Origin of the sequence: Corynebacterium sp. HMSC28B08 (assembly GCF_001806865.1) — a bacterium.
GTDB classification, from domain to species: Bacteria; Actinomycetota; Actinomycetes; order Mycobacteriales; family Mycobacteriaceae; genus Corynebacterium; species Corynebacterium auriscanis.
The window spans coordinates 1-42,756 of sequence record NZ_KV786169.1; the positions used below are offsets into that span (position 1 = coordinate 1).

Annotated in this window: 25 protein-coding genes, 1 tRNA gene and 1 other RNA gene; 13 read left to right on the forward strand and 14 right to left on the reverse strand. The window is 58.4% G+C overall.

Features of this window, described 5'->3' with window-relative positions; translation table 11 throughout:
• Positions 1-199: 199 nt before the first annotated feature.
• The 4 genes from HMPREF3098_RS06860 to HMPREF3098_RS11015 all read left to right on the forward strand — a co-directional run bounded on the left by HMPREF3098_RS06860 (position 200) and on the right by HMPREF3098_RS11015 (position 4,228).
• Positions 200-1,342 carry a glutamyl-Q tRNA(Asp) synthetase gene (locus HMPREF3098_RS06860; protein ID WP_083284316.1) on the forward strand — a complete coding sequence of 381 codons (1,143 nt, stop codon included), beginning with the start codon at positions 200-202 and terminating at the stop codon, positions 1,340-1,342.
• Between the two features lie 937 nt (positions 1,343-2,279).
• Positions 2,280-3,578: a metallophosphoesterase family protein gene (locus HMPREF3098_RS06865; RefSeq protein ID WP_070434531.1), complete on the forward strand. Its 1,299-nt coding sequence runs from the start codon at positions 2,280-2,282 to the stop codon at positions 3,576-3,578.
• A gap of 129 nt (positions 3,579-3,707) precedes the next feature.
• A complete protein-coding gene (locus tag HMPREF3098_RS06870; protein WP_035115230.1) occupies positions 3,708-3,962 on the forward strand; it encodes a type II toxin-antitoxin system Phd/YefM family antitoxin in 255 nt (84 codons plus the stop codon).
• A gap of 2 nt (positions 3,963-3,964) precedes the next feature.
• Positions 3,965-4,228, forward strand: a complete 264-nt coding sequence (locus HMPREF3098_RS11015; RefSeq protein ID WP_035115228.1) for a Txe/YoeB family addiction module toxin — start codon at positions 3,965-3,967, stop codon at positions 4,226-4,228.
• Between the two features lie 111 nt (positions 4,229-4,339).
• Here HMPREF3098_RS11015 and HMPREF3098_RS06875 read toward each other — a convergent pair whose 3' ends face one another.
• From HMPREF3098_RS06875 to HMPREF3098_RS06885, 3 genes are all read right to left on the reverse strand, one after another.
• Positions 4,340-5,428, reverse strand: a complete 1,089-nt coding sequence (locus tag HMPREF3098_RS06875; RefSeq protein WP_070434532.1) for a nicotinate-nucleotide diphosphorylase — start codon at positions 5,426-5,428, stop codon at positions 4,340-4,342.
• Between the two features lie 3 nt (positions 5,429-5,431).
• Positions 5,432-6,619: a quinolinate synthase NadA gene (gene nadA, locus HMPREF3098_RS06880; RefSeq protein ID WP_070434533.1), complete on the reverse strand. Its 1,188-nt coding sequence runs from the start codon at positions 6,617-6,619 to the stop codon at positions 5,432-5,434.
• A 175-nt stretch (positions 6,620-6,794) separates the two neighbouring features.
• Positions 6,795-7,598 (reverse strand): crotonase/enoyl-CoA hydratase family protein, encoded by an 804-nt coding sequence (locus HMPREF3098_RS06885; protein ID WP_371440972.1) that lies wholly within the window; start codon positions 7,596-7,598, stop codon positions 6,795-6,797.
• 955 nt (positions 7,599-8,553) lie between these two features.
• On the opposite strand from HMPREF3098_RS06885, the gene HMPREF3098_RS06890 reads away from it, so the two are divergent.
• Positions 8,554-9,645 carry a Fic family protein gene (locus tag HMPREF3098_RS06890; protein ID WP_246815877.1) on the forward strand — a complete coding sequence of 364 codons (1,092 nt, stop codon included), beginning with the start codon at positions 8,554-8,556 and terminating at the stop codon, positions 9,643-9,645.
• 152 nt (positions 9,646-9,797) lie between these two features.
• Here HMPREF3098_RS06890 and HMPREF3098_RS06895 read toward each other — a convergent pair whose 3' ends face one another.
• From HMPREF3098_RS06895 to HMPREF3098_RS06925, 7 genes are all read right to left on the reverse strand, one after another.
• Positions 9,798-13,403: a DEAD/DEAH box helicase family protein gene (locus HMPREF3098_RS06895; protein WP_070434535.1), complete on the reverse strand. Its 3,606-nt coding sequence runs from the start codon at positions 13,401-13,403 to the stop codon at positions 9,798-9,800.
• Positions 13,404-13,512: 109 nt separating this feature from the next.
• Entirely contained in the window at positions 13,513-14,700 is a 1,188-nt protein-coding gene (locus HMPREF3098_RS06900; protein WP_070434536.1) for a restriction endonuclease subunit S, read from the reverse strand.
• Positions 14,697-16,271, reverse strand: a complete 1,575-nt coding sequence (locus HMPREF3098_RS06905; protein WP_070434537.1) for a type I restriction-modification system subunit M — start codon at positions 16,269-16,271, stop codon at positions 14,697-14,699. Before HMPREF3098_RS06905 ends, HMPREF3098_RS06900 begins: the two co-directional genes overlap by 4 nt.
• Before the next feature lie 77 nt (positions 16,272-16,348).
• Positions 16,349-16,747, reverse strand: coding sequence for a DoxX family protein (locus HMPREF3098_RS06910; RefSeq protein ID WP_070434538.1), 399 nt, complete (start codon positions 16,745-16,747; stop codon positions 16,349-16,351).
• Between the two features lie 21 nt (positions 16,748-16,768).
• Positions 16,769-17,302, reverse strand: a complete 534-nt coding sequence (locus tag HMPREF3098_RS06915) for a type 1 glutamine amidotransferase domain-containing protein (RefSeq protein WP_070434539.1) — start codon at positions 17,300-17,302, stop codon at positions 16,769-16,771.
• A gap of 94 nt (positions 17,303-17,396) precedes the next feature.
• The gene (locus HMPREF3098_RS06920; RefSeq protein WP_070434540.1) at positions 17,397-18,095 is read right to left on the reverse strand and encodes a GDSL-type esterase/lipase family protein; all 699 of its coding nucleotides are present in this window, start codon (positions 18,093-18,095) and stop codon (positions 17,397-17,399) included.
• A gap of 380 nt (positions 18,096-18,475) precedes the next feature.
• A tRNA-Ser gene (locus HMPREF3098_RS06925) sits at positions 18,476-18,561 on the reverse strand.
• A 261-nt stretch (positions 18,562-18,822) separates the two neighbouring features.
• Between HMPREF3098_RS06925 and ffs the strand changes: the two genes are divergently transcribed.
• The 7 genes from ffs (at position 18,823) to HMPREF3098_RS06960 (ending at position 26,176) form a co-directional block, all read left to right on the forward strand.
• Positions 18,823-18,917: signal recognition particle sRNA small type (gene ffs / locus HMPREF3098_RS06930), an RNA gene on the forward strand.
• 241 nt (positions 18,918-19,158) lie between these two features.
• The gene (locus HMPREF3098_RS06935) at positions 19,159-20,535 is read left to right on the forward strand and encodes an aspartate aminotransferase type Ic (RefSeq protein WP_083284283.1); all 1,377 of its coding nucleotides are present in this window, start codon (positions 19,159-19,161) and stop codon (positions 20,533-20,535) included.
• Positions 20,536-20,629: 94 nt separating this feature from the next.
• Positions 20,630-21,172, forward strand: coding sequence for a suppressor of fused domain protein (locus HMPREF3098_RS06940; protein ID WP_246815878.1), 543 nt, complete (start codon positions 20,630-20,632; stop codon positions 21,170-21,172).
• Positions 21,173-21,255: 83 nt separating this feature from the next.
• The gene (locus HMPREF3098_RS06945; RefSeq protein WP_070434542.1) at positions 21,256-24,345 is read left to right on the forward strand and encodes a DNA polymerase III subunit gamma and tau; all 3,090 of its coding nucleotides are present in this window, start codon (positions 21,256-21,258) and stop codon (positions 24,343-24,345) included.
• Positions 24,346-24,541: 196 nt separating this feature from the next.
• The gene (locus HMPREF3098_RS06950; protein ID WP_035115198.1) at positions 24,542-24,856 is read left to right on the forward strand and encodes a YbaB/EbfC family nucleoid-associated protein; all 315 of its coding nucleotides are present in this window, start codon (positions 24,542-24,544) and stop codon (positions 24,854-24,856) included.
• Entirely contained in the window at positions 24,857-25,513 is a 657-nt protein-coding gene (locus tag HMPREF3098_RS06955) for a recombination mediator RecR (RefSeq protein ID WP_070434543.1), read from the forward strand.
• Positions 25,514-25,723: 210 nt separating this feature from the next.
• Positions 25,724-26,176, forward strand: coding sequence for a DoxX family protein (locus tag HMPREF3098_RS06960; RefSeq protein WP_052095111.1), 453 nt, complete (start codon positions 25,724-25,726; stop codon positions 26,174-26,176).
• 790 nt (positions 26,177-26,966) lie between these two features.
• On the opposite strand, the gene HMPREF3098_RS06970 is transcribed toward HMPREF3098_RS06960, so the two are convergent.
• From HMPREF3098_RS06970 to leuA, 4 genes are all read right to left on the reverse strand, one after another.
• The gene (locus HMPREF3098_RS06970) at positions 26,967-27,794 is read right to left on the reverse strand and encodes a type 1 glutamine amidotransferase (RefSeq protein ID WP_070434545.1); all 828 of its coding nucleotides are present in this window, start codon (positions 27,792-27,794) and stop codon (positions 26,967-26,969) included.
• A 6-nt stretch (positions 27,795-27,800) separates the two neighbouring features.
• The gene (locus HMPREF3098_RS06975; RefSeq protein WP_235700799.1) at positions 27,801-29,237 is read right to left on the reverse strand and encodes a MurT ligase domain-containing protein; all 1,437 of its coding nucleotides are present in this window, start codon (positions 29,235-29,237) and stop codon (positions 27,801-27,803) included.
• An 87-nt stretch (positions 29,238-29,324) separates the two neighbouring features.
• Positions 29,325-30,893, reverse strand: a complete 1,569-nt coding sequence (locus HMPREF3098_RS06980) for a hypothetical protein (RefSeq protein WP_070434546.1) — start codon at positions 30,891-30,893, stop codon at positions 29,325-29,327.
• Positions 30,894-30,993: 100 nt separating this feature from the next.
• Positions 30,994-32,820: a 2-isopropylmalate synthase gene (gene leuA / locus HMPREF3098_RS06985; protein ID WP_070434547.1), complete on the reverse strand. Its 1,827-nt coding sequence runs from the start codon at positions 32,818-32,820 to the stop codon at positions 30,994-30,996.
• Between the two features lie 602 nt (positions 32,821-33,422).
• Here leuA and HMPREF3098_RS06995 point away from each other — a divergent pair.
• Positions 33,423-42,756, forward strand: a 9,334-nt coding sequence (locus tag HMPREF3098_RS06995; protein ID WP_141739701.1) for an SdrD B-like domain-containing protein, incomplete at its 3' end; no start/stop codon positions are given.

Consider the following 42,756-nt stretch of genomic DNA (forward strand, 5'->3'; position numbering starts at 1 on the left):
AGAAGCAGAATGGGATGCGCGATGTTGTGGTTTGTCGTGTCGTTTCGTTCTGCTTTGCGGGGTTGTGGGTGCGTTTCGTTCTGCTTTTTCGACGTGGAGCGCGGGGTGGAAGAGGTTAGGGAGTAGGAGAGCGGGGAGATTGAAGGGGAAACGCGGAGGGGGCGGGTAGCGCGTGCAGGGAAACCCTAGAATGCAAGTCATGACCTCATCGGACTCTCGCCCGGGCATCGACCCGAATGTTTCTGCTGCAGGCGGGGACGAAACTCCTGCCAGCCCCGCCGGTCGGTACGCGCCGTCCCCTAGCGGGGACTTGCACCTGGGCAATTTGCGCACAGCGGTGCTGGCATGGCTTTTCGCACGTCACGCCGGCCTTGCCTTCCGTATGCGCATTGATGACATCGACGCGCAGCGATCCTCCCCCACGTCGGCGGCGCGGCAGTTGGAAGACTTGGCGTCGTTGGGAATAGACCACGACGGCCCGGTGGCGAGCCAGCAAGAAAACCTCAACCACTACGCGGCTGCGCTGGGAAAACTGCAGGCCGCCGGACTGGTGTATGAATGCTATTGCTCGCGTAAGGATATCCAGGAGGCTAGCCGTGCGCCGCATGTGAGGCCGGGAGTATACCCCGGGACGTGTCGCTCGTTGAGCAGCGCTCAGCGCACCGCTGCCCGCGACCAGCTACGTGCACGAGGGCGGGTGCCGGCTTTGCGGTTGGCGTCCGATGTGGACTCGTGGCAGGTGGCAGAGCTTTTTTCCGCACAGGCCACGGATGGGGTGTACCGCGACGAAGTTGATGACATGGTCCTGCGCCGCGGTGGCAACGTGCTGCCGGGTTGCGCGCCGGACGAAGAGGGCGATGATGGCGCGGGTGGACACGCGAATGATTACGCGTACAACTTAGCGGTGGTGGTAGACGATGCCCTGTCGGGCGTGCGGCAGGTCGTGCGCGGGGATGACCTGCTGAGCTCAGCGCCGCGGCAGGCGTATGTGGCGCATCTGCTGGGGTTAGAACCGGTGGAGTATGTGCACGTCCCGCTGGTTTTGGGGCCGGAGGGCAGAAGGCTGGCGAAGCGGGATGGGGCGGTGACCTTGCGCGAGGTGGAGTCGCCGGCGGCGGCGCTGGGGTGGATTCTGGATTCGCTGGGGGATGCTGTGGGCGCGGGAGCGCGGCAGGCGGTGTGCGAGCTGGCGCGTGAAGTGGGCACGGGGGCGCCAAGTTTCCCGCCGAACCGCGCACATGAGGTCCTCGCTAGGGCGTTGGCCACGTTTGATCCGGAGAAGCTCTCGCGGGAACCGGTGCAGTGGAGCGGTATTAACCGGCCTCCTAGTGCGTCTTCGTGACGGAGATTTGCCAAGCACTTTCGAGGGGAATCCGCCACCATTCGGAATCCAGAATATTCCCAGCAATCCCGGGTCGAAAGCATTCGATAGGGGATTCGGTCATCCTTCAGATGCTTCCATCGACGATCCATTCTAGTAATCGCATACTTATACGTGTGCAGAGCAATTGCGAATCGTACATGTGAAAGCAATTGACGTCATTTATCTCCCACAATGATGCGGAAACATCTGAGTGGTAGCTCCTGCCTGTCCATGCGAACCCTACCTGTCCAGACGAACCCTCAAGATAATTCTGTTTGTCGAAAGCGGTCGAAATAGAGGTCTGGATCAATCGGTTGCGCTGTTGAAATGCGTGCTTTTAAGGTGACGGGACAGTCTCCATACATGGCTTGAATCACAGGCCACACGCTAAGGTTATTTCAGTTCCGCGGAAGAATCTTTGGAGTGGCCCTTTGGCCTAGAGTTCAACACGGCTCGTCGCCGTTTTATCGGGGCCGGACACCCGACCCCCCTTCCGTGCACGCTTGCTGCCCGAGGGCCAGTCGATGAAGAAATATGAGGCCCATCTGATCAGGGCTTGAAACGAAAAGGTTTTGGGAAAACCAGGGGATAAGGGGTCAGGGTGCGATTCCGCGGCTTGGTTTGGAGCCTGAGTTGGTTCGGCGGCAAGGGCATCGGGAACGAAGCTAAAGAGCCTGATAATGGCCATGCAAGTTCTGCCTAGGGTCGTGCGCACCGCCGCACCGCACCACCCCGCACCGCCGCGCCGCACCACCCCGCACCGCCGCCCCGCGCCACACCCATTGCAACGCCGTCCCGCCCAGCACAGCTCCTCCAAGCATTTAAGTCCGCGTTAACATCGCAGTAACCTCCAACCCCTATCCTCTCCGATTGTCCACCAATCCAATGTTTAGCACCCAGGAGAGGAACCCCTCCCGTGTCGCAAGAAAACCCCACGCCCGCCCGCAAGGTCAGTCGCCGCGCAGTCTTGGGAGGTAGCTCCGCACTGGCAGCAACCGCTGCGGCCACTGGCATCCTCGGCGCAGCTCAAGCACAGTCTGCACTGGGCTCAAGCATGCGGTCCAGTATGGGCTCTGGCCTCGGCTCATCCACGCCAGGCCACAGTGCCAACCCCGGCGAGAGTGGCACACCAGCCCAACTCCCGCTGCGTTTCCAGCCCGATGGCCGCTTCAAGATTGTTCAATTCAATGACACGCAGGACGATCATCTCACCGACCGCCGCACCATCGAATTCATGGGCAAGGTTCTCGACCAGGAAAAGCCAAACTTCGCGCTCATTAACGGCGATGTCATCACCGATGGCCCCCAGAACCCCCGCCAGGTCTACGAGGCGATCAACAACGTGGTTCTCCCCATGGAAACCCGCGGCATCCCGTGGGCGATCACTTTCGGCAACCACGATGAAGATTCCGTCGAGGACGCGAACACCGGCGTCTACGAGCACCACATGGCCGACTTCGTTCGCCAGTACAAGCACAACTTGAATCCCGTTGCACCTGATCGGCCTTTTGGTCATTCCGACGCCCACCTGCTCATCGCCTCCGCTAAGGACCAGGCTCGCGCCACATTCGGCATCTGGCTACTGGATTCGGGCAACTACTTGCCGGAAGCGGATCCGGTGCAAAAGAACGATGATATTCCACACTACGATTACATCCGACCAGCTCAGGTGGAATGGTACGTCAATGCGTCGAAGGCAGCGGAACAGCGTTACGGGGCGAAAATTCCGAGCTTAATGTACTTCCATATCCCCACCTATGAGCACCGCGATATGTGGTACGGCGGCCCAGCCAAGCATCTCGAGGTCAACCACATTAAGGCGAAGTCCACGTTCAACATCGATGGTGTGAAGAACGAGGATGTGTACTACGGCTCGTTCAACTCCGGTATCTATGGCGCGGTCCGCGACCGCGGCGATGTGCTGGGAATCTACTGCGGGCACGACCACATCAATAGCTACAAGGGTGATTACTTTGGTGTTGAACTGGGTTACTGCCCAGGCACAGGGTTCGCGCCTTATGGGTTGCATGATGGAACGTGGCAGCAGCACACTCTCCGTGGCGCCCGCGTGTTCGAGCTGAATGAGAATTCCGAGAAGATCTACGAATCCACTCGACTGATCTTCGCGAAGGATCTGGGCCTCGACATGCAACCGAAGAAGCTGCCCATCGCGAAGCCGGAAGCGCTGCCGGACTACGTGAAGCGGCCGAGCTAACCCGAGCTGCCGAACTACCCCCAGCTGCCTGCCCGTGTGGGCGTAACCGTCAAAGGCAGGTCCAATGAGAACCCCGGACTTGACCTCGGCTAACGCCCTATGTACGGTTTTCCGTACAGGAGGTGCGCTGTGAAAACAATTAGTTACACTGAATCGCGCGCGAACTATGCGCAGGTGCTGGACGACGTGGTGAATAATCGGGAGGAAACAATCGTTACGCGGGCCGGCCATGAACCGGTGGTGATTGTTTCGTTAGAGGATTACGAATCACTGCGCGAAACGGCTTATTTGCTGCGTTCGCCAGCCAACGCCCGGCGTTTGCTGGATTCGATCGATCGTTTGGAAAACTCGGGTGGTTCTGAACACGGTTTGATCGAGGACTAAAGATGGCCCGTCTGGTCTGGGATGAGTCCGCTTGGGAAGATTATCTATGGTGGCAGCGGGAAGATAGGCGAACGTTAAAAAGAATTAATACCCTCATTCGCGATATCACGCGAAATGGTAACGAAGGCATCGGCAAACCAGAAGCTCTAAAACATGGGTTCTCCGGTTACTGGTCCCGCCGGATTACTGACGAGCATCGGTTGATTTATAAATTGTTAAATGACGAAGTCCGAATTGCTAGTTGCCGCTACCACTATGGAAAATGACCCCGTTGGATCCGCGGGGGTCGCATTCGTAACCGACTGCTCTCTTCGTAACCGACTGCTCTGTCCGCAACCGCTAAACTCGCTGCCGGACTACCCCCTCGCCCGGTGGGGCTAGTAATCCAGACCAATATCGAGGGCGCGGACAGAGTGGGTCAATGCGCCCACCGCCAAATAATCCACTCCGGTTTCCGCGTAACTCCGGGCCACATCCAGCGTCAATCCGCCAGAGGATTCCAGCTTGACTACGGTGTCTCGGCCTTGGAGGGCGGCATCGCGGCGTCGAACCGCTTCGATAGTTCCACCCACGCTGAAGTTATCCAGCAAAATCAATTCCGGCGGCTGGGGGAGGGCTAATAGCGCGTCGAGCTGGTCGAGAGTATCGACCTCCACCTCGCAGGTTACGTGCGGTGCATCGGCACGAATGGCACGCAGGGCCTCGATTACGCCGGCGGTGGCATCTGCCGCGGAGTTGGTGCCGGTCGCGCCGTTCACGTCGGCCACGGCAGACCTTCCAGCCGCCACACTCTTCCCGGCCGTTTTCCCCCGTTCCGTTGTCCCGCCAATTCGGCGCGCAGCCGCGGCCACGTGGTTGTCCTTGATCATCGCGGCATCCCCCAACCCCATGCGGTGATTGCTGCCCCCAGCTGCGCGAACAGCGTACTTCTGCAGTCCGCGCATGCCGGGCAAGGTCTTCCGGGTGTCACGGATTTCGGCTCCGGTGCCCGCCACCGTATCCACCCATCGGCGGGTTTCTGTAGCGACGCCACAAGCGTGCGTGAGCAGATTCAACATTGTGCGTTCCGCGGTCAGCAGCAGGCGGGTCGGCGCCTGTACCTCGGCGATGGCCTGCCCTGGAAGGACGCGGTCACCATCGTTGACCAGCAGGTGGATGCGCACACCGGCGGCTTCGCGGGCGAGGGCGCGCTCAGCGGCGGAACTCTCTGGGCTGGTTTCGGCACGCGCGGCCACCTCGGCTTCGGAGGCGGGCTCGTTTTCCAACAGGACGTCGAAGACCCAGCCGATGACTTCCAGTGCAGCGACCACACCGTTTTCGCGGGTGAGGAAACGCGCTTCGGAAATCTCTTGGGCATCTACGGTGGCAAGTGTGGTGATGTCTGGACCGTAGGCCAGATCTTCGCGCAGTGCGGCGCGGATCAGGCCGCGAGTGTTGTTTTCGTTGAGAGGCCGAATTGCAGCCATGAACTATTCACCACTTCCCGGGTTGCCGATGGCAATCATGGCTTCTAGCGAGGCGCGCGCTTTCGAGGCAACCTCTGTCGGAACATCAACTTCATCCATCCCGTCGGCAAGGCATCGCAGTAGCGCTGCCGGGGTGATCATCTTCATGTATACGCAGGATGCGCGGTCGTTGATCGGTTGGAAGTCCACCTCTGGCGCGGCTTGGCGCAGCTGGTGGAGCATGCCGATTTCGGTCGCGACCAGTACTTTGCGGGACGTACGCGACGCGCGCGGTGCGGTAGTGACGGCTGTGCCATTATGCCCACCAGAGCTGTTGGCACCGCCTTCCGCCGCTCCGGTTGCGCCCGTATCGCGCGTCCCTCCAGTGCTTCCGGCCTGTCCGTCCGAACCAGTGGTTCCTTCCGCTTTCGCCATATCTAGCATCCCGCCGGTGGACAGCATGTGCACGCGTTCTTTTTCAATTGTGCCTTCGCCGGCGAGGTAAATGGCGGAGTTCGCGCATCCGCATTCCGGGTGAATGTATAGGTCAGCATCGGGGTTGGCCTTGGCTTGTTCGGCCAGTTCGGCGCCGTTGATGCCCGCGTGGACGTGGCATTCCCCAGCCCACACACGGATGTTGTCGCGGCCCGTTTCGCGTTGCACGTGGGCACCCAGGAATTGATCGGGGCAGAACAGGACTTCTTTATCAGGATCGATGGATTTCACCACATCGACGGCATTGGAGGACGTGCAGCAGATGTCCGTCAGCGCCTTCACATCGGCGGTGGTGTTGACGTAGCTCACCACCACAGCCTCTGGGTGTTCCGCCTTCCATTCGCGCAGTTCATCGGCGCTGATGGAGTCCGCCAGCGAGCATCCGGCTTCCTCATCGGGAATCAGCACGGTCTTGTTGGGGGAGAGGATCTTTGCGCTCTCGGCCATGAAGTGCACACCGCAGAACACGATCACGTCCGCATCCGTCTCCGCGGCCTTACGCGATAGCGCCAGCGAATCCCCCGTGAAATCCGCGATGTCTTGGATCTCCGGGATTTGGTAATTGTGGGCTAGGATCACGGCGTTTCGCGCTTCCTTCAAGCGCTTGATCTCTGCGGCCCATTCTTCGTTTGCCTCGACGCCTCCCCATACTCCCTGTTCCCGTTTCACTTTGGGCAAAAGGGCAGATTTTAACTGCGGGAGGGGGGAATTCGTCATTGGTACACGTCCTTTCACAAGAGCCTGCGTTGTGGTCCACGTGGCGTTTGTCCTATTTCCATGTGCGCGGTTTGCCGGTTATGGCTGGGTGGTGTGCGGTGCGGGCTTATCCCCGGTCGGGGACAAGCCCGCGCGTAGCGTTGCGTTGATGCGCACATGAACTGCGGTTTTGGGTCTATCGTACCGACCGCGGCAGGAACTTCGTCAATCGCCTGTTGTCTGCGCTGCTGTGGGCATTGCCGATGGACTTGGTTTCCCGCCCCAGCTTCTGCGCGATTCGGGTGTTCTGTAGCGTCAGCAACCGCGCTTGGCGCACGCGCTCCTTGAAAAACGTTGCGCGTGGCCCCTTGGCCCAGGTTTCATCGAACAAGCGCTTGGCATATGCAACCGAATCTGGGGAGCGTGCAATCAACTGATGGGCCAGCTCCTCCGCGGCAGCGATGGGATCGGATGAAACTTCACTGGCCAGGCCCAGCTCTGCTGCCTTTTCGCCCGTCAGAATCTCCCCAGTCATGGCCAGGCGTTTGGCTGTATCGATCGGCAGAATTTGCTTCAGCGAAGCGATGCCGGACATATCGGGTACCAACCCCCATTTGGCTTCGAGGACGGACCAGGAGGCGTCGGCGGAAGTAAAACGGTAATCCGCAGCGGCGGCGATCTGCACGCCTCCGCCGAAACAGTAGCCTTCCACGGCTGCGATCACGGGGATGGGAAGACGACGCCACGCCCAGGGTGCTTCTTGGAAAGTATTAGTGCCTCGCCACGGGCGGGGTGCGAAGGTGCGGGCGAGTTTCGCGGGGGATTTGAGGGCGGAGGCGAAGTCCAGCCCGGCGCTGAAGTTGCCGCCGGCACCGGAGAGGATGACTACGCGGATCGCACGGTCGCGGCGGATGGTGCGGGCAACGGAGATGAGTTCATCGAGGACGGGGAGGGTCAGCGAGTTGAGCTTGTCTGGGCGGTTGAGCGTGACGTAGGCGATGCCGTTGGGCTCGCCGGTCTGCGGATCGGCGCCTTTGATGAGGCTGACGGGGCTGTCCGTGAGGGGCGCGGAGGTGGAGGTGGAGGGGAAGCTGGCGGCGGAGGTGGCGGCGGAGGTGGAGGAGGAATTGTCGGCCGAGTTGTCGATGGGGGAGCTGGCGGAGGTTGCGGCGGAGTTGCCGATGGGGAAGCTGCCGGCGGAGGTGGAAGAGGAATTGTCGGCCGAGTTGTCGATGGGGGAGCTGGCGGAGGTTGCGGCGGAGTTGCCGATGGGGGAGTTGCCGGCGGAGGTGGCGGCGGAGGTGGTCTTGCGGCCTTGATCATGAGCGTTCATGCCTCATGACGCTATCGGTTGAGCGGGGCTGGTGTGTGCTGATTCCGGAAGTTGCTACTGCGCGTTGATTTCTGAGGTAGCTACTGCGTGTTGATCCCGGGAGTTGCTGGTGTGTGCTGATTCCGGAAGTTGGGAAAGCGGCCCCGCTGGGATCCATCCTCCCAATGTGTGGGACATGTCGATTTTTTGCGAAAATTTCGACACGTTCGGCGGACATGTCGATTTGGTGTACATGTCAGCGCCTCAGGGGGCTGCTCGTAGGACGTTTCTTGTTGCGCAACACCGTTCTCGTTCTATGGTGGGGCGGATTATTTGTGGGAGCGGTTGGAGTCGGTGCGACCCCGACGTGCGCGTGTCTCCGACGCATCCAAAACCCGCTTTGACCCGCCACGATCGATCTCACGCTTACGTCGTTCATAGAAACGGCGCGCTTCGGGAGCATGTGAATTCGTATTGACTGGACGGCTAGCTGTGTGTTCCGGGTATTGAATAGAGGCAGTGCGAGCGAGGCAGTTGCTTTGGCGATTGCAAGAATGCTCACGGGGGCCTCACGAGTGATTGGGATATGTCGATTTTTTGCGAAGATTTCGACACGTCCGGCGGACATGTTTATTCTGTGTACATGTCAGCGCCTCAGGGGTTTCATCCGGATCACCCATTCAACGACTTGCCAGCACTTCCGCCTGCGGAAGTGCTGGAAACAACTGCGGTACTCAAAGACGTTATCGAGGCCCGTGCGGCGCTATCAGCACTGAACACAGCGTGCAGTCTGATCCCAAACCCGGACATCATTACATCGACGATTCCGTTGCGGGAGGCCCAGGCCTCAACGGAGATCGAAAACATTGTCACAACTAACGATGAACTGTTTAAAGCTGAATGGAAGGTTGATGCAGCGCCTTCTCCCGCGACGAAGGAAGCGCTAAATTACAAAGAGGCCCTCTACTGGGGCGTAGACTCCCTGCAGATGCGGCCAGTTTCAGAGAAGACCGCAATCCAAGTATGCAGCAAATTATCGGGTAGGCCCATGCAGGTGCGGTCGACCCCAGGGACCTATATTGGGGATCCCCGAAATCAACTGCGGTTATATACACCACCTGAAGGCAAGGAAGTTATTGAGCGGCACCTCTCTTCATGGGAGAACTTTCTTTATAGTGATCACGGATTGGATCCATTGGTGCTGATGGCTGCGACGCATTATCAGTTCGAGGCTATCCACCCCTTTTACGACGGCAACGGGCGAACTGGGAGGATCCTCAACATCCTATTGCTGATGCAGTTGGATGTGTTGCGGTTGCCAGTCCTGTATTTGTCTGGCTTTATCGTGGACAATAAATCCGATTATTACGCTTTGTTGCGGAGGGTGACTGCCGAAAAAGCCTGGGAAGATTGGATTCGATTCATGGTGCGCGGAGTACGAGAATCTGCGGAGGCAGCGACATCTCTGATTAACGAGCTGCGTGGTTTGCAGGAGGATACTTCCAAGCAGATACGATCCTTGGGCATCACTGCTGGGGCGGATCTCTCGTCGTTGCTTTTTGTGAAGCCCTACGTGAGAATCACCGATCTGGTCGATGCGGGTTTAGCCCGGCGCCAAACATCCTCTATGTGGCTGGCACAATTGGTTCAAGCAGGTGTGTTGGAGGAAAGGAAAGTAGGGCGAAGCAAGGTTTTCGCTAACCGGAAAGCACTTACCGTCCTGACCCGTCGTTAGTGGGGCTTGGCTCCTATTAGTCCCCGGGCCCCTTGAGGTGGACATGGGAGAGGCTCATTTCACTCAAAACGCTGCCGGCTGCTCGATTTTACGACGAGGGAGGGCTCGTTGTTTTGGGGTGGTGGCTTGTCTTTTTACGACGGGGAGGAACGCTAGCTGACGTTGGCGGTGGAGTTGATGCGTTCCAGTTTGTTCATCAGGTTAACGATCACAGTCTGGTTGCCTCTGAATAAATCCGCGGCGCGTCCATAAGGGTAGAAGGACTCGCTAGCGGCTTCCTGCATTGTCAATCCGCCGTTAGTCACTAATACCTTGACCACGTAACGAATGAAACCGATCTGGTGAGACGTGAGGGTTGACCCCTCAAGAAGCTCGGCGAATTCGGCTTTCATAGCGCTTTCGTCCAAACCGACCAAGCGACGTATGAAAGCAGGAATTGTATCTCCACCTAGGTTTTTGCGTACTTCGGCGATACCTTTCAGACCTATATCAGCGACCATCCTTTCCAATTCGCGAACATCGGAGGGGGTAAGGGGCCGTGCAGATCGAAGCTTCTGCATAGCGAGTGAATCGCGGTGCTGCTGCAAGGCAGAGCGCAACTCATTTTCCACACGGTTGAGGTTGACGTCGACAGCCGCGTTTTCAAGTGGAATGTCTACCTCCGCAATGTCTCCAAATTCATCTTCGACGTCTAGGATGACCACTTGGCGTTTATGACGTGGTATGTATTCCACCAGTGACCGGAGTTCGCGGCGAACCGATTCTAGTTCTGTAATGGTGACCCCGTCCCACCAATCGGAGCTTATGAGAGCTTCAAGAGTGGGGCGCACTGCGGCGACGAAGGGTAGCTCGTCGGATACTCCCATGAGCTCCTCGGCGATGTATTCAACCTTTTGCCGGTTCTTTGACCAGGACCCGTTTTCGACGAGGAGGCTGAGCTGGAGCTGCAGAATGAGTAGGTCAAAGCGTTTCGCAGATTCTTTTGCTTCTGGGGTTTTCATGGGAAGGTGTGCGATATGCTCGCCGAGCTCCTCCACGTTTTCCTCGGTCAGGTTATCCCAGGACGCGCGCCGACGGAAGTGCTCCAAAAATGGGCGGTCGCGGGGGTGAACGTGGATATTCCCGAGAGAAATCGACTGAACCTTTTCATGGAGGTACGTTGCTAGTTCGTTCTGGAACTGCGGTAACGTATTTTCATCGCTTCGACCGAGAAGCGAAATGAGAGTGGCACGGCTAAGAAACAGCTTTTCCGACAGGGATATTTGACGTGTAAGACCGGTGTCTTCGGGTTGATGGTCCATAAAAAACTGCACGTTGCCACAGAAGTCAAAGACCCGGAATTTATCTTTATGCAGCAGGTTTCCGAAAAGGTGTGGGCGCAAGCGTGTGCCGCGGCCCATCATCTGCCAGAACTTGGTGGATGAGTAAACGGGTTTGAAAAAGACGAGGTTGAGTACTTCGGGTACGTCCACGCCGGTATCGAGCATGTCCACGCTGATCGCAATGTCAAGGCTGCTGGCGGGGTTCTTAAAACGTTTGAGTTCGGTGCTCGCGTACCGGGTGGAGTGCGTAATTACGGAAGCCCGTTCACCTGCGGCTTTGGGGAAAGTAGTGTCCAGCTCTTGCTTGATCAAGGCCGCGTGCTGCTGGGTTCGAGCAAAAATGATCGTTTTACCGAGGCGATCGCCACCTTCGAGTTTGAGGCCCTCATCGAAGAGGGTTTTGAGGACTTTGCGGATCGTGTCACGGTTGTAAAGGCGCGAATTAATCTCTGCGGCAGTGACCCCATCTGGTGGGTCGAGGGGGTTACCGTCTTCATCGGTCCCCCATTCAGCTGCATCCCAAGTTTGCTGCTCTTCGGGGTTGAGGTCGTCGTAGCGCATCCCACTGCGCAAGAACAGGGAGTCTTGGGCGAGAATTTGCGGTGGGACCAGGTACTTGTCTTCGATGGCCTGCTCTAGGGTATAGGAGCCGGTGGGGTCCTTGTCGTCAATGTCGAAGAGTTGGTATGTGTTGCGGTGTACTTCCGCTTTGGGGGTGGCGGTGAGGCCTAGAACGTAGGCGTCGAAGTAATCAAGGATGCGCTTGAAACGGCGATAGATAGAGCGGTGGGCCTCATCGATGATAATTAGATCGAAATCGAAGGGGCGGAACTGTGCTGGCGTATTTCCGTCGTCGTTGATCAGCCCCATCATTGTTTGATACGTCGAAATGTAGACACCCCCTACCCCGTCGGGTTTGCGCAGTACGTTCACGGGGGCGGATTCAGGGTAAAGGTCGACAAAATTGTCGTGCGCTTGATCCACCAGCGCGGTGCGGTCTGCGAGGAAGAGTACGTTACCCACCCAATTGGATTCCCGTAATAGTTTCGCAGTTGCAACGGCAACGCGGGTTTTACCCGTGCCTGTTGCCATAACTAGCAAAGCTCGGCGCTTGTAGTCGTCCTCGAAAGATTCGGTGACGCGCCGGATCATTTGCTGTTGGTAGTCTCGTCCCGCGATCTGAGGGTCGATGAGCGCAGTGGACAGGGCTGAGCGTGTGTTACGGCGGTTGATCATCCGGCGCAGTTGCTGCGCCGTGGGGTAACCTTCGACGGGCCTAGTCGGGTAGCCGCGGCCACTGCCGGGTAAGTTTGCACGGTCGTCCGTCATCTCGATGAGGTGGCCGTTGGTGCAGAAGATGATGGGGCGGCGACCGTGCTTGGTCTCGAGGCAATCAGCGTAGAGACGTGCTTGTACGGCCCCGTCGGTGAGGCTTGCACCGGAGCGCTTGGCTTCAACTACGGCGAGCGGCAGGCCGTCATCATCCCAGAGAACGTAGTCCACGTACCCGTTACCAAGGGGGCTTTCGGCGGATACCGGCATGCCGTGAACGGGGTGTTCGACGGTGACATTTTTGTCAATGTAGAATCCTGCCGCGGCGAGCATCGGGTCGATAAGATCGCGGCGAGTCTCGCTTTCGCTAATGGTCGGTGCGAGTGTGGGCGCTGCACCGGTGCCTGCCTTGGCGGCGAGTTCGTCGCGAAGTTCGGATCGCAATCGCTCGATCTCAGCATCGCGTTCAGCGCGAAGGCGGGTGAGCTGTTCGCGTGCTGCTGCGAGTTCGGCCTCAGTGGCTGCGCGTTGTTCTTCTGCTTTGGCACTACGTTGTGCGAAGAGTGCGCGTTCTTCCGCGTGTTGCTCAGCCTGGGTGAGGCGTGCCTGTTCTGCTTCACTGAGTAGCAGGGCGGTTTTGTCTAATTCGGCATCCTTTGCCTCGAGGTCTGCGGCGAGCTTCTTCACTTGCGCTTGGTTTAGTTGCGCGCTTGTCTGTGTTGCCTCTAATGCTTGTGGATTGAAGGGTGCGTGTGGTTGCGCACTGGGATTTGCAGAGTGCCGGGCAGTGGCCCATGCGAGGAGGTCGAAAAGTTGGGCCACCACTTTTTGGGCGGTTTGGGGTGTGACAGGTCGGGCGCCGTCATGGACCGCGTCGTTTCCTCGCAACCGTATATAGTGCATCTTGTCCAGTTGGGCGGTGGTGGCGACGGCAGTGAAGCGGTTGTCTTTGAGGCGCCCGAAGGTGGAGCCGTCTACGACTGAGCCAAGCGCACGAAACTCCCAGATGTGTTTGACGAGGCGCTCGAGTACACGCCGTGCGTAGAAACATGTAACGACTGGGTTGTTCAGTGCGTTGCGTTCTGCTTGTACACAGTCGTTGAGTAGGGCTGGCCACACGCGGCCCACGAACCCGAAGTTGCTGGGCGGGATCGTGTGAGTCATGGAAACTCCATCGGTTTGTCGTGCAAGTTCTGCGTAAATTTTAGCCGGTTACCCCGACCACGTTGGGGATTCGCTCGAGCAAAGGTTCGAAGGGATGGCCAATTGCCCCCTACAATTGGCCTGAAAAAGCCCGCGCGGCGAGGGAGGCGTGGAGTTCCTGGGTAAGCTTGAGTGCTTCGGTATTTCTATCTTGCAACCGGTAGATCTTTTCAGACTGTAAAACGAATTCTCTTTGATCGCTCAAAGGTGGGATGCTCATGACGAGCTGGTTGAGGCGCTGTTTGGAAATATTGGACATACTCTGTGATGAACCACCTGCTAGTGCTCTAATCCTGGCTCTAACGGGTGCACTCATCAGAAGTGCTCGGAAGTACTCTGCCTCCACTAACTCTTGGTTGAGGCGCAGACGGTAAATCAGATCGGGCAGAAGCAAACGACCTCTAGTTTTCCGGACTAAGGCAACCGCACCAACTAATTCAGGGGTGTTCTTCCTAGTCATAAGCAGGTCTCCCGGGTGGACTTCAAAATTTTTCAATGCGTTGGAGTCTTGAAGAAGGGCTTTGTTTTCATGCGACTTGAATTCCCCGGAAGTGACCGCGCTCAGTTTGAGAATTCCCCATTCATCTTTCTCAGCCTCTCGGCTTTCACAGACTGGGCTCCTTCCATTTTCGATTTGAAGCACGAGATCTTTGAAAGAAATTGGGGTAGAACCCTGCGTGTGTTTCGTGTGAAATCTATTGAAGGATCTATCTCGCAACTCATTCATTTTAAAGTGGAGGGTTTGCCGGGAGGTGACTGAGGCGCTGGCTTTTCCAAGAATCCCCGCAATACGCCGCTGCTCGGGGAGTGGAGGGAGGGGGAACTTAAAGCGCAGAAGTGTTTTCTCTTTAATTCGTTGGCGGTTGGTCGCGCCTTGGCTGAACGCTTTGGCATTCGCTGTGAGCCTACCAGTGCGGGCAAAGTGTTCAAGATATCTAGGTGAGCATCTTCTTTCATTGATCTCGAAAACGGGAAAGTCTTTTGAAACTACAGCGCCATCGAGTTCTGATGGGACGATGGCGAAGGCACCATTTCGCGCATCTATCCGCGAGTAAATGAATTGACCTGCTTGAATTCGAAACCCCGTGAACGCCACCGGTGTCTTCCCTGCTGAAATGCCCCTCTCAACCGCGCCTTGGCCGTGAAGCTTCACGGTAACGAACCTTTCAGCACCTGGGTTCGGAAAAAACTCAGACTCTCGAACTGGTGTAAGCACATCCCCCAGCTTCACCGTCGGCCATTCATGACCTGCACTCATCGCTGTTCACCCTCCCGCAGCAATGCTTCCAACTTGTCCAACCCGGAAGAGATCTCCGCATCAAGCCCTTTGATCTCGGCGAGGATCTCCAACGGGTCGCGGGTTTCCTCTGTGTCGAAGACAATCTCCTTGTAGCGGTTCATGGACAAGTCGTATCCTGCATCGCGGACTTCTTCTATCGGCACGGTGAAGGACTGCTCAGTCCGTGCGCGGTCACGTTCGGCGCCGGTGCGCTCATTCCAGCGAGTCAGCACGTCGGGTAAGTTATTGCTTGTGTGCTGCTCGATGCTGAGGGCTACCGGGGTTAGCCTTTCTTCGGGATTATTAGGGTCAAACAGTCGATCAGTAGGAGTGGGGCCCAACAGGTTGGCTTCGAGAAGCGGGGTGCGTTTGTCGTCCAGGGAGTAACCGTCAGCAGCGACCTGATAGAACCACACGTCGTCGGTACCGCCACGGTCGGTGCGGGTGAAGCACAGAATCGCGGTGGACACACCCGAGTACGGTTTGAATGTGCCGGACGGGAGTTTGATCACGGCATCGAGACGCTGATCCTCGATAAGGTGTTTTCGGATCTGCTTGTGTGCCTTCGTTGAACCAAAAAGCACTCCTTCCGGGACGATAACTGCAGCTCGGCCGCCCGGCTTGACCAACGACAAAAACCGGGCAAGGAATAGGAGCTCCGTCTTTTTTGAAGAGACCAAACCCGCCAGCTCCGGGTCAAGACTATGGGCATCGATGCTGCCCGAAAAAGGTGGATTGGCCAGGACAATGTCGAATGCCTCTGTATCCTCGTCAGGGATTTGCTGGAGAGAATCCCGGTAACTGATATTGGGATCCTCGAAACCATGCATAAACATGTTCATTGCCGCGATGCGGACCATGGTGGAATCGAAGTCGAAGCCCGTGAGACCCGATGCGGTATAGGCATCGCGTGTGCGGATATCGATGAGTTCATCTGCGTGGTGAGTGCGTGTCCACTTGGCCGCCGCCACGAGAAATCCAGCAGTACCACTAGCGGGATCAATCACACGATGCTTCGGGGCCGGGCGCATGAGCTCGACCATCAAATCGATGATGTGGCTAGGGGTGCGGAACTGTCCATTGGTGCCCGAGGTGGCAAGCTTGGACAGCATGTATTCGTAGAGATCGCCGGCGATGTCCCTATTGGAAAAGTGCAGATCGTTGATCTTTTCCATTACGCGGAGAAGAGTTCCGGAGTTCTCTATGCCGAAGGTGGCGTTGCTCATGTGTTGGCCGAAGCCTGAGCCACCAAGCTCCCGCAGAAACGGAAAAACGTCTTTAACAATTACCTCACGGCGCTGGGTGCCGTCGGCGATCTCCATGAGGTTGCGCCAACGCAAGTGTTCTTTGCCCTCCGGGAACACATCCACATCATCTGGTTCCAAACCCAAATTCCGTTGGAAGTCAATGTTCGCTTGGCGCTCGTCAAGCTGGCGCATGAAAAGCAGGTAGGTGAACTGTTCAATAACCGTGAGCGGGTTAGAAATACCACCCGACCAGAAAACATCCCAGATCGTATCTACCTGGTTTTTCAACGCGCCTGTAATCATGGGAATAGGTTATATGCTGGGCCAGACACTGGTCGCGTTTGGGCTCGAACACTCGGGAGATTCCAGCCCCTGTGGTGTTACTTCTCAGCGGGTTTTGGAAGCCCCGCAGCCCACAGCGCCGCAGCGATCAGCGCCGGCTGCCCGAACAGGCGGGCGAGGCGCTTGCCATCGGTGTCCAGCCCGAACGCATTATTGCGTTCCGCGTACTGGGCGATGTTGCCAGGGAAGATTGCGGCGTAGAACGCGGCCAGCGCGGTGCCCGTCAGCTTGCGGTGACGGGGCAGGGCGAGAAGCGACGCGCCCAGGGCAATTTCCGCCACGCCCGAACCGAGAACGACGAGGTCCTTATTTACCGGCACCCAACCGGGTACCTGCGCCTGGAACTCCTTGCGCAGGAAGGTGAGGTGGCCGGTACCGGCGTAAGTCATGAAAGCGCCGAGGGTCAGGCGGGTAAGGGTTTGCGAGTTCAGGGACATCGAGATTCCTTGTGTAGGGGGTTAGTGCTTACCTTCTGCGAATTCCTCGACTAGCTTCGCGTTGAAAGCCTCGAGGTCCTCCGGGGTACGGGATGAGACCAGACCGTTATCCACGTGGACCTCCTCGTCAACCCAGGTAGCGCCCGCATTCTTCAAGTCAGTCTGCAGCGAAGGGTACGAGGTGAGGGTGCGACCGCGGAGCACGTCGGCGTCGGTAAGAATCCACGCCCCGTGGCAGATAACAGCGAGTGGCTTGCCGGCCTCGACGTGCTTCTTGACGATCTCAACGGCGGCTTCGTCCATACGGAGTTTGTCGGCGTTACCAGTGCCACCGGGGAGGATGATGCCATCAAATTCGGTGGAGCGGGAGTCCTCAGTAGAAGCGTCTGCGCTGGCCTTGGCGCCCTTTTTGCTTTCGATCTCGTCGCCGTTAGGGCTGATTACGGTAATCTTCGCGCCCTCGTTCAGAGCGGTTTTGATGGGCGAGTTGAACTCATCGTCATCGAAGCCGTTGGTTGCGAGGACTGCGATGCTTTTACCTTCGAGCTTTGCCATTTTTGCTGTTCACTCCTTGGTCTTTGTGGTGATGCACCGGCCACAACCTGGAAGGATGCGGCGCCCGGTGGGGCGCCCGTGCAGGCCGGTTGGCTTAGTGGGCCATCCTCGACACTACCGCGTTCATTCCATTCGGTGTCAGGTGGAAGGGGATGTTTGCGGGTTTCGGCGAAGCGACCAGGGGTGCCAACCAAGGATCGCGCGAGCACAAGTCGTGTCCGCGGGATGCAGCTTTGAGGGAAACATACTGTGCGCCCGTGCGCGCCGCTACGCGGTTTCCCATGGCCTCCATTGCACGTTCGACCTGGGGAACGCGGGAGTCGAATACCTGCGGAGGAAGCTGCCCGATTACACAGCTGCCACCATTCGGTGCAGCAACGGTTGGGTAGCCCACTACCTTGATTTTCGCATTCGGTGCGGCTGCGCGGACACGGTTGACAGCGCGGACGGCAGCGGGCTCGATGTTTTGGATCACGCGGGAAACCGACTGGGACTGGCCAATAATACGAGGGTAAGTATCGTTGGCTCCGGCCAAGATGATGACCGTAGAAGTTTGACGCCCCAGTTTGCCCTGGGCAATGGCGAGGTTGATTTGCTGGGAAATATGCTGGCCAACCGTAACGAAGGAGGCGCCAGCGCATGTGTAGGAATAGGTTGGCTTTCCTGTGCGGGCTGCGAATCCGCGCCGGGCGACATCGTCTGTGGCACAACCGGAAAGGGTCGATTTCACTCGTGGATCACGAGGGTTGATATGACTGGTGATGTAATCAGGGATGGTGGGGTTAGCCAGCAAGCTATCGCCGAAGATGACAGCACTATTGGGTGCTGCGGGCGCGGCGTGCGCAACTGGAGCGGCCAGGAAGGCCAGAAATGCGGTACTGATAGCGGCAAATGCAGCGGTAACCCTGCGAGTGGTTCGTTTTGCATGAAATACGACTTTAGTATGCGTGATATGTCAATCAAAAACTGCTGTGGAAAGGGTGGGGCGTGAGTAGTGCGCTATGAGAGTGCTGGTGTGCGTGGTTTGGGCTGCTGGTGTGCGTAGTTTGTGGTAGCGCGCGCATGGGTAGCGATGGGAGCGTTGTGGCGCGTGGGTAAGCTCAGCCCTTGCGAGGAAGATGGTTTGGGAAAGAAAAGACCCGGTTCAATGCTGAACCGGGTCTTTTCGAACTGCGGAGGATAGGGGATTTGAACCCCTGAGGGATGTGACTCCCGCACGCGTTCCAGGCGTGTGACATAGGCCGCTAGTCGAATCCTCCATGTCAAAACAAAACGAGCGTGCAAAAAGCGCGTCCGTCGTTCACCGGAAAGCGTACACAACGGGCCCCTTTATGTACAAATCGCAGGGTAGGTGGGCGCTTGGGGTGCCGCGGAAGGATGAGGGCAAAGAATAAGGATGGGATGGGCCGTTTCGCGGGGTAGGTGGGCGCTTGGGCTGCTAAGAAAGGATGACGGCAAGGAGAAAGAATAAGGATGAGGTGGGCCGTTGTAGTTTCCGGTAGCGGTGCGCTAGGCTGTGGGGTGGATTCCGCGTGGCGTGTATCTTGTGAACTCCCCCAGGGCAGGAATGCAGCAAGGGTCAACGAGCTCTAACGGGTGCGCGGGGTCCCCTTTTTATGCCTTGTTCGGTCGCCTAGGGTGGGGTGGCTGTATCGAATTGGGGTGTGTATCGCAAACGCGAGTTATGCCCAGCACCAACTTTTCGTGTGCATCAGCATTTAGCGGCCGCCTCCGTGTCGCTACTATGGATTGAGTAAAAGCTCCAGCGGATAAGCGCCTCGGCAAACAATCACGCCGTAGCATCCCCCGCCTCGGCCATGTGACTACCCGGAAATCCCCGAACAGGAAGGCTCGGCATGCAGATCACGGACGTAAATGCAGACCAACTCCTCAACCTCAAGGACCAGGTCAATCAGGAATATGAAGAGCTCAAGAACCAAGGGTTGAAGCTGGATCTGACCCGCGGGAAGCCATCGGCAGAGCAGCTAGACTTCAGCACCGATCTGCTTTCCCTGCCTGGTGGCAATTTCACCACCTCGGACGGCGTGGATACCCGCAATTACGGTGGTCTTTTAGGCATCACGGATATTCGCCAAATCTGGGCCGATACGTTGGGCTTGCCGGTGGGCAACGTGATCGCCGGCGATTCTTCCTCCCTTAACATCGCGTTTGATCTCATCAGCTGGTCTTACACTTTCGGCAACAACGATTCCCCGCGGCCTTGGTCTGCCGAGGCCGCCACAGGGGACAAGGTGAAGTGGATTTGCCCTGTACCGGGTTACGATCGCCACCACTCCATCACTGAACTTTTCGGGTTCGAGATGCTCACTGTCCCCATGACCGACGAAGGTCCGGATATGGATGCGGTGCGTGAACTGGTAAAGGATCCTGCAGTCAAGGGCATGTGGACCGTGCCCATGTTCTCTAACCCGACAGGGGCTATCTACTCCGGGGATGTCTGCCGCGCCCTAGCCGACATGGAGACCGGCGCACCTGATTTCCGCATCGTGTGGGATAACGCCTACGCGGTGCACACCCTGACCGACGAATTCCCACCGGTTGTCAATATCCTGCAGCTTGCCGAGGAAGCTGGGAACCCCAACCGTTTCTGGTTCATGTCCTCCACTTCCAAGATCACCTTCGCGGGTGCCGGAGTGGCGTTCTTCGCCTCCAGTTCCGAAAACCTGGATTGGTACAAATCCATCGCTAACGTCCGGGGTATCGGTCCAAACAAGGTCAATCAGCTGGCGCACGCCCAGTTCTTCGGCAGCGTGGACGGGGTGCGCGCTGTGATGCGCAAGCACGCAAGCTCCCTGGCTCCGAAGTTCCAGCGCGTTCTGGACATCTTGGATGATCGCCTGGGCGGCCTCAACGTTGCACAGTGGACCCGCCCGGAAGGTGGCTACTTCATCTCCGTGGACCTCGTGGATGGAACCGCGGCCCGTACCGTGGAACTGGCGAAACAGGCCGGAGTAGTCCTTACCCCAGCTGGATCGACTTTCCCATTGAAGAAGGACCCCAACGACCGCAACCTGCGCCTAGCTCCTTCTATGCCGCCGCTGGATCAGTTGGATACCGCAATGACGGTCTTCGCCATCTGCGTGCTGAAGGCGACGATCGAAGCGCTGGAAAACGGCGCTGACCACGGACAAGGCGCTACCCAGGCTCACGGGTCCACCTCCGCCGAATCCAAGCCGGAAGTTTTCGCCACTGAAGGGGAGGGCAAGAATTAATACTGAAGAGACTCTCCACTGGGCCGAGGGCCTTTTACCCGAGGGGGCGCAGGCTTTCACTCACCGGATCGCAGAATCGTTTCCGGAGTTCACGGTGCTTCAGGTCCATCTTGGTTCCGACGCCGACAGCTCCGCGGAGACGGTCGCCATGACGACGGACGCGGCGCGCATCGAAGCGGGCCTGGAGACCGAGGACGGCTCCGACCTGCGCGTCGAGTACATTACAGTCGTACGCGGGCATACCGATCGGGCTGCTCACTTGGTCTCGGGGGTCGCGGCAATGATCTCCCAGGACCCATTTACCCTCAGTCCCCAACCCGGACTGCTTTTGCCTGAATTGGCCAGTTCGCTGGACTCCACAATGACGGCCAAGCACGGTCTACTGGTCGTTCCGTTCCTCTGGGAAGATGGCGTACCGCACTTGCACGAGGTAGCCACCGCCGGGCGCCGTTCTAAGGAAGCACAAGAAGGCTTTGGCGCGGCGGTGGAGTTTACCCACCCCGGACGCCTTACGCTCCCCGTGCAGCTGGTGATGTTAACTGACGAGGAACTAGATATCGCGGAGCAGCAGGGCGTCGATAAACTTCAACAAAAGCTCGTGGAAACAGGAGCCGACCTGCACAACCCCTGGAGGTAGAAAGGGTAAGAGTCGGCTGCGCGTAGCCCACTTCATCGATTGGATTGGGTGGGATGTCGCGGGCCGGCTGTAGTGTTAGGGGCGTGGCTCTTTACCGGAAATATCGCCCGTCCACGTTTGCGGAAGTGGTCGGCCAGGCGCATGTGACAGAACCGCTTTCCACAGCGTTGGACAGTGGCCGGATTAACCATGCTTATTTGTTCTCCGGCCCCCGTGGTTGTGGCAAGACGTCTTCGGCGCGCATCATGGCGCGGTCATTGAATTGTGTGGAGGGGCCCACCTCCACGCCGTGTGGCAAGTGCGATTCATGCCGGGCTCTGGCGCCTGGTGGGGCGGGGCACTTGGATGTCACGGAAATTGATGCGGCCACGCACAACGGTGTGGAAGATATGCGTGATCTGCGGGAACGTGCATTTTTCGCGCCTGCTGAATCGCGTTATCGCGTGATCATCATCGACGAGGCTCACATGATTTCCCAGTCGGGTTTCAATGCGCTGCTGAAGATCGTGGAGGAACCACCGGAGCACCTGATCTTTATCTTCGCCACCACCGAGCCGGAAAAGATGCTGGCGACCATCCGTTCGCGTACGCACAATTACCCGTTCCGATTGCTGACTCCCCCGGATATGCGCGGGCTGTTGGAAAGTGTGGTCTCGGGCGAGGGCGTGCCGGTGGAGGAAGCCGTGTACCCGCTGGTGATCCGGGCCGGTGGCGGATCCCCACGTGATTCCCTGTCCATCATGGACCAATTGCTGGCTGGTGCGGGGCCCGACGGGGTGACCTACGAGCGCGCCGTTGGGGTACTTGGTATGACCGACGCCACGCTGATCGATAGAGCCGTCGAATCCCTGGCAGACCAGGATCAAGCGGGCTTGTTCACCGTGGTGGATGAGGTCATCGATGCTGGCTACGACCCGCGCCGATTCGCTGAGGATCTATTGGATAGGTTCCGTGACCTGCTGATGGTGTTCGCGGTTCCCGATGCGGTGAGCAGGGGGCTGGTGAACGCGCCGAAGGACGTGGAAGAGCGATTGCTAGAGCAGTCGCAGCAGTTGGGACAGGCAACACTCACGCGATGCACGGCCTTGGTGAATGAGAGCTTGCAGCAGATGCGCGGGGCTACGGCGCCACGGTTGTTGCTGGAGATCATGTGTGCGCGCATGGCTTTGCCGGCAGCGGGCATGACCGTCGAATCCTTGGCGCAGCGCGTGGAGCAACTGGAGCGTGGCGGTGGGTTGCAGGTACCCGGTGCTGGTGCCAGCCGGGGTGCTGGTGCGGTCGGTTCGGGCGCTGTTGTTCCGGGTGCGGGGGCCGGTGCTGCAGGGGCGGCTGGTGGGGATACACCCCGGCCCCGATACGAGCGCCCGAAGGACCGTCGCGAGCGCGAGGCCCGTGAGGCCCGTGAAGAGCAGGAGCAGTTGCAACGGCAACAGGCCCAGCCGGTACAGGTGGAGCAGCAGGTCGCGAAGTCTGTTGCGCCAGATGCGTCTGGAACGAGTGGCGCGCCGGGGCCGGGTGAGGATGATGTGCTGGCCCAAGCGCGTCATGCGCGCGAGATTCTCGATCGACACCGAGGCACATCCGATCAACCGTCTGGGCCTAATGCTGACCCTGCCGTTGAGCAACGGGCAGAACCCTACGGTGCTGCGTCGAGCGGTGAACAATCGGCACCACCCGAAGACGGTGCCTCCAGTGGTGAACACTTGGCAGCACCTACCGATGCGGCGCCCACAGATGAGGCACGTACCGATGCGGCACCTACAGATGAGGCACGTACCGATGCGGCGCCCATAGATGCAGCACCTAGGGACCCAGCGCCGAACGATTCCGTGGCCATGGAGGCCGCGCCCGATGGGGATGGAACGGTTGCTTCCTCGGCTGCTGCGCCCGATGAATATGGAACGGTCGCCTCCTCGACTGCTGCGCCCGATACTGGTGCGCAGCCTGCCCCGAAGGCGGGTATCTCACATACAGGCGAGTTGTGGCAAGCACTCCTGGAGCAATTGAAGGCGGAGCACCTCTCGACATGGGTGGCTGCGCGTGATGCTCAGCCTTATCCCGAGCAACCGTCCCCGGTTGAATCACGGAAGCTCTACGTGAAACACCACACAGGAGCGCTGGCGAATTACCTCAACAACAGTGCGAATGCTGCTGTATTGGTGCAAGCAGCGCAAACGGTGTCGGGCCAGGCAATTCGAGTGATTGCCTCCACGGGGCAAAGCGTTCCCGCGGGTGAGGATAACCGCGAGGTCAAAGCGGCCTCCGCGGAATCGGATTCCGCCGACGAGAGCGACCCTGCAGGAGCGAGATCCGCGGCGCACTACGATCCTGTGGACTCGGGACCGGTGCGTGTAAGCGTTCCCGCGGAATCGAACATCGCTGCAGAAGACGATCCCGAGGGAGCGAACCCCGCGGCGCACTACGATCCTGCGGACTCGGGACCGGCGCATGTAAGCGCTCCCGCGGAACACCGTGGTCTCACGGAATCAAACACCGCTGCAGAAGACGCTCCCGCGGAAGCCAATGGGCCACATGAACCAGGTCCAGTCAGCGCCCTTGAGCGTGCCCGCGCTATGGCCGAAGCGCGCGGACCAGCGCACTCCGCGGCGCGCTCGGAGAACGCAACCCATGGGGCCATTCAAGGAAAGGGACAGTTCGGGTCGGCGCCTAACGGTGCACCGGGTGCGGAGGGCTCCACACAGTCTGCTGCACAACCCGCCACACAACCCCAGGGTGAGCCAACCGGCTGGCGCGCGCGAATGGACCGGATGCGGTCCACGCAGGACTACAACCGAGCCAATGGTTTTAATGGGGTTCCTTTGCCTGATGAACCGCCTGAGGACCCATGGGAAAGTGGACCACCCGACCCCAATTTCTACGGGGGTGGGGCGGCCAGCGGGGCGTCGGTGGATAAGACGGCCAACCCCCCGAACGGCAACGACCAACCGCACCCCGGTGCGGGATACGGAAATGGCAATGGCGAGGGCTCCCAGCCCGGGCAATCAGCGCGACCAGCACAACCAGCCAGCGAGCAAGAGCTGCGGCGGAAGCAGGAAGAGGAGATCCTTGAGGAGCTCGGCCGCGGTGAGCGTGGCGAATTGGATCACCGCACACCCCTGGAGGTAGCGGGTGAGCTCATTGAGAAGCACTTGGGCGGCGAACGTGTGCGATAGGTTGCGGCGAGCGCGTGCGATAGGTTGTGGCGAGCGTGTGCGATAGGAAGGCACAGCAGAAGACAGACCCTTCGCGGCGGGGCCGCGCCCGATTGCGCATGCTGGCAGCGAACATGCGCGCGATGCAGGGGACGATGTCTGAGGCAATCGGTACAGTAGTTCGGGTAAACGCAAACTTTTAACGAAAGGCGTGGCTATGACTCAGCCAGACATGAACCAGCTCATGCAGCAGGCACAGCAGATGCAGGCTCAGCTGCAGGAAGCGCAACGCGAGATCGTTGCTTCCTCCGTAGAAGGCACCGCGGGCAACGGCCTGGTGTCCCTGACCCTGTCCGGTGGCGGCGAGGTTCAGAACCTCACCCTGAAACCAGAGGTCGTCGATCCAGAGGACGTTGAAACGCTGCAGGACCTCATCGTGGGCGCATTCCAGGATGCCAACAAGAAGCTACAGGCGCTTGCCGAGGAAAAGATGGGACCTCTGTCCCAGGGCCTGAACGGCATGGGTTTCTAATTGTTCGAAGGACCGCTGCAGGACGTCATCGACGAGTTCTCGCGCCTGCCCGGCATCGGCCCCAAAAGTGCGCAGCGCATTGCACTGCACCTCATGGAGGTCGAATCGGAAGACCTACGGCGCTTCCAAGAGGCATTGGGTAGGTTGCAAGACGGGGTGGCGTTCTGCCGTATCTGTCACAACATCTCGCAAGAGGACATTTGCCGGATCTGCGCGGATTCCTCGCGCGATAAATCCATCATTTGCGTGGTGGAAGAGTCCAAGGACATTCAAGTCATCGAGCGCACGGCCGAATACCGCGGGCGCTACCACGTGCTCGGCGGAGCCTTGGACCCGCTGGCAGGGGTTGGGCCAAAAGAACTTAATGTGACGCCGCTGGTCCAAAGAATCGGTGGTGTTCTCAATGACGTGGCCCGCCCGGGAGAGGGCGAAGAGGTGGTCTACGATCCCGCTCCTGAGATCGAGGAAGTGATCATCGCCACCGATCCCAATACCGAAGGCGAGGCAACGGCCAGTTACCTCGGCAGGTTACTCAAGGACTTCCCGGGCTTGAAAGTCACCCGTTTGGCCTCGGGGATTCCGATGGGCGGCGACTTGGAGTTCGTTGACGAACTCACGCTGTCGCGGGCATTCGCTGGGCGCACGACGCTGGGTTAGTTGGGCGCTGGGTTTGTTCGGTACTGAGTTAGTTCGGGTCGGGGTTAGCTGAGCACTGGGCTAGTTCGGGGCTGGGCTAGTTGGACACTGGTGCGAACAGACACACGGACATGCGCGCGCAGATACGAGCAAACGCGAACACATAGGAGCTGACGTGGGCAGACACGAGCAAGTGCATAGACACCAACAGCAGAAGGGCAGAAGGGCTAAATGAAACGGAAAACTATTATTCGATCGGCAGTGTGGGCGCAAGTGTTTGGCACCGCGGGTGTGCTGCACTTTGTGAAGCCCGAAGTGTTCGACGACTTAGTGCCTGAGGAACTGCCCGGGTCCCGCCGTGATTGGACCATCGGAAGTGGAGTGGTGGAACTGGGTTTGGCCGGTTTGATCGGCGGGCTCACTATCGCTGCAACGACGGGGAAGAACGTCTCGCGTCAGCGCTCTGCCCAGCGCACCCTGAACCAGGTGGTGGGGCCGGCCACCGCACTGTTCCTGTTGGGAGTGTGGCCGGGGAACATCAAGATGGCGTGGGATTATCGAAACAAGCCCGCACTGGCGAAGGGGATCGCGTTGGCACGTGTGCCAGCTCAGATTCCAATGATGCGCAGCGTTGCGCGGCTGGGACTTGACCGTTCTCACGGTGACGTCCGAGTTCATGATTGAGACAGGACAGTTGCGTGCTGGGAGAGTGTTCGCGACGTGCACTGCGGCGGCGTCCCAATCGTCGGTCAGGGCTGCTCTAATCTGCAGAGATCGGTAAGCTCGGTTGGTCGATGCGACGGTGGGGTTAAGTAGCAAAAGAGTCCGCAGCCCCTTCTGCTACTTAACCCGTTAAGTTCGTCTGGACACTTGGTGTAGCCACGCAAGCATAGGAGTGCGGGCGGGTAGGGTATGCAACAGCGGGCGGCTTGAAAGGCATGGAGTTAGATCATTTTGTCTTCTTGCCTGAGTAGACAGTTAGAAGGGAAACGCCAAGAGTCCCCAGCGCAGTGAAGTCTGCGAACCGTGACCAGTCAAAACTCTCATCCCACCCAACAGCATCTCTAAACAGAACATACGCTCCAATGATCAGGATCATGATAATCCACCTGATTAGGAACCTTCTCAGTTTTTCCATTCCATCGGTCCCTTCATTCTGCTTACAACACTGAGCGCTTACCAGCTACCTCGGCACTGCCAACCCCAGTATGCGAACATTCCAGCCAGAGCGGCAGCATTTCTCTCGACAACTTTTGCTATGGTACGTCCAATTTCTTTCATGGTTTGAGCTCTGTTGAGATTAGTCACGATTCGCTCGGGAGAAGCTTATTTAGAGAACTTCTTCATGTTGTCTAGTCTTCCTGCCCCTAATGGGACTATCGGGGAAAATGCTCTCATCTCGAATGGTCTTTCCTAACCAACCCACTCCACCCCGACTAACCCAGGCGCTCCCGACGCAGTTTCGCCACCCCGACTAACCCAGGCGCTCCCGGCGCAGTTTCGCTACCTCGCGGTCCAGCTGCACGCCGAATCCGCTTTCCACGGCAGGTAGCTCCGAGATAGTGATGCCCATCGCGGCAGCTAGCAGTGCATCGGCCAACTGGGGGTTGCGTGCCAGCACCGGGCCGTGCATGTACGTGGCCACCACGGATCCCTGTACGGCACCCTCGGCTTTGATCTGCGGCTCTACCTCGTGGGATCCCAATCCCACTCCGCGCGCCGCGTGCTCATCGGAATTACCCGTGCCCTTCGTCAAACGACCCAGCGGTGTGGCATCTTTGCCCAAGATCGTGGCACCCATGTGATTGGCGAAGCCCGTCAGCGGTTCAGATAGCTGGCTGGTCACGGGATGGTGCGGATCCGCGAGTGGGGTGGAAGCGATCTCCCCGATCATGCGCTTTTCTAGGGCGGACGTGGTGGCGTCGATCAAACCAAGACCATCAACCATACGATCCGAAGCCCGGAAGGACTGGCCGAATACCTGCAAGCCAGCGCAAATGGCCAGCACCGGGCGGCCAGCCTTGACGGCGCGGGCAATACCACCATCGGCGATGAGGTGCTCCGCGGCGAGGATCTGCGCGGTGTCCTCGCCACCACCTACCGTGTACAGGTCCAAGGATTCCGGGACGGCCTGGCCCAGCTTGATCGGGACAATCTCCGCGGTAATGCCGCGCAGGCGTGCGCGCTGGCGCAGCACGAGGGCATTGCCATCATCGCCGTATGTTCCCAACACATCGGGAAGGATCAGCCCGATGTGCAGCTGGGCTTTATTATCGCGCCCATCGGCGTAGATATCGCTCATCGTCGCTTACTCCTTCGTGGTGGGGTGGTCGGTGGTGGGGGTGGTGGGGCGAGTGTGGTCGGTGGTGGGTTCGGCGTTCGGGTGGTGGTTGGCCTCGTGAGCGTGATCCCCGCTGGGGCCGGCTGCGGGGTCCGCTGCGGGATCGGCGGGGGTAGTGTTAGTCGCCCTAGGGTCGGTCTCCGGGGAATCAATCACCGCGCCCTCGCGATCCAGCACGCGCTTCAGATCGCGGAAAGCCGTGTAGTTGGCCAGTACTTCCACGCGCCCGGGCGGGCATTGCTTGATGGCCTCAACCGTATCTTTCACCAGATCGTGCACCACGGAGGCATAACCCAAGCGCACAGCCAAGTCCGTACCGCGCTCGCCCGCAGCAACTACGTACTGGCTTTCGAACTTCTCGAACTTCACGTCCCACAGCCACGATAGGTCCTGGCCGTCAGCCACCTGGCCATTCACGCTAATCACAAGACTATCGGCGGTGCGATCCACCATGGATAGCGCTTCTTGCCAGCCGGCGGGGTTCTTGGCCAGCATCAGCCGCACTTGGTGCGCGCCGAATTGAACGGTGGAGTAGCGGCCGGCGACGTTATCAACCCGCTCGATCTGCTCGATCGCCCGGTCCACCTGCACTGCTGGGTTCAGTTCCAGCGCACCCACCAATGCTTGCAGGGCGTTACCGCGGTTGGCGGCGCCAGGCAGCTTCAGGTTCAGTGGGCGCAGCTGGCTATCGGGGCCACGCAGTCCCTCGTCGGTGACGGTCCACTGCGGGGTGGGCCGGCGGAATTCGCGCCCATCGGGCAGCTTCTTGGTGGCGTACCATTCTTGGCCGTCCTGGATGATGGAACCACCCGTGCGCGGGCAGCTGGTGGAATCGCCTACCCAGCCGGCCCCTGCGGAAACCCACACGACGTTGGGGCTATCCCAGGCCACGGAGGTCACCTGAACATCATCGCAGTTCGCCACCACGGTCATGGAAGGCCGCGCCTCCACGCACGCGCGCAGGGCCCGTTCGATCTTGTTAATTTCCCCTACACGATCCAGCTGGTCGCGCGATAGGTTCAGCAGCACCAGCACGTCCGCGTCCAGCTTCTCGGCGATGGCGGGTACGTGCAGTTCGTCTACTTCCAAGATCACGTGCTCGGCATCCCGGCTAGAGAGCAACGCGCTGATCACACCAGCATCCATGTTGTCGCCACCCTCATTGGTGCACACACTTCCGGTAGTACGCACGGCGGCGGTCATCATGCGTGTGGTGGTGGATTTACCGTTGGTGCCGGTGATGAGAGCCACTGGGCGTTGGCCGCCTAGGTTAGCCAGCAGGTTCGGGTCGATAGCCCCGGCAATGAGGCCTCCGATCATGCCGCCCGCGCCGCGTCCCGTTTTCCGAGATGCCCACGTTGCCGCATCAGCTGCTGCGGTTGCCACCCGGGATCGCAAGCTCATTCGTCCGCGTCCCTTACCGGTTCGAGGTGATTCTGCTCTATTCACCCCAACCACGTTACTGCATGGTTCGGGTGACTTTGAGCACCCTTACCGGTTGTTCGCCGACCTCTGGTTTCGTTGGCCGCCGCTGCCGCGCCTTTTACCTCGACGCCTCGCTCCCCGCACCTTCGTCACTCCTACAACGGACGAACTGCGCGAAGGCGAGCTCCACCCGCGCGTATTCGGACGGACCCCAGCCCCAGGGCGCTGGGGCTTGTCCTCTAACTGCCCGGGCTGCACGTGCTCGAGTAGTGCCAGGAAGTCCGCGTCGTTAACTAGCGGTATCCCCTTGCGATCCGCGTGCATCGCCTTGCCCCGCAGCTCGTGGTTGGTGTTACACACCACCAACGAGCTGCGGCGATTCAGCTTCTCCGAGTACACCAATCCCTCGCGCACTGCCGTGGCGATGAGGACATCGGGGTCCATCGCGACATCGGGGCTGATCACAAACTCCATGCCCTGCACCAGCTGCCCACCGCTGGGCAGCTGGCCGGGGTTCACGTGCGGCCGCGGGGCATTCGCAGCATCGACACGGATGGAGCTGCGCTGCAGACCGAATTGGTCGGCCGTGAGCTCCTCGGGGTTGATCTCCGCGATATCTCCACCATCAGCCGCGGCCACCTGCAATTGCATGAGCAACAGCGCTGTAACCAAACGGGCGTCGGCTTCCATGAGGTCGATGGGATTCGTGCGACCGCGCTCTTGGGACGCCTTCGCCCCCAGCTCAGGCAAGGTAGAGGCGGGCAGGGTGGCGTCGTCCCTTCCCAAACGATCCACGTAGGCGGCCGTTACCGCCCGGATACGCGAGTCGAAGCACACCAGCGATTGCCGCCGCGAGGTGGCCAGTGTATCGATGATGCGAGTAGGCGCCGGCAGCGCGATTCTCGGCGGGGGGTTGGAGTGCCCGCGTCCACGGCCGCGACCACCCCGACCGCGTCGCGAACGGTTGAGCGTGCGTTGGGCGCGTTTGAACTCCTGCATGATGAATCCCCACGTCATCGCGCATTGGTGCAGCACCACAGTGCGGCCGTCGAGGGCTAGGAACACAGAGTCGGTGGAGTTGGTGAAGCTCGGCTCCTGGGCCACGTCCCCGGTATGGAAACCGTGCAAATGCCACGGACCGATGTCCTCGCCCGGGTTGAAACGCAATGTCACCGCCGCGACCTCTTCGCCTGGGGCATCCGCATTGGTGCTGGGGCCGTAGAATACCAACGATGCCGCGATCAGGCGGGACGTGGTGGGGTGGATGCCCGAGGTCGATATTTCCAGCGTGACGAACGGTGCGGCTTCCTTGGTCGGGATCTCACCGTGACGTTTGTGCTCGGAGGAGCGGTTGGGGCCTGTGGACGTGGGAGCTTCGGCCGCTCGGCGGGAGGCCTGCGCGCTGCGCTTGGCCGCGAGATTCTGCGCAGCGGTTTGCGCATCTATTGGCCCGCCAGCGCGACGGGTGACGCGACGGCGTACGCGCCGCCGTGGCCCAGGGGTGTTATTTCCTCCGTTGTTCGCGTAGTTGTTCCCGCCGGGCGTGCCGTGGTTCCCGTGGTTGTTTCCGTTGGGCGTGCCGTGACGAGCCGGCTGGCGCGATCCCGGGTTCGCCTGCGACTCGTGATCATTCATAGTTAGCGATGTTACGTTGACCGCCGGACATTACCGAATCAGCCCCGCGTGGCGGATCCGCCACCGAAGAAGGGGCGTTTAATGGGGGCCAACCAGTGCGCTACACCGCAGGCTGCGCGCCGCGGTTGACTGCGGACGTGATCGCTTTCAGGGAGGCGTAAGTAATAGAGCCTGCAATGCCCACGCCCCACACCTTGGCCCCGTTAACGTCAGCCAGAACGTACGCGGCGGCCTCCGCATCATCACCCGAGGTACGCGCGTGCTGCGTGTACTCCTGAACTTCCACATCTACTCCCAGGGATTCCAGTGCGTTGCAGTACGCCGCCACCGGGCCGTTGCCACGCCCCTGCAGGGTTTGCTGTTCACCCTTGTAGATAACCTGCGCGGTCACCTTGGCTTCCTCACCTTCGTTCTGGCCGCCGTCCACGGTTAGGGAAATGGCCTCCAGCGGGTTCTCCCGGCCCAGGTATTCGCCGGCGAAGATATCCCACATTGCCTTGGTGTTGATTTCGCCTCCTTCGGCGTCGGTCACGGCCTGTACAACCGAGGAGAATTCCACCTGCATCGGTCGCGGCAGATCCATGCCGTGATCAGTCTTCATGATGTAGGCCACACCGCCCTTACCTGACTGACTGTTCACACGAATGACGGCCTCGTAAGTACGGCCCACATCCTTCGGGTCGATGGGCAGGTACGGTACTTCCCAGGTCTGCTTCCGGAATTCTTCGTCGGAAATGTCCTGAGGCCTAGCGCCTGGTTTGACCGCATTCGCGAGGGCGTCGATACCCTTGTTAATGGCATCCTGGTGTGACCCCGAGAACGCAGTGAACACCAAGTCGCCGCCGTATGGGTGGCGTTCTGGCACCCGCAGCTGGTTGCAGTACTCTACTGTGCGGCGGATCTGGTCGATGTCGCTGAAATCAATTTGTGGGTCGACGCCCTGGGTCAGCATGTTCAGGCCCAGCGTTACCAGGCATACGTTGCCCGTGCGCTCGCCGTTGCCGAACAGGCAGCCTTCGATGCGATCAGCTCCAGCCATGTAACCCAGCTCGGCGGTTGCCACACCCGTACCACGGTCGTTGTGCGGGTGCAGGGACAGGATGATGGAATCGCGCCGGGCCAGGTTGCGGTGCATCCATTCGATGGAATCGGCGTACACGTTTGGCGTGATCATTTCCACTGTCGAAGGCAGGTTGATGATGACGGGGTTTTCTGGAGTGGGATCCAGCACCTCAATGACGGCATCGCACACTTCCTTGGCGTAGGCGACTTCCGTGCCGGTGTAGGACTCTGGGGAGTATTCCCAGCGCCAGTTGGTATCTGGGTAGTCCTTCGCCACTTCCTTAACCAGATGCGCGGCATCGGTGGCCAGCTGCTTGATGGCTTCCTTGTCCTTCCGGAAGACTACGCGGCGCTGCAGCTTGGATGTGGAGTTGTAGAAGTGGACGATGACGTTTTTCGCTCCGGAGCAGGCTTCGAAGGTGCGGCGAATCAGGTGCTCGCGGGCCTGGACCAAAACCTGGATGGTTACGTCGTCCGGGATCATGTTGTTTTCGATGATCTCACGGACAAAGTTGAAATCAGTTTGGGAAGCCGAGGGGAATCCCACCTCAATTTCTTTGTAACCCATTTGCACCAGCAGTTCGAACATGCGGCGCTTACGTTCCGGGCTCATAGGATCAATCAGAGCTTGATTACCATCGCGCAGGTCCACAGCGCACCACTGCGGTGCACGGTCGATGATCTTGTCCGGCCAAGTGCGGTCGGGCAGGGTGATGTGCTCCACCTCTTCATGGAATGGCATGTAGCGACCGGAAGGCATGGTGGAGTTGCGCTGTTTGTTCCATGCGGGTTGATCGTTGGGGGTGGCACCGTTGGGTGTGGTGATCTGGGCGGGAGCGGAAATGAAAGTATCGTTCGTGGACATGTTGAAATCCCTTCCTTATGGATTGGTTCCAGCTAATCACCGTTGCGCGATGGCTGGAGTGTTTTAACGAATGTGCGGGGGCGAAAGCGGTGTGGGAAAGCCTAGGGAACCGGTTTAATTCCGGCAGAGGCGCCGCTGTAGTTGCCGTGGCGGCTTTTCCGGTGTTTGGCTTTCGTCGTTCCCCGATGGTCGGCTGGGACGCACAACGAAGTGCGATGTCATCCGCGGAAGGGGCCGACCGAAACCCACTCTCGGCTTCCACCTGAGATCCGCCCTGCAGGGGAGCGGTGGAAAAGGAGGGTCAAACGTTACGAGGTCCCGCCGCGGCTCATAAGGAGCAGTAGCTGGAAAGTCATGGGTTCCATGTTAGCGGTATCTCACAGCGTGGCACAACCTAATTGGGAGTTCTCATATAGTGAGATTGATTTGAGGGTATTGGGTAGGGGGCACAGCCCTTGGGGGGGTAATTAACTGTGAGAAGTATTAGAAATTACTTACGAAACAGGTTGCTTTATATGTGCTGTGACCGATAGTGTTAAGTCGACTTTCCCTATTGTGCGCTGGGGATTGGATGAGTATAAACGCGCGTTAAGGAAACCATCGTGTTCGAAAAGCTAACTAAGAAGAAGCTGGCGGCTGTATTTGCGCTGCTGTCCAGCCTCGCGGTGGTCGTTGGGTTGGTGCAGCCGACAGCATCGTCAGCTGACTCGCCTTTCACTGTAACGATCGGTGATGCCACCTCGGTGGCAACGAACTCAACGGCACAGTTCCCTGTGACCATCACCTGTCGACAGGCTGGTGGATGTGCCGGTGCCACCATTAATCTCTCTCGGCCTGTCTTGGCCAATAATGGGATGACCTATCAACTGCAAGGCCCCATGGTCATCGGTCTAACGTCCGGATCAAACCCAGCGATCGCCTACACCACCAGTGGGCTTGCCGGGGATACTCCTTCGATGACGTTCACCCGTCTGGACCAAAACCAGTCGCAGGTGTTTAACGTGTCTTGGCAGACTACAGAAAACCGAATCATTCCTGGCACGTACACCATGGACTGGTCGGGAATTTGGGCTGCCCAAAACTACAACACGTCGGGACGCTCCAGCGTTGCGGTTACAGGTGCTCCCAAGGTCAACGTGGCCAAGAGCGATGTCACCAATAATGGTCCGGTCTATGATGGCTCATTCCGCCAATTCCAGCTGAGCTGGTTCCGTGAAAAGAACGGCACTGGAATTACCGGTGTAACTACTGAACTAGTGGATCAGCTTCCTCCGGAGTACACCTTCAAGGGATTCACCGAGACCGGTATCGGCGGTGACATGTTATTCCGTAACCTGCAGGGGCAGGGCGAGGGCATAGTCTACTTCTACGATGCCTCGACCCACACCGTGCGTATTCGCATCACCGAATCGGTTGACCGGTATATCGCGCAGAAAAACACGGTCTACTCGAGGATTCGATACAACGTTCAAGTCGCCCCAGCCACGACCGCTAACTTGGCGGACAACTCCAAGATCACAAACACGGTCATCGCAACCAATCCAACCTCTTTAGACGGGAAACCAGTAACCGTCAATCCGGCTAGCGTATCTTTGACATATAAGAAAGCGCGCCCGGGACTTTACTCGAAGGCACGTGTTGGTGGCGAATACTCCACTACTACCACCGATATCGGCTTGGCTGATACAACCGGCCAGACAGATCCGGGATCGACGTTGGGGTGGACGCTTTCGGCAACCAATCCAGGTTCGGACCCTCGTACGCTGACGATCTCAGATACCACGTCCTGGGGTGCGCCTGTGCCAGTCGGAAAGGACGGCACTCCATCCGACTACCACTATCTGACGAGCATTTCGCTGAACCCAGTTCAGTACAATGATGGACCCATAAACTATCCAGCGCGTGTCATTGGCTACAGCGCTGACGGAACGCAGAAGTCCTACACCGTGGCAGCCGGATCTCCCTTGTCGATTCCTGAATCCGACAAGATCATCCGATTCGATGTCATCGTAGATAACTTGCGTCCGGTAGACGCGGTACCGAACACTGCCAACAATGGCGTTCTTACCGTCAACGCCAAGACCAAGTACCGTATCGAAACCAATCAGATCGTTGCGGCTAACAATGGCACGTCCGGCACAATTCGCTTGAATAACACGGCGACCTTCACGATCGATGGGTCTGCCCCTGTGAAGTCGTCGGCGTTCTTTACGCTTTTCGGGCGCCTGCCGGCACCTAGCGGGAAGGTTCAGGCTCTCAATGCGACTAACCTGCACCGTGGGGAGACCTTCTTGGCGAATGCTTCCGTTTTCGCGGGTTCGGAAGGCGGACCTTCGCGCCCGGAGGCTTTCTTATCTCTTCCTCCCGGATTCGAACTGGCACAGCCAGAATTCCGACCAGGTCGCGATCAAGCTCAGTGCGCGAGCGCAGCTGGTGATTGGGCATTCGAGAGGATGCCAGATAAGTACGGCGGTCAAGTTTGGAGAATCTACCTCAAGGATTCAAATCAGTCCCTCAAAACGGTCGCCGGCGCCCCCAATGACTGCTTCCAGCTTGCCATCAAGGCAACTAGTGCTCGCGCGGGCACGTATGACAAGGGGCCAATGACGGATCCTAAGCACACAATTCAGCTGTGGGTTCATGAACAACCAGACCCAGGACAGACGAATAAGCTGTCCCACTCCAGCGTTAATATTTCGGATTCTTACGACGTTAATTCGGACAGTAACACTGCGGGTCAGTGGCGTAACGCCGGAACCCCGGTTGCTGTTGCCTCCACCACTAGCCTCGGCGTGACTAAGCGAGCGCTGGGGGATCTAGATAAAGGGAACCCGACCACTTATATTCCCGGTGGCAACCAACAAACTTCATTGGCTCAAAAGACCGTAGATTTCACGGTGACTGCGTCCACCACTGGCAGTACCCCAGTCAACGGCATGGTTTTGTACGACCTTTTGCCATCGGGTAAAAACTCTGGAACCGATCACGTCAACCTTGTTGATGGATTGACAAATGCAGACAACATCCACGTGACATTTGAGCCCAAGCTATCGGGTCCAGTAACTGCGTCTGGACACAACGAGAACGTCACCGTTTTCTACTCGACTGCGGCCAACCCGTGCCGCCCGGAGCTCGGAAGTGCCACCGGGACATCCACCAATAGCTTCCCGACGTGCCAGAGTTTTAACGAGCGCAACGAGTGGTCTACCACCCTGCCTGCAGATCCCTCCACTGTGACCGCGATCCGCATTCAGTTCAACACCACCGTTTTCGGGGAATTTGACTTCAACATTCCGATGACCATGCCCACGAAGGGGTTGGATAACCAGCCTCTGGGTACTGACGACTTGGCAACGAACCGCGCCGCTGTGGCCGGTAAAACGGAAAGTGGCGCACCTATTCCATTCGTGGGCCCTGCGTACGCACGCGTGACTCCTTGGGGAGAATTGCTGCTCGACAAATCCACGATCATCAAGAACAAAAACTATGATGAAACCACGAAGGCCCCGGTTGTCCGCCGAGGTGACGAATTCCTCTGGGTTATCGAAGCACAGGCTAATCCGAAGGGCGTTGCTGTACCTGACCCAACAGTGATTGACCAGCTGCCAGCGGGTGTGGAAGTCCTCGGGGTCTCCAACGACGCGCCATACGCCACGACCGGCAGCGCTGACATCGGTGACGGGACCGTTACATGGAAACCTGGTGATCTGACGCCCGGCGGCGATAAGGCATACCTCTATCTGCGCGTAAAGGCGACGGGCAGTGCAGGGCAGTCTAACTTCACGTACTACGAGGATCCAAACGATCCAGAAAAGTACAAGTCGGCATGCACCCCTGGTGAGGGATCAGAGGAACCGAAGGCAGGTTGTGATGTCAACACGGTGTATATCGATGCCGGTAACGCGCAAGTAAGCGGTAAGTACTTCACCGATGTTGATCACAGCAACACGCAAACCGATGGGGATGGATCTCTCGAGGGGAAAACTGTCATCCTTTACGAAGTTGGGGAAGACGGCGCCCTGAAGAAGGTATCCGAGACAACCACGGGTAAAGACGGCGGCTACTCGTTTAAGGATCTGCCCGCTGGAGACTACCGTGTCGGATTCTTGAAACCAGAGAGCGCTGATTTCGCCTCGCCCAATATCGGCGGCGATGAGACCAAGGATTTTGATGTAACGGAAAACCGTGAAGAAGATGGCGTCGGCAGCGTGGGCCTCGTTGAGAAATTCACGTTGGCCGAAGGTGGAAGCAAGTCCAACGTCGATGCGGGCGTTCAGGGTAAGGCTTCGATTTCTGGTCTTGTATTCATGGACACCAATGGCGACGGCCAACGCGCTGAGGAACCCTCTCTGGTTAAGGATGTCACCATCCACTTGCTGGATTCCACTGGTTCACCAGCTACCGATGCTGCTGGGCAACCAGTTGCGCCGATTACCACTGGAGAAGAGGGGACATACTCCTTCGAGAACCTGTGGCCAGGCGAGTACAAGGTAAAGGCAACCCTCCCGGATGGAGCAACCTACACGTACTCTACGAAGGTTGCCACGCCAGATCAGATTGGCGATCCCGATTACAACGATGGCGCTGGTCCGTTTAGCGATAACCCCGGTGTAACGGATTCGTTTACCGCGGCGGAAGGCCGGAACCCCAACGTTGACTTTGCTGTACAGTCATTTGCCGGCATCGGTGGCGTGGTTTTTATCGACGCCAATGGTGACGGACAGTCGAAGGATGACAAACCTGCACAGAATGTGGCGGTCGAAGCTTATGTCGTTGTAGACGGAAAGCCCAAAAAGGTAGCGGAGACCACCACGAATGAAGAAGGTAAGTACACCTTTGAAAAGCTGGTGCCGGGGTCCTATACCACGCGAGTGGTGAAGCCCGAGGGATACCTAGGGTTCTCGCCACAAGTTGAAAACACTTCTACCAGTACTGATGATGGTTCTGACGCTGACGGCGAAGGTAACATTGCCTTCGGAGCCATTGCACCGGGTAATACGGAGCATCAGCGCGGAGATGCAGGATTGGTGCAGCCGTCTTCGTTGTCCGGTGAGGCTTTCTACGATGACAACAACGATGGCGTCCGCTCCGACGACGAAGCATTGAACCCAGGGCCGGTTACGGTCAAGGTATTCCGCGTTGGTACGACTGATCCGATCGCCACCACAGAGGTGAAAGACGGTAAGTGGAATATCGATAACATCGCGCCTGGCGAGTACTTCATTCAGGTAATTAACCCTGGCAAGGCTCGCTTTAGCTCCTTAGCAGAAACGTACCCAACTACGGGCACGGAAGCTGAGAAACTGGTTCAGGAGAAGTTCAACGATGTGGTCGAAGCTGAAGGCGAAGGTGGTATCACCAAGAACTTCGTCGTCGCCGGTGGCCAGTCCTACCCGCACATTGACACGGGTGTTGTACGCCTGCAGGCTGTTGATGGCCATGTTTGGGAAGACACAAATGGCAATGGTGAGTGGGAAGACGGTGAAAAGCCCCTTGAAGGGATCACTGTTAATTTGACCCTGGCCAATGGTCAAGAGCGCACCATGAAGACAGATGGCAAGGGGTACTACCGTTTCGACGGTGTTTCTCTGGGGCAGGCGACCATCACGGTCGTCAGGCCGGATGGTACGAAGTTCACGCGTCAGGCAAACACCGATACGAGCTTCGAAAAGCTTATTGTCGAGAAACTCTCAGATGTATCGCCGACCGAAGGAACCGTTACGTTTGAGGTGAAGGGTTACACAGATCCCAACACTCCAAATAACACGGACGTGGTGAACATCGATGCTGGTCTGGTACCATTATCCAGCGTTTCGGGTGAGGTATTCAACGACCTCAACCGCGACGGAAGCCGCGGTGACAATGAGACGCCACGAGAGAACATAAAGGTCACGCTGTATCGCTCTGGCACAAATGATGTTATTGGCGAGGCTACAACTGGACCTGATGGCAGGTACACCATCGATAACGTACCTCCAGGGGAGTACTACGTTGGATTCACTGCCCCAGATGGAACTAAGTTCACGAAGATTCCGGCTGATAAGGGCACCGATGGCGTGGTCGGAACCGATGGCAATGACGCGGGAGAAAACGGGCAGACAGCCCCCTTCCGGGTTGTACCGGGTGTTGTTACCACCAATATCGACGCCGGCCTGGTTGTCGGTGCCAACATTTCCGGCTTGGCGTGGAAGGACCTCAACAATGACGGCAGACGTAATGATGACGAAAAGTCAGAGGACAGTCTGTTCGCCAATGCCCCAATCACGTTGTACAACGGGGCTGGTGATGTCGTAGATACCCGCTTGACCGGTACAGATGGAACCTACGAGTTCGTCAATGTGCCAGCCGGCGAAGGTTACTACCTGAAGGTGGAGCTGAAAGGTTCTGCAGTTTCGTTCCCAGCATCCAACGATTTGGCGGATAAGGATCACAATAACTTTGACGTCAAGGGTGTACAGGGGGGAACGACTGGTGAGACCGCTAAGTTTACCGTTGTTGCCGGCGAAGACCACACGGATATTGACTTGGGTACTGTTCCTAAGGCCGGTGTTGCAGGTACGGTCTTCGAGGATCTGAACCGGGACGGAAAGCAGGATGACGGCGAGTCCGGCATCGCGGACGTCCCCGTTGAAATCCGAAAGGTCGATACCGACGAGTTAGTTGCTACCGTGAAGACGGATGAGTTCGGTAACTGGTCTACGGACGAGATCTTGGCGAACACGAAGTACTATGCCGCGTTCCCAACCTTGGACGGCAAGAAGATCACGCAGAAGTTGCCGGAAGCCAATAATGAGTTGGCTAAGGCCGGATACAACGATGCGAACCCAACGGACGGCCGCACTGAAACTTTCCAGGTGAAACCGGATAGTAAGTTCGACAACATCGACGCTGGTTACATCGTCAATGGTGGTATCAGTGGCCTCGCGTTCAATGATGCTAACAACGACGGCAAGCGCGGAACGGGTGAAGAACCGTACAGGGGGTTCACCGTTATTCTGCTGGATAACAGCGGCAGTGCAGTCGAGCGCACCATGACTGATGAGAAGGGTGCGTACCGCTTCCCGCGTGTTGTTCCGGGTGAATACACCGTGAAGTTTGAGCCACCGGCTTCGCTCCCGGGCCAGTTCACCAGCGGAACCTCGACAGACATCGAAGAGCCGAGCATCTCGGATGTGAACGAGGAAGGTATTACCACGAAGATCACGGTCGGATTGGGCGATACCGTTCCACATGTGGACGCTGGATTTGTCCAGCATACCTCGATCTCGGGTATTGCCTTCGTGGATAACGACGGTGATAGCAAGAGCACGGGTGCGAGCGATTCACGCTTAGAAGGTGTGAAGGTTGTTCTGTACCGCGTTGAAGAAAACGGTGACATCACCCGAGTGCCGGGCCGCGAGGTCACAACAGGTCCGGATGGTGCCTATAGCTTCGACGGTGTGGTTCCAGGGAACTATCGCGTTCGATTCGTCAACGACGTGCTCGACAACGAGGCCGTCGTTGCGAAGGATGCCGACGCAGATGGTGGTTCCGACATCAACGCCGATGGGTTCACAGACACCATTGAGGTGGAGCCTGCAATTGCATACAACAACGTGGATGCTGGCTACGTGACGACCGGCAATATCTCCGGCATGGTGTGGGATGACAACAACGGCGACGGGTTCCGTCACGACAATGAGCTTGGACGTGCGGGCGCTACCGTAACCCTGCTCAGTGGTACGGGCGAAGTCATCGCTCAGACCACTACGGATTCCAATGGTGGGTACTCATTCAATGATCAGCCCGCGGGCGACTACATCGTTAAGGTGGAACCAATCGAAGGGCTGGTATTCGCGCCAAAGAAGGGCGATGAAGCCATTACGGCCGGTCGACTCTCTGATGTGGATCAGTCTTCAGGACAGACCCAGGTGTTCCACCTGAGCGCAGGCAAAAATGTCAACAATGTTGATGGCGGCGTCGTCCCAACAACATCCATCAGTGGTGTGGCCTTCTTCGACCAGAACGGCGATGGAGCGAAGGATGGAGATTCTCGCCGCGAAGGCGTGACGGTCATCCTGCGCGACGAATCCGGCGCGCCAGTGAGAGAAACGAAGACCGATCCTTTCGGTAACTACGAGTTCACCAACGTACCGGTGGGTAAGTACACAGTGGAGTTCCAGAACTTCAACGGCGAAAAATTCTCGCCACGGGGTGTGGATTCCAAGGTGGACGGTAAAGGCCACGTGCCAGTTGTTCTCACCCCAGGCAATCCGGTGACCGGTATTGACGCGGGCTATGTAACGACTGCCCAGATTTCGGGGCTGGCATTTATCGATGCGAATTATGACGGGCAATACGGCACCTCGGCGTACCCGAACATCATTCCGGTGGAGGGCACTACCGTGGAGCTGCTTGATGCTCAGGGCAACTCCTTGCCAGAACCTCGAGTGGTAACCGTTGGCGCCGATGGTCGCTACACCTTCAACGTGGTTCCAGGAGAGTATCGCGTTCTGTTCCGCGATCCGTCCGGTCAACCGATCACCAAGACAGTGGGCGATCCAAGCAAGATCCAGGAAGCTGGTAAGAACGACGCGGACGAAACAACCGGACAGACCGCGCCATTTACCGTCGCTGCTGGGGACGTTGTAAAGAACGTGGATGGTGGCTTCCGCTCCGCCACGTACATCAGCGGCCACACTTTCACGGATGTGGACGGCGACAAGCTGAAGATCAATGAACCCGCCTTAGGCGGGATCACGGTTGAGTTGCGGGATGAAAACGGTGAAGTGGTGAAGACCACAACCACCGATTCTGCGGGCAACTACCGCTTCGACGATGTACTGCCCGGTAAGTACACAGTTCACTTCCCATCGGAGGATGGAAAGCGATTCAGTGGTGGCGATTCGAAGGTGGATACAGACGGCAACGTTGCTGTGAATATCACCCCAGAGATGAGCCGCGTTGGCAAGGGCGTAACCGGCGTGGACGCGGGTTACAAGGTCGATACCGGCGCTATCAAGGGCACCGTCTTCTGGGACGATGAACGCGATGGTGTGTACGGCCCAGGTGACGAGTTGTACCAGGATCCGAAGGTCAGCGTTATCGGAGTAGGCGGCGTGCCGTTCGAAGGCACGGTCGTCGATGGCAAGTTCGACTTCCCGAACCTGCCAGTTGGCAAGTACACCGTGGTCATTGAGGCTAATAACGAGCGAATTGTTCGTGAGGTTGAGGTGACGGCGAATGATGTGGTCACGGTTGATGTTCCGCTTGAGCGGGATCCGGAGCCGACTGAGCCGACTGAGCCGTCTGAGCCGAGCCAGCCTTCGGAACCGAGCGAACCGAGCCAGCCATCGGAGCCGAGCGAACCGACTGAACCGAGTGAGCCTTCGGAACCGACCGAACCGACTGAGCCTTCGGAACCGAGTGAGCCGAGCCAGCCTTCGGAACCGAGCGAGCCTTCGGATACGACGGAACCTGTTCCGGATCCGAAGTTCGATATCAGTGGTCGACTGTGGCACGACGAGGATCGCAACGCGATCGTTGATGGTGATGAAAAGGGCCTGGAGGGTGTGACCGTTGAACTGCGGGATGCTTCGGGCAAGGTCATCGCTACGACGAAGACGGATGCCGATGGTAAGTACTTGTTCAAGGACGTTCCAACGGGTGATTACGAGGTCGTAGTACCAAGGGAAGCCCAGGATCTGGACATCGTGAACTCTGCCGTGGACGGCAATAACGATGGTGACAACTGGGTAGTCAAGGTGAGCTCGAATGACGAGAGCGAGGTAACGGGCGTGGACTTCGGTTTCGACCGAGACAAGCCAGCTCCGAGCGAGCCAAGTGAGCCGTCGGAGCCATCGACTCCAAGTGAGCCGTCGGAGCCGTCGAGTCCGAGCGAGCCAAGTGAGCCTTCGGGGCCATCGGAGCCATCGACTCCAAGTGAGCCGTCGGAGC

Coding starts and splice junctions, on each gene's coding strand:
- leuA (WP_070434547.1), bottom strand. CDS start 32,820: ATGTCCACGAACGATACTTTCATTTCCGCTCCCGCCCAGATCACCACA.
- HMPREF3098_RS06875 (WP_070434532.1), bottom strand. CDS start 5,428: ATGGCTGCAATTCGGCCTCTCAACGAAAACAACACTCGCGGCCTGATC.
- HMPREF3098_RS06950 (WP_035115198.1), top strand. CDS start 24,542: ATGACTCAGCCAGACATGAACCAGCTCATGCAGCAGGCACAGCAGATG.
- HMPREF3098_RS06905 (WP_070434537.1), bottom strand. CDS start 16,271: ATGATTACAGGCGCGTTGAAAAACCAGGTAGATACGATCTGGGATGTT.
- HMPREF3098_RS06935 (WP_083284283.1), top strand. CDS start 19,159: ATGCAGATCACGGACGTAAATGCAGACCAACTCCTCAACCTCAAGGAC.
- HMPREF3098_RS06860 (WP_083284316.1), top strand. CDS start 200: ATGACCTCATCGGACTCTCGCCCGGGCATCGACCCGAATGTTTCTGCT.
- HMPREF3098_RS06970 (WP_070434545.1), bottom strand. CDS start 27,794: ATGAGCGATATCTACGCCGATGGGCGCGATAATAAAGCCCAGCTGCAC.
- HMPREF3098_RS06900 (WP_070434536.1), bottom strand. CDS start 14,700: ATGAGTGCAGGTCATGAATGGCCGACGGTGAAGCTGGGGGATGTGCTT.
- HMPREF3098_RS06890 (WP_246815877.1), top strand. CDS start 8,554: ATGTCAGCGCCTCAGGGGTTTCATCCGGATCACCCATTCAACGACTTG.
- HMPREF3098_RS06910 (WP_070434538.1), bottom strand. CDS start 16,747: ATGTCCCTGAACTCGCAAACCCTTACCCGCCTGACCCTCGGCGCTTTC.
- HMPREF3098_RS06960 (WP_052095111.1), top strand. CDS start 25,724: ATGAAACGGAAAACTATTATTCGATCGGCAGTGTGGGCGCAAGTGTTT.
- HMPREF3098_RS06895 (WP_070434535.1), bottom strand. CDS start 13,403: ATGACTCACACGATCCCGCCCAGCAACTTCGGGTTCGTGGGCCGCGTG.
- HMPREF3098_RS11015 (WP_035115228.1), top strand. CDS start 3,965: ATGGCCCGTCTGGTCTGGGATGAGTCCGCTTGGGAAGATTATCTATGG.
- HMPREF3098_RS06975 (WP_235700799.1), bottom strand. CDS start 29,237: ATGAGCTTGCGATCCCGGGTGGCAACCGCAGCAGCTGATGCGGCAACG.
- HMPREF3098_RS06915 (WP_070434539.1), bottom strand. CDS start 17,302: ATGGCAAAGCTCGAAGGTAAAAGCATCGCAGTCCTCGCAACCAACGGC.
- HMPREF3098_RS06980 (WP_070434546.1), bottom strand. CDS start 30,893: ATGAATGATCACGAGTCGCAGGCGAACCCGGGATCGCGCCAGCCGGCT.
- nadA (WP_070434533.1), bottom strand. CDS start 6,619: ATGACGAATTCCCCCCTCCCGCAGTTAAAATCTGCCCTTTTGCCCAAA.